Here is a 42,144-nt window from a genome sequence, read left to right on the forward strand (position 1 = left end):
GGGCGCGGAATGCGGTGTTGTCCGGAATCATTCGTGAGATCGAGGCGGGTGTCCACCGCAGCGCCCAAGCCGGTGCTCACTCCATAGATCGCCTTGCCCTCGCCGGCATGGCGGACGAGACAGGCGTAGGCGGCCTCGATGCCGGCGATCGCATCGGCACCGATCGTGACCTCAGCGCCATCGCGAGCGACGGCGCAGATGGCATCAATATCCGCGCCCAACGCATCAAAGATTACGCTTTTAACGCCCACATCCATCCGTCTGTCCGTTTCTCAAACCGTCCGATTCAGGCGAATCGCAGGCGCTGGCCGATGTTCATCCGCTTCGCCTTGTCGACCATGGCCGCACCCAACGCAACATCTGTCGTGCTGAGGCCGCGATGCCAAAAGAGGATAGTCTCCTCTTCGCTCTCGCGGCCGGGCCGTGCACCGCAGACGATCTGACCGATTTCGGCATGCAGCGTCTCCGCCGTCACCTTGCCTTCGTCGACGTGCCGGCGCAATGCGCCATACAGACGCCCGGGACCGCACTGGCCCCAATCGTCGACGACGACCTTGTCCATGATATCGGTCAGGTCGAATTCCAGCGCGCTCATCGTCCCATAGGGAACGACGAAGGCACCCTTCTTAACCCAGCTCGTCTTGAAGAGCGGCGTCGGTTCCGGCAGGCGGCTGGCCTCGACCATGATGTCGGCGCCTTTCAGACAGTCTTCCCAGTTATCTGTGACGGTGATCTTCTTGCCGAGGTCGTTTTCCAGCCGCGCAGCAAACGCGTCGCGGCTTTCGGGGCGGCGGGAATGGACGCGGATTTCCTCGAAATCGAAGAGATGGTCGAGCAGGCGGACATTCCAATAGGCAGTGCCGCGAGCCCCGATATGGCCGAGCACCTTGCTGTCCTTGCTGGCGAGATGGCGCGCGCCGATGGCGGTGACGGCGCCTGTGCGCATATCGGTGATGGCGGTGGCATCTACGATCGCCTTCGGCATGCCGGTGCGCGGATCGAAAAGGTTGAGCACGGCCATTTCGGAAGGAAGGCCCTGCTTGTAGTTATCAACGAAATCGCCGACCACTTTGACACCGGCATAATCCAGCGGCTTTACATAGCCGCGCAGAACATTGAAATGCCCCTTGTCGGAGCTTTCGGGCACGAGATGCACGCGCGGCTCGATCACCGTTTCGCCGCGTCCCTGGGCATCCAACGCCTTGCTGACGGCATCGAGGATTTCGTCATTGGTCAACGCCAGCTCCTTGGCATCGATGGCGTTCAGATAGTCAATCCAAATTTCCTGCATGGAATGCCGAGCCTCTTCCGCTTGTCGCTGCGTTCGTGTCATCATGAAACGATTTGTCTATACTTATTGTCAAGATGAATCCTGCTTGGAACCGCGCCGCCAGCCGTAGGCCGGGCCGGCGCCCACCCAATATTTCGCACCAAAGCTTAGCGAACGGCTAACCATTGCGGCAGATCGGGCAGACACGGCGAGCCGGCGTAACAACTGGTTAGCACCTGCTCCCCCAGGATCACCCCATATGCGCGTCAATCATTCTTGCTTCCAGCAAGGATGCGGCGCGATCCATGTCTTGTTTCATTCTTTTGGGGTGCCACAACGAGGCCGGGCACGCCCATCAAAACGGTGGTTATAACGATGCGCGATCCTTATAAGGTGCTTGGCGTAAAGAGGGATGCTGGGGCAGACGAAATCAAGGCGGCGTGGCGCAACCTCGCCAAAGCCGTGCATCCAGACCATAACATCGGCGATCCCACGGCAACCGAGCGGTTTGCCGAAATCGGCCGTGCCTATGAGACGCTGAAGGACCCGCAGAAGCGCAGCCGCTACGACCAGGTGGCTCGCATGGCCGAAGCAAGTGGTCAAAGCAAAGAACAGACCATCATGCAGCAGCGCCAGGCGGCTCGCGAAGCGGCTGAGCGTTCCAAGGCCGCGCGCGCCAACGCGGAAAAAATACTGGAAGAGCTCGCCCGCGCCAATGCCCAGAAGGCGCAGAAGGCTGCGTCGGCCGCCAACCCGCAGGCAGCTACTGGTGCCACCGCATCCGAGTCACCCGAGGATATGGTCGAGCGCATATTCGGCGCCAAGGCCGCCGCCCGCCCGACACCAAACCCGGCCGCGACCGAAGCCGGCGCCGGAGAGGCAGGCAAGCAGCAAGAGCCAAATGGCGTCGAGGCCGGCGAAACCTTCGCCGACGAGGAGCAGCTTGCAACCGGGACCGGCCCGAGCGCCTTCCGCTCGCGCTTCGGCATCCTCGGCTCGCTCGTACGCCGCATCACCGGCAGCACTACGCAGGATAAGGCGCCGGAAAAGACACCGGAGATCGCGGCCGAAGCGACTGTCACCCTAGACGATATGCTTAAGGGGCATTGGATCACTGTTCCGCTCTCCGACGGACGGGAGGCTCGCTTCCAAGCGACGACGGATATCAGCAATGGTCAGGTCGTGCATCTGAAGGGCCAGGGGCTGAAACTGCAGGGCATGCAGCGTGGCGATGTCGCGATCACTATTCACCTCTCCACCGACAGCCGTTTCACCCTTGATGGCTTCGACGTCCGCACGACGCATCCCGTGACCATTGAAAATGCGGTGCTCGGCTATGAGACAACCGTCGAGGGATTAAACGGTCCGGTCAAGCTTACTGTCCCCGCGTGGTCCGGTTCGGATCAGGTCATCCGAATCTCCGGCGAAGGATTACCTAACGGACATGGCGGGAAGGGCGATCTCGTGGTGGAATTGCGCTTGATGCTGTGGGAAAAACCGGATGATAAAGTTACCGATTTGATGCGCAGCATGCGCGAGGGCTTTTTTCTGTGAAATTTCAGTGACAACCGCACCCTTTGTTACGATCCCTAACAGTTGATGATCTTTCCGATGCTTGAACCGGGGATCGGCCTATGCCATAGGCAGGATCATTCGAAGTTCAAGGGAGCAGAATATGGCTCAAGCCACTGGCCTCATGGCAGGCAAGCGCGGCGTCATCCTCGGCGTTGCAAACAACCGTTCCATAGCGTGGGGTATTGCCAAGGCCTGTTCGGAAGCCGGTGCCGAAATCGCGTTGACGTGGCAGGGCGACGCCTTAAAGAAGCGCGTCGAACCGCTCGCCCAGGAACTTGGCGCCTTCATGGCGGGCCATTGCGATGTTACCGAACCCGCGACGATCGACGCCGTCATCGACACGTTGGAAGCGAAATGGGGCAAGATCGATTTCGTCGTACATGCCATCGCCTTCTCCGACAAGGATGAGCTGACCGGCCGTTACGTCGACACCAGCCGCGATAATTTCGCCCGCACGATGGACATCTCTGTCTATTCGCTGATCGCCGTTGCCCAGCGCGCCGAGCGCATCATGAACGACGGTGGCTCGATGATTACGCTGACCTATTATGGCGCAGAAAAGGTCATGCCGAATTACAATGTCATGGGCGTCGCCAAGGCCGCGCTCGAAGCGAGCGTGCGCTACCTCGCCGTCGACCTCGGCGGTCGCGGCATTCGTGTCAATGCGATCTCAGCTGGCCCGATCAAGACTCTCGCTGCCGCTGGCATCGGCGACTTCCGCTACATCCTGAAATGGAACGAATATAACGCGCCGCTGAAGCGCACCGTTTCGATCGACGAGGTCGGCAACTCTGCGCTTTATCTTCTCTCCGATCTTTCCACCGCCGTTACCGGCGAAGTGCACCATGTCGATTCTGGCTACCACGCCATCGGCATGAAGGCCGTCGACGCGCCCGACATCGCCGTTGTCAAGGACTGATCAACAGGAAATCTGACCGTGCCGCCCATCATCTATGTGATACGCCACGGTCAGACGGACTGGAATGCCGAGCGCCGGCTGCAGGGGCAAAAGGACATCGATCTCAATGTCATCGGCCGCGCGCAGGCGCGGCAGAATGGTGTTGAACTCGGCGAAATCCTCGCTTTCGAAAACCAGCCTTTCGATTTCGTCGCAAGCCCGCTGAGGCGAACGCGCGAGACCATGGAGATCGTACGCGAAGCCATGGGACTGGCGCCAAAGGACTACCATACCGACGAACGGCTGGTCGAAGTCTCCTTCGGCGCCTGGGAAGGCTTTACCATCAAGGAATTGAAGGCGACCGAGGCCGAACGCCTCGCCGAGCGCAATGCCGGCAAATGGGATTTCATCCCTCCAGGCGAAGATGCGGAGAGTTATGAAATACTCTCCTGGCGCGTCGGCTCGTGGCTGACTTCGGTTGATCGGCCGACCGTCTGCGTCACCCATGGCGGCGTGATCCGCTCGCTGTTCCGGCTGATCGGCGATGTCTCGAAGGAAGATGCTGCCGAAGCGGAAATCCCGCAGGACCGGATCTTGAAGATCGATCCTCAGCAGAGAATCATCGGCTGGGTATAAGAACGCGCCAGTCTGCAACGGCGTCCAATTCTCACTGCACGATGTCGAGATCGTTGATGACGCGCTTACCGTCGATTTCGGTATAGAAGACGACGACTTTAACGCCGGCCTTCAGGCCGGTGAAATCGAAATCTTGGGGCGCCTGATAGCTCTTGCCATCATCCAGCGTGATGCTGAAATTCTTCTCATCGACCTTCTTGATTGTGGCCTCGACGTCTGCGCTTTCGGCAAAACCGGCGACGGGGGCAAGAAGACTTGCCGTGGCCAGCAGCGTCGCAACAAAGAAGCGCATCGTCGGTACCCTCTTGATTTTATTTCGGTGCTAATTCTTGACTGTGTACAGATAGCGCTTTGAATATGGCGGAAATTGCCCGCAACAATGGCGGTCGATGCCCAATTGATGAATGTATTTTCACAATCCACAGCATGCGTTAATCTTCGTTTACCATGTCAGGTGCAAAGCGAATTCCGGCGCTGCCGGCGCCTGCGCGTTCACCGCTGAAAGAAAGATTTGCCTCGGCGGCTTTTTGGCCTATGAGTGTGCCGCAATTCCACGAGATAAAGGCGCGGCCGCCGCCGGGCCGCAGCAATCCGGTCGCTTCCATGTCACACAATACATTCGGTCATCTCTTCCGCGTCACCACCTGGGGCGAAAGCCATGGGCCGGCGCTCGGCTGCGTCGTTGATGGCTGCCCTCCCGGGCTCCGTTTCAAGCTTGAGGACATCCAGGCCTGGCTCGACAAGCGCAAGCCCGGCCAGTCTCGTTTCGTCACGCAGCGCCGTGAAGACGATCTCGTCAAGATACTGTCCGGCGTGATGTTGGACGAGGACGGCGAGACGATGATTTCGACGGGGACGCCAGTCTCGATGCTGATTGAAAACACCGACCAGCGTTCCAAGGATTATGGCGAAATCGCCCGTCGCTACCGCCCGGGCCATGCGGACTATACCTATGACGTCAAATACGGCATTCGCGACTATCGGGGCGGCGGCCGGTCGTCGGCCCGCGAGACCGCGGCGCGCGTCGCCGCCGGCGGCATTGCCCGTCTCGTCGTGCCCGGCGTCACCGTGCGCGGCGCACTGGTGCAGATCGGCAAGCACAAGATTAATCGCGCCAATTGGGATTGGGCGCAGGTCGACCAGAACCCCTTCTTCTCGCCAGATCCGGAAATCGTACCGGTCTGGGAGGACTATCTCGATGGCATCCGCAAGGCCGGCTCCTCGATCGGGGCAGTGGTCGAAGTCGTCGCCGAGGGCGTACCCGCTGGCCTCGGCGCACCGATCTATGGCAAGCTCGATCAGGATATCGCGTCGTTGCTGATGTCGATCAACGCCGTCAAGGGCGTCGAGATCGGCAATGGCTTCGGGGCCGCCGAGATGACCGGCGAAGAAAATGCCGACGAAATGCGCATGGGCAACGACGGCCACCGCATTTTCCTGTCGAACCATGCGGGTGGCATCCTGGGCGGCATTTCCACCGGCGAGCCCGTCATCGCCCGCTTCGCCATCAAACCGACGTCTTCGATCCTGACCGAGCGCCGATCGATCGACGCCGACGGCCACAATGTCGATATCCGCACCAAGGGCCGGCACGACCCTTGCGTCGGCATTCGCGCCGTGCCGATCGGCGAGGCGATGGTTGCATGCGCCATCGCCGATCATTACCTCAGAGACCGCGGCCAGACGGGCCGGTTGAAATAAGGACTTTATTCATGCCCTATGACCAAAAGCGCGTCGTGGAAGCCCTCCGAGCCTTCGAGGCCGGCGAAATCGTCGTCGTCATGGACGATAACGATCGCGAGAATGAAGGCGATCTGATCGTCGCCGCCGTTCATTGCACGCCCGACAAGATGGCCTTCATCGTCCGCCATACGTCGGGAATCGTTTGCGCGCCGATGCCGCGAGAGGAAGCCAAGCGCTTAAACCTCAACGCCATGGTGGCGGAAAACGATTCGGCACACACCACCGCTTTTACTGTCTCGGTTGACTTCAAGCATGGTACGACCACGGGCATATCTGCCGACGATCGTACTTTGACGGTGCGCAATCTCGCCAATCCGAACGTCGGCCCGGCCGACTTCGTACGCCCGGGCCACATCTTCCCGCTAGTTGCCCGCGAAGGCGGGGTGCTAATGCGCTCGGGCCATACGGAAGCCGCCGTCGACCTCTGCAAGCTCGCCGGCCTGCCGCCGATTGGCGTCATCTGCGAACTCGTCAATGACGACGGCACGGTGACGCGCGGCCAGCAAGTGCTGGAATTCGCCGAGCAGCACGGGTTGAAGCTCGTCTCGGTCGCCGACCTCATCGCCTATCGCCAGCGCAAGGAAACGTTGATCGAACTCGGCACAAGCTTCGATCTCGATACGCCGTTCGGCAAGGCGCGCGCTCACACCTATTCGCTGCCGTGGGACCCGATGCAGCACCTCGCCGTCGTCTTCGGCGACATCCGAGACGGTATCGACATTCCGGTGCGCCTGCATCCGGAAAGCGTGGCCGAAGACCTGTTCGGCAAACGCCGTCCAGTCGACTTCTACATGAAGAAGATCGCCGAAGAGGGCCGCGGCATTATCGTCTATCTCCGTGAAGGTTCGGTAGGCGTCGGCCATTTCGACAACGGCCGCAAATCCCGCCAGGCTGGCCACGAGACCCATGCAGAAGCCCAGGCCCGCGACAATGAATGGCTGGAAATCGGCCTCGGCGCGCAGATTCTGAAAGACCTCGGCGTCAGCTCGATCAAACTACTGACCAGCCGCGAGCGGCACTATGTCGGCCTCGAAGGTTTTGGCATCAAGATTGCCAAGACGGAGATCTGCTGATTTTTCACCCTCCGGGGAGCGTCGGAGCGAAGCTAGCTCCCCACACTCAGGATCACCCACCGCAACCTCCCCCTCAAGGAGGAGGTGGTTAAGGCCGCCAGCCGTCTAGGAACACCACCTTCTCAACTCCGGTGAAACGGGCGATGCGCTCCAGCTCCGCTTCCAGCTTCTCCAACCGGCCGGCAGACGGCTTGACGCCGGGCTCCAACCACAGGCGCTTGACATCGAGGGTGCCCGTCTTCCGGTCGGCCTTCATGTCAATCCGGCCGATCAGACGGTCTCCTTCCAGGAGCGGAAAGACATAATAGCCGTATTCGCGCTGCGGCTCCGGCACGAAGACTTCGATGCGGTAGAAAAAACCGAAAAGGCGTTCGGTGCGGTTGCGGTCGCGCAAGGTCGGATCGAACGGACTGAGGACACGTATCCGCGCAGGAGCTTCGGGGAAACTGTCCAGCGTGGTTGGGAAATCGGCGAAGGCGAAGCAACGGCGTGGCTTGCCGTCAGCTGCGGGCTCGATCAGCATTTCCGTCAGTTCCGCGCGGTGCGCTTCGACCCAAGCTTTTGCCTCCTGCGGCGTTACCAGGTCCCAGAAGGCGGCGATCTCGCCTGACGTGGCGAATCCCAGGCGCTGCAAGGCGCTGCGGCAGGCCCAATCGACGAATTCGTCGTGGCCGACTTCGGGCGTGTGGAAGGCTTCCGGCAATACGCGTTCGACAAGATCATAGACCTTTTGGAAGTTGGTGCGGCCGGCGATGGCAAATTTGCCGGTGCGCCAGAAATATTCGAGCGCCGTCTTGTTCGGATGCCAGTTCCACCAGCCGCCGGAGGTATGATTATCGTCCTTGATCTCACGGGCCGTGATAGCGCCGTTTTTCAGCACGCGGTCATAGGTCTCCTCGAACGCGGCTTCGAACCCCTCACCGCGCCATTTGCGCCAGCGCTCGACGATCGCCAGTTCCTCGCGGCGGAATCGGTGCTTCCAATAGACGAAGAAGGCGCTCGGCAGGATGGAAGCGTCATGCGTCCAGTTTTCAAACAGCGCCCCGTCTTTTTCGAGCAGCTCGGTCAGATGTTCGCGCCGATAGGTCTGGTTGCGCGAAAACAGAATCTGGTGATGCGCCCGCTCGACGGTCGCGATACTGTCGACCTGCACGAAGCCGATATCGTGGATCAACTGCAGCAGCCCGGCCTTGGTCAAGGCGCGGTTCGGCGGATTGGAAAGCCCCTGTTTGGCGAGGAAGACACGGCGGGCGTCACGGTTTGAAAGCAGATTCGTCATCCGTCAATCATAGGCATTAATTCCCATGCTTTCAAATGGGCGTTGATTTGATAATTCCTCATGATGGGCTATAGGACCGCTATATCAGGGTGGAACAGGACCAGCGGCATGGATATCCGCTTCGACAATGCCGGTGTGAATTTCGGCTCGCGGCTTGCGCTTTCGCCGCTTAGCCTGACGCTGAGCGAGCGGCGCATCGGCGTGATCGGGCTTAACGGCTCCGGCAAAACAACATTTGCGCGGCTGATCAATGGGCTTGCCAAGCCAACGACCGGCCGCGTCACCGTCAACGGGCTCGACACCGTCGCCGACGCCAAAATGGTGCTCGGCAAGGTCGGCTATATCTTCCAATCACCGCAGAACCAGATCATCCTGCCGATCATTCGCGACGATATCGCCTTCGGCCTCAAGGCCCGCGGCCTCGGCAGGAGCGAGATCGAGGCGGCGGTTGACGGCATTCTCGACCGATTTAGTGTTCGCGACCTGGCGGAGCGGCGAGCGCATGAGCTTTCCGGCGGCGAGCTACAGATGGCCGCTCTTTGCTCCGTGCTCGTCACCGGGCCAGATATCCTCATCCTCGATGAACCGACCAATCAGCTCGATCTCAGGAATAGGGCGCTGGTGCAGACAACCATTGCCGGCCTGTCGGAACATGTCATCGTCATCAGCCATGATCTGCCGCTGGTCGAGGATTTCGATCGCGTGCTGCTGTTCAATAAAGGCAGCCTCGTTGCCGATACTTCGCCCACCGAGGCCATAGCACGCTACAGGGAGCTTGCCGCCTGATGCAGACATTGCACGTCGATGCCGACACCTGGATGCACCGAATGACGCCGCGCCTGAAACTCGGCGTACTGGCGGCTCTCGGCATCCTATTGTTCCTGACGAGCTCCCCCACGCTGATCGGCCTTGCCTCCGTCGGTGGCGCCCTCCTCTATTTCCGCAGCGGGTTGCCGATGGGCGAAGCGTTGAGACGACTGCGGCCGGTCATTCTCACCATTACCGTCGTGGCGCTGTTCAGCACGATCTTCAATCCCCTCGAAGTCGCTATCGTCACGGTGCTGCGCCTGTCCGCGCTCGTGCTCTTCGCGGCCGCCGTGACGGCAACGACGTCGATTGCCGCTTTCATCGACGAGATCACCGCGTTTGCCGCGCCATTGGAAAAGATTGGCCTCCTGAAGGCTGCCGATATTGGTCTTGCTGTCGGTCTCGTCGTACGCTTCGTCCCAGAAATTCTCGATCGTTACCGCGCCATCCGAGAGGCGCATGAGGCGCGCGGGATCAAAATGCGCATCACAACCGCGCTGGCGCCGCTAATCATCCTGACGCTGCGTGATGCCGACAATATTGCGGCTGCGATTGACGCCCGCGGCATTCGGCGGCATTGAAAGACAGTGTTTTCGAATGGAGCCGTCATGACCACTCGCGACCTCGTTCTGTCCGCGCTTTTTGCCGCCATCATAGTGGCGCTCGGCCTGTTACCGCCGATCTCGATCGGCATCATCCCGGTGCCGATCACGGCCCAGTCGCTCGGCGTCATGCTGGCGGGCGTGGTGCTCGGCGCCAGGCGCGGCGCGATCGCGGTGCTGATCGTCGTCGTGCTGGTGGCCATCGGCCTGCCGGTGCTGTCTGGCGGCCGCGGCGGGCTGGCGGTCTTCGTAGGCCCGACAGCAGGCTACTTCATCGGCTGGATCTTCGCCGCCTACGTCACCGGCTATCTTTCCGAGCGGCTCGTCAAAGCCGAACAGACGGGCCTCGCCCAGGGCATCGGCTTCTTCATCGCTTCAGTGGCCGGCGGCGTCGTGGTTCTTTACGCTTTCGGCATTGCCTGGCTCGCGATTGCCGCCAATATCGGCTTCACCAAAGCGTTCCTGGGGTCGATGGGCTTCGTTCCGGGCGATCTCATCAAGGCTGTCGTCGCCGCCCTCGTCGGCCGCGCCGTCATGGTCGGCTATCCCCTTCTGCCGCAGCGGAGCTGAGGATGGAGCGGTTTTCGGACAGGCTTGTGATCGACTGAGACGTCAATCCAGATACTTGTAGAGCCAGTCGCGGGTATCTTCGGGCAGTGCCACGGGATCGTGTTCTTCGCCGCGCACGGCCAACCAGAGGATTTCCACCTCGGCCGCCAGTTCGTTACCGGTTTCGACCATGACCAGGAAGCCGATGGACTTGCCGCCTATCTTGTTGACGCTGACCGAAAAGCGGGCGAGATCGTCAAAGCGCAGCGCCCGGTGCAGCGAGCAGGAAGCCTTGGTGGCGATATAGGTGGGCTCGTCGTTTACCAGCGGGCGGGCACGCCAGAATTTCGACAATGCGGTTTCGGCCTGGGAGATGTACGAGGCGATGAACATCTGCCCGTGCCTGTCGACATCGCGAGGCGGCACTCGCATCTCGATGACATCAGATCGTTCTACACTCATCATCACGCAAAACCCTGGCCGGCGCGGCTCGCACCTTAACGAAAGCTTAACATCGCGCCCCAGGAAGTAAACGGGCGGTCACTCAACGTGGTTAAGATGGATTGTTGACATTATGGTGATACTACCCATGTCCCTGTAACAGACGTCACATCCCGTCTATAGATTTGGTTTCATGAGCACACGCCTTTACGAGCACCCCATCTTCCTGGAACACCTCACCCCTCCGGGTCATCCGGAGAGGCCGGACCGGCTGCGATCGCTAAATATCGCGCTGGAGCATCCGAACTTCGAACGGTTGGACCGGCGCAAGGCGCCGCTCGCCAATGAGGACGCTGTTCTGCTCGCGCATCCAGAAGAGCATCTGACCTTCGTCCTGCGCTCGATCCCCGATAGCGGCGACGAAGGCGAAATCAACCAGCTCGACGCCGACACCTATGCCAGCCCGAAGACGTTGCAGGCGGTGCTGCACGGTGTCGGTGCCGCAATGGCGGCGGTCGACGACGTGTTCTCGGGCGCAGCGGACAATGTATTCGTCGCAGCCCGCCCGCCTGGGCACCATGCCGAGAAGGCCAAGGCCATGGGCTTCTGCTTTTTCAACAACGTGGCGATCGCCGCCCGCCATGCCCAGAAGGTTCACGGGGCCGAGCGCGTCGCCATCGTCGACTGGGACGTGCACCACGGCAACGGCACCCAGGACATCTTCTGGGACGACCCGTCGGTGCTCTTCTGTTCGACGCACCAAATGCCGCTTTACCCCGGCACCGGCAAAAAAGACGAGCGCGGCGCGCATAATACTATCGTCAACGCACCGCTTTCACCCAATACCGGCGGCGACCATTTCCGGGAAGCTTTCAAATCCCGTGTCCTTCCGGCGCTCGACGATTTCCGCCCCGACCTCATTATCATCTCCGCCGGGTTCGACGCCCATCATCGGGATCCACTGGCGCAATTGAACCTCACCGGCGAGGATTTCGACTGGGCGACCGGGCGTATCCTGGAAGCCGCCGACCGCAGCGCCAAGAACCGGGTCGTCAGCCTGCTCGAAGGCGGCTATGATCTCGAAGGCCTCGCCGAATCGGCGGGCCTGCATATTCTGCGCATGATGAAGGGGTGACGATGAGCGAAAACGCCAAAGTGGATGTGTCCGGCTATTCCTTCGAAAAGGCCGTGGCGGAGCTCGAAAGCATCGTCGCGCGGCTGGAACGCGGCGACGTCGCACTCGATGATTCCATCGCCATCTACGAGCGTGGCGAAGCGCTGAAGAAGCATTGCGAAGCCCTGCTGTCGGCCGCCGAGAGCCGCATCGAGAAGATCAGGCTCGATCGGGCCGCCAAGCCGCAGGGGACGGAACCGCTGGACGGACAGTAAGGCATAAAGCTCGACAGGAGGCCGTGCGCGCCGCAATTGGCAAGAAGGCGCCCGGCTCACCGCCACGACGGCGGATCTTTGATATCGGGGAGCAAGGCAAGCGATGATCCAGCTCATCGGCTCATGCCCTTTCGGCAGACGGAGCTACGGGCTGCGATATTCCCAGAGCTTCGCCTATCGCTTATTCCTCTTTCCGGCTAACTTAATCCGCAACTCAATGGAGATCCCGCCATGTCCTTCTTTCCTGGCAAAGATCCACTGCCCGGCGATGCTTTCGCCTGTGACGCGATCGAGCATCTCATCATTCCGCGCACCAGCGATCTAGGCGGATTTTTCGTGCGCCGGGCGCTTCCGAGCAGTCGGCGGCGGCTTGTCGGACCGTTCATCTTTTTCGACCGCATGGGTCCCGCGGTGCTCAGGCCCGGCGAAGCCCTGGATGTGAGGCCGCATCCGCATATTGGCCTGTCGACCGTCACCTATCTTTTTGATGGGGAAATCCGCCACATGGACAGCCTCGGCACGGAAAAGGTCATTCGTCCCGGCGACGTCAACCTGATGACGGCCGGGCGCGGCATCGTGCATTCCGAGCGCACACCACAAAACCTGCGCGATCATCCGTTTGCCATGTCTGGCCTACAGACATGGCTCGCCCTTCCCGACGACAAGGAGGAGATCGATCCTTCCTTCGCCCACACGGAAAAAGATGACTTGCCGACCATCGCTGATGCTGGCGTGACCGGGCGCGTGGTGATCGGCAGTTTCGAAGGCCTCAGATCGTCGGTAAAGTCCTTCTCAGACACGCTCTATGTCGATCTGCAGCTTCAGCCCGGCACGAAGTTTCCGTTCGCCGCAGGACATGAGGAGCGCGCGGCCTATATTCTGTCCGGATCGCTCATTGTTGCGGGCGACCGTTTCGAAATGGATCAGCTCCTTGTCTTCCGCCCAGGCGACGCCATTACCCTGGAGACAGCCGAAAATGGCTGTCATCTTATGCTTTTTGGTGGTGCAGCGCTCAATTCGAAGCGCTATATCTGGTGGAATTTCGTCTCGTCTTCCAAGGAACGCATCGAAAAGGCCAAGGAAGAATGGCGCACCGGCCGCTTCGACATCGTGCCGGGAGACGAGGAAGAGTTTATTCCTTTGCCGGAAAGCTAACGAGTTCATAACAACGCCAAATGTTTCTTGTTCAGGAACTCCTTGAATTCGGCGCCTTTTGCCGCAATCTGTTTTGAGATAAAGGCGGGCTGCCGCCCAAGAATAGCAAGAAAGAGGCTTCAGCCTTGACACACATGCCAGAGACACCCCTGCTGGACCAGGTCCACTATCCCTCCGACCTGCGAAAGCTGGAGGACCGGGACTTGCCGCAACTTGCCCGCGAGCTCCGCGACGAGATGATCGATGCGGTATCGCGCACGGGTGGACATCTGGGCGCCGGCCTCGGCGTCGTCGAACTCACCATTGCCATCCACAATGTTTTCGACACGCCCAACGACCGTCTGATCTTCGACGTCGGCCATCAGTGTTATCCGCACAAGATTCTGACCGGCCGCCGCGAGCGCATCCGGACGCTGCGCCAGGAAGGTGGGCTTTCCGGCTTCACTCGCCGCGCGGAAAGCGAATACGATCCCTTCGGCGCCGCGCATTCTTCCACGTCGATCTCCGCCGGCCTCGGCATGGCGGTCGCCGCCGAACTCGACAAGACCAATCGCCGCGTCATTGCGGTCATTGGCGACGGCGCGATGTCGGCCGGCATGGCCTATGAGGCGCTGAACAATGCCGGCGCCCTCGACGCCAGGCTGATCGTTATTCTCAACGATAACGACATGTCGATCGCACCGCCGACTGGGGCCATGAGCGCCTATCTCGCCCGACTTGCTTCCGGCCGCACCTATATGGGCTTCCGCGATTTCGGCAAGAAGCTGACCGCCTACCTCGGCAAGAATGTCGACCGCGCCATTACGCGTGCCGTCGAGCATGCGCGAGGCTACGTCACCGGCGGGACGATGTTCGAGGAGATGGGCTTCTATCATATCGGCCCGATCGACGGCCATTCCTTCGACCACCTGCTGCCGGTCCTGCGTAACGTACGGGACCATGCACAAGGCCCGGTGCTGATCCATGTCGTGACGCAAAAGGGCAAGGGTTATGCCCCCGCCGAGGCGGCAGCGGACAAGTATCATGGCGTCAACAAGTTCGACGTTATCACCGGCGCCCAGGCCAAGGTCAAGCCGAACGCACCTAGCTACACCAGCGTCTTTGCCGACGCCCTCGTGCAGGAAGCCATGTTGGACGAGAAAATCGTCGGCATCACCGCCGCCATGCCGAACGGCACCGGCCTCGACAAATTGCAGGAATTTTTCCCCGCCCGCTGTTTCGACGTCGGCATTGCCGAACAGCATGCCGTCACCTTTGCGGCTGGCCTGGCCGCCGAGGGCTTTAAGCCGTTCGCTGCACTCTATTCCACCTTTCTGCAGCGCGCCTATGACCAGGTGGTGCATGATGTGGCGATCCAGGGTCTGCCGGTGCGCTTCCCGATCGATCGCGCCGGCTTCGTCGGCGCAGACGGACCGACTCACGCCGGCTCCTTCGACACGGCCTTTCTCGCCACCCTACCCGGCTTCGTGGTCATGGCCGCCTCCGACGAAGCAGAACTGAAGCACATGGTGCGCACAGCGGCGGCCTACGATCTTGGCCCAATCTCCTTCCGCTATCCCCGCGGCGAAGGCGTCGGCATCGAACTGCCGGAACGCGGTGAAATTCTTGAGATCGGTAAGGGCCGCATAGTCAAGCAGGGATCGAAAGTGGCGTTGCTGTCCTTCGGCACGCGTCTGGCCGATAGTCTCGCGGCTGCGGAAGATCTCGACGCTGCCGGCCTGCCGACCACGGTTGCCGACGCTCGCTTCGCCAAGCCGCTGGACCACGGTCTCATCCGCCAGCTTGCCGGCCACCACGAAGTGCTGATCACCATCGAGGAAGGCTCGGTCGGCGGCTTCGGCAGCCAGGTCGTGCAATTCCTCGCGACCGAGGGCCTGCTCGACAACGGCCTGAAGATCCGCACGCTGGTGATGCCAGACATCTGGATGGAACAGGCCAAGCCCGAGGTCATGAACGCGAAAGCCGGCCTCGACCGGGCCGGCATCGTGCAAACGGTGTTCAGGGCGCTTGGTCGCAGCCGCATCATCGAGGCGGCTGGGTAAAGAGCGGTTCGTGTTGCCGAGGACGCTTAGTCCACGCGCGTCCGATATCCCTGCGGCGAGCCGACATGTTTGTACACCGTCGTCCGGGAAAGGCCGAGGGCACGGGCGGTCTGAGAGACGTTCTCATTGGTCTTGCGATAGACCGAGCGTATCTCCTGGCATTTCGCACGGCTGAGCGGGCGGCGGCGGCATTCCTCGCAGCAGTCCTCGGACGAATTCAAGGCAGGCACGGCTTCGTCGCAGCAATCCTCATCGATATAGTCCGTGCGCCGCCGTACCAACGCCCGCTGCAGCACCGTCTTCAGTTCGCGGATATTGCCCCGCCAGTGCCTCATCGAGAGATTGGCGATCGCCGCATCGGTCACCGGCGTGCCGGGCGCCATTTTCTCCATCAGGTAGCGCACGATGGCAGCAAAATCGCTGCGCGCCCTAAGCGGCGGCAGATGCACGGTGAAGGCGTTGAGCCGGTAGTACAGGTCGGCGCGGAAAAGCCGCTCAGTGACCATTCGCTCAAGATCGCGGTTGGTGGCGGAGACGATCTGCACGTCCACCTTATCGACCTTTTGGCCGCCCACCGCGCGCACCTCCATGCTGTCGAGGAAACGCAACAGCGAGGTCTGGGCAGCAAGAGGGATTTCCGCCACCTCATCGAGGAACAGCGTTCCTCGATCGGCACTGCGGACGAGGCCCGGTGCACCCTCCACACGGGCATTGGTGAAGGCGCCGCGTTCATGTCCGAATATCTCGGAGATGAAAAGATCCTCCGGCAGGGCGCCACAGTTCAGGGCTACGAACTCGCCCTTGCGGCCACTGACCCGATGGATGTGCCGCGCCATCAGTTCCTTTCCGGTGCCGGTTTCGCCGGTAATATGGATGGGCATGCGGAGCTTCGCCGCGCTGGAGACATCGCCAAGCGACCGCTTTACGCTATGGTCGTCACAGACGAAATCCGGCATGTCCTGCTTTTGCAGCAGCGGCGGCATAGTGGACGCCGGAGACTTGTGCGCCCTGAAACGACCCTGGCCGATCTGCCGGCAGATCATGAAGACGCCACTGCCGGCGCGATCGCGGATACGTATGCAGCCACCATTGAGAAGGCCGTCCATTGCCGCCCCGAACCCGGCTTCGAACAGCGTGTCGAAGTGGCTGCCGAGCATTGCGGGCAGGCCCGCCAGCAGCGCCTTGCCGCGACTGTTGATCGACGTGACGCTACCGTCCGGCGAGACGGATAGGAGGCCGGCGGACAAGGTATCGAGGTATTCCACGCGCGGATGAAAGGCAAAGACGAAGCTGTCGGAACACTCCCGATAGACCAACCCTTTTTCTATCTGCGCTGCCGCCATGCGCACAAGCGCATGCGTATGTTCCTGTCGTGCCTCATGCGTGCATGAGGCGTCGAGCAGGCCGAATATCTCGCCATGCGGATTGAGGATCGGAGCCGCCATGCAGCTTAGGTGACCATGCCCGGCAAAATAATGTTCGCGACCATAGATCGCCACGGATGTTCCAACCATAGCGGCCAGGCCCAGCGCGTTGGTGCCGCGTTCATTTTCGCTCCACACGCTGCCCGGCAGGATGGTGCGCCCTGCCTCACTGTCGGCGAAATGCTGGTCGCTGATCGTATCCAACACGATGCCGTCAGCGTCCGCGAGCGCAATCATGAAGTTGGAGCCGGCGATCTGTGAATAGAGCAACTGCATTTCCGCCAAGGCCAGATGTCGCATGGCCGACTTTGCCTCCCGGCGGCGCTTGATATCGGAAAACGAGATGACTTTCTGCTGCGGCGGTTTGTGGGGATCGAGGCCATTGTCGCGACAGCGTTGCCAGCTCGCGGCAACAACCGGCTGCAGGGCGCCGACAGGAATCCTTTGGCCCATTTCAAGCGCATAGCGCGCGCGATCAATACCCGACAGATGTTGCATGGCTCCTCCTCATGCGTCACCCATTTTCGAAGGATAGGGCCGCGCCATGCCCCTTGCAATAGACACAAACTGGACAGTCGAAGCAGACGAGCGTTCACCCGCTGAACACCGCGGCAAATCGAGATATCGATCAACCTATTGATTTTTCTTATTTTCGAAGGCTGGCATGGAGTTTGCCACTCTATTCCGGAGAAGCGGACACATGTTCTATTGAAAGAGGAGGAGAAACGACATGAAGGCACAGGTGCTCACGAAATACGACGATGCGCTGACGGCGGACCAATGGGTCTCGCTCCAGAACGTCCTGGATCCCGCCATTAGCAAATCGACCGATGTCATCGTCCGGATAGGTGGGGCGGGCGTCTGCCGCACCGATCTTCACATCATCGAGGGTGTCTGGCGTCCGCATATGGACCCGAACGGCAACAATCTGCTGCCGCTCATCATGGGCCATGAAAATGCAGGCTGGGTGGAAGCTGTCGGCAAGGAGGTCGAAGGCATCAAGGTCGGCGACCCGGTCATCGTCCATCCGAAGATTTCGGGCGGCACGTGCCTTGCTTGCCGCCGGGGTTTCGACATGCACGGCCCTGGCAAGTTCCCAGGGCTCGATTGCAACGGAGGTTATTCCGAATACCTCTGCACGTCGGAGCGCAACATCGTCGCGTTGCCGAAGACGCTGGCACCGAAGGAAGTGGCGCCCTACGCGGATGCGGGCCTGACGGCTTATCGGGCCGCCAAGAAGGCCACCCGGCATCTTCTGCCCGGCGAAACCTGTGTCGTCATCGGCGCCGGCGGTCTCGGTCATATCGGCATCCAATGCCTCAAGGCTATGTGCGCTGCCGACGTCGTCGTCGTCGACAAGTCCGAGGCGTCGCTGACGCTTGCCAGCAAGGTCGGTGCCGACAAGACAGTCAAGGCCGATGGCAACGAGGTAGAAGCCGTGCTGCAGTTGACGGGCGGACAAGGGGCCGAGGCCGTGATCGACTTCGTGGGCGAAAAGGGCACCACGACCAAGGGGCTCGCCATGACTCGATCTATGGGCAGCTACTATGTCGTCGGCTACGGCGAGGATATCCGCGTGCCAACAGTGGATATGGTCATCACCGAGAAGAATATCATCGGCAATCTGGTCGGCACCTGGGCCGAACTGGTCGAGCTGATGGCGCTTGCCGACCGCGGTCTGGTCGATCTGACGACGGTCGAATATCGGCTCTCCGATGCCAACCAGGCGCTCAGGGATCTCCACAGCGGCAAGATCCACGGCCGCGCTGTGCTTATCCCCTGAGCCGGACGAGATAGCGCAAGGGCCGATGACGGAACCTGATCGTGGCCGACGGGCCTTTAGGATAACACCAAACGCCGATGGATTGGTTTCGTCGACGACGGGCGACACCGACCCTCGGCGTATCGAGCCTCTCGCCTGTCGCCTTGGCGAACTACACTGAATGAACAGGGAGGAGAAAAGCATGATGTGCAGGATGGTAACGACACAAAGTCGCGAGCGGTTTTTAAAAGTCAATCGTTCGGTGCGTATCGCCGGGCATTCAACCAGTGTGCGTTTGGAGGATGCATTCTGGAGAGCGCTGGAAGACATGGCCGCGCTAGAGGGAATGTCGACCTCAAAACTGATTGCCGAACTATATTATGAAGCGCTGGAGCAGCACGGCAGCGCGCCCAATCTCGCCTCCGTGCTCCGCACGGTCTGTCTGCTCTATCGCGAGGAGCGCAACATGCATCGGGACATGCCGCGCCTGGCCTGAGCCGGCCACTGCGTTGTCTCGATCCGCGATGCATATTTTCCCGCCGTCGGCTTCATGATGATTCCGACGGCGGTGAAAGTCGTCAGTTGGTCTTTCTGTCGACGTCCGCGCGTCCTTCCGCGATCCATCGCGCGCCAAGCACCAGTGCGCCCATGCTGAAATCCCTGCCGTGCTCGGCAACCATTTCCTGAGATAGCCTGGCTATCCTCTCGAAAAAGGCGTCCTTGCTTTTTTCCTCTGCCGTCAGTTCCTTTTGCATGATGTCCTCCACTCGCTGCTACTTGAAGAGTTGTTTGGGAAAGGTGACGACAGCGACATTGCCGAGGCTGTCGGCCAACGCCAGATGATTGCCGTCGTTGCTCCATCGCAATTCGTGGACCGCACCGCCCGCGTGGCGCACGATCAGCTCCTGCGGAGAACCAATCTGCGCGACGACAACCCGACCATTGGCATAGCCTGCCGCGACCAGCCGATCGGCAGGATGCGCCGCCGCCGCTTCGACGATATCGAGGCCGGGCCGGCCGGTGCCGAGCGCACCCGTCGCGTTCGCATCAAAGGGCGGCGCATCCATCGACCATCCGGCTATGCGGAATGCGCCGGACGCTACGAGGGCATTGGAGGCGCGGCTCCAACCGAGCATGCCGACCGGGCCGGGAAAATCGACAAGATTGGCCATGCGCCCGTTCGCGGTGTCGAGCAGACGCAATCCACCCATTTCCAGACCGCATGCCAGCCACCGGCCATCGAAGCTCCACTGCAACGACAGCGGCCGCGCCGGAAATGTCGCCAGGCGCTCCGGTCGCCTTGATGCATCGGCCCGGCAAATGATGAGCCCGTCGGCACCGGCAAGCGCGATCATGTTGCCGTCCTCGGAAATGGACAGGATATCCGCGGTCAGACCCTCGATCCCGATTTCGCCAACCGCCCCTCTCCTCTCGGACTGCAGGTAGAGCCTGTCCGCCGTCATGGCCGTGGTAACGCCGGACGAAGCGTTATGGTCAAAGGCGACGATGGGAGCCTTGTCCGCAAAAAGCCGAGCGCCTGGTTCGCCAGCACGGCTCAGGCGAAGGAGCTCGCCATTTGCCGTCAAGACGAGGAAGTCTCCTTCGGTGCAGGCAGAAACAGCCGCTCCGTCCTTCAGTCTCGTCCGGATCAGCGGCGCCGGCCTGCCCTGCCGAGGCCTGATCGTCATCTGTGCGCTATCGATCTTGATACGGGCTTCCGGCGGCTCGTTATCGGCCAACCGTGCCATTGCGACCGCACCGTCTGCTCGCATGATCGCGAGCATCGTGTCGTCGTCATTGAAACAGAGGCGGATGGCTGGGCATTGCCATTGACGGGCCAGTAAGTCGAACAGTCCGGGATTGGGTACAGTCTGTTGGTTCATGTATATCCTCCACCACCCTGTCGCGCCGCCGCGATCTGCCGGTCGACGTCGGCAACTTCCTCTTCGGCGGCCGCTATCTCCTCCAGGCAATCGCCGTGAGCTGCTTGCATCCGCGCTGCATTCTCCCGACTCTCATGCAATTCTTGCACCAGTTGGGCGCTCGGGGCATTTCGACCGATCTCAAGCTCAAGCCGAAGGGTGTCCATGTCGATCCCGGAAATCGCTTGGGCGAGCTTCAACGCCTTGGCAGTCAACGCCGAGACCGCCGAAACAAGGCAAACGCGTTTGCGCACCAGAGAGTCGAGTAGATTCTTGTCGTGATCTGCCATTGCGAATACCCCTGTTTCCACTGCCAGACCGACCTATTCCGGCGCGCGGCAACAGTGCGGCGGAATTCACTGGAACACCGTCATTTTTGATCGTTGCCGCGCGGATCGTTAGACGTTCTCCATGCGTCAAGAATGACCGACAGTTCCGGCAACTGCCCTCTGAACTGAGCCTCAGCCATCGCGATGTGGCTGCGAAGCTGGTCCCAGACGTCAACCCGGATCATAGGATCTCCCGTCAGTTCCTCCATCGCCTCGACACGGAACTGCCGTGACAGTGAAACACCCGAGAAGACGAAGTCGCGCAGCGAGATCGAATGCTTCTCAGCAAAGGCGTGGATCATCGGGTGGGTTTCCGCGGTCACGCCCGCCGCCGCCAGTTCCCGAAGGATGAAATCGTGGAAATGGCTTCGCATCAGATACTGACTTTCCCCCATGAAACGCATCACGAACACGAGGTCACGCGCCATATTCCGGGCGAGTTCGGTAGTCACGTCGCCGTGGAGGGAGAGAGGTGGAATTTGATCTCTGTCTGCCATGGCGGTTTCCAAACTCGACCGTCTCATTTAGTAGAACCAGACTTAAAATATAAATCAATAATAAAAATTCCTCTTGCGTATAATTTTGGAGATTGAAAATTAACTTTCAGATATAACGCCGCCATAAAGATTACAAATGTGAATTACGATTGTAAAATAACGTTACACTGACCTCCATTTCCCTTGTTACAGATGCGATAAACAAGCCTATTTCTAGCTTGGCATGGCATTTGCATTAATCTCTTCATAAGAAGCCATCGCGCTCACAGCGACGCTAGAAGAACGAAGGAGCGGAGGGGGAACTAGCGAAGATGCCTGGGCGGAAGTCGTCCAGCGTTCCTCCGGAATACCTTTGCCGTAATCCACTTGCATGGCCGGACTTCGGGACGCGCCCAGGCGCAGCCTTGTCTTGCCGTTTCAATTTTCGCTCGCGGTGCGTTGCGCACCGTTCCAGCCGGGGCCGGAGGGGCCCGCGGCAGATAGTAGATAGTGGAGGCTAATGACGATGTCGTCTTTGACGCTGAACAAGATTACCTCACAGCGCGGTATTTCCGTCGGTGAGGCAACCAAGAAGATTTCCGACCTTGGTTGGAATCCCACCTACGTCCAGGAAGCGATGACGTTTCCCACGGACTACAAAATCACCAAGGCGCCGCGCGATCCGATGAAGCAGGTTCTGCGTTCCTATTTCCCCATGCAGGAGGAAAAGGACAATCGCGTTTACGGCGCTCTTGATGCCGCCCTGCGTGGCGACATGTTCCGCAATGTGGAACCGCGCTGGGTCGAGTGGATGAAGCTCTTCCTCGCGATCATCCCCTTCCCGGAAATCTCCGCGGCCCGTTCGATGGCGATGGTTGCGCGTATCGCTCCCGGTGAAGACCTGCGTACCGGGTTCACGATGCAGATGGTCGACGAGTTCCGTCACTCGACCATCCAGATGAACCTTAAGAAATGGTACATGGAAAATTACATCGATCCTGCCGGCTTCGACATCACCGAGGAAGCCTTCGGCAAGTGCTACGCCACGACGATCGGGCGCCAGTTCGGCGAGGGATTCATTACGGGCGACGTGATGACCTCTGCTTGCCTCTACTTGACCGTCGTTGCCGAGACGGCGTTCACCAACACGCTGTTCGTCGCAATGCCGTCGGAGGCAGCCCGTAACGGCGACTATGCACTGCCGACCGTCTTCCTGTCGGTCCAGTCCGACGAAAGCCGCCATATCGGCAACGGCCACTCGCTGCTGATGGCCGCGTTGAAGGAGCCGGAGAACCACCTGCTGCTGGAGCGCGACCTGCGCTACGCCTTCTGGCAGAACCACGCGATCGTCGACGCCGCTATCGGCACATTCATCGAATACGGCACCACCAATCGCGACAAGAACAAGGAATCATACGCGGAAATGTGGCACCGCTGGATCTTCGAGGACTATTATCGCACCTATATGCTGCCCCTCGAAAAATACGGCATCAAGATCCACCACGACGATGTGCAGGAAGCCTGGAACCGTATCACCAAGAAGAACTACGTGCACAAGGTAGCCCAGTTCTTCGCTGTGGGTTGGCCGGTGAACTTCTGGCGCATCGAAGCCCAGCGCGAAGCCGATTTCGAGTGGTTCGAACAGAAATATCCGGGCTGGTACGCGGAGTTCGGCGACTTCTGGAAATGGTATGACAAGCTCAGCCATCGCGGCGAGAAGATCATCACCTTCAACGAAGAAGTCGGTTACGTTTATCCCCATCGCTGCTGGAGTTGCCTGGTTCCGGCAGTCATTCGCGAAGACATCGTCGTCGATGAGATCGACGGTCAGCTTCACACCTTCGCCCATGAACTGGACCGCTGGACCGCCGTCGAAGCCTTTGCCGACGAATACCAGGGCCGGCCAACACCCGCGATGGGCCGCTTCAGCGGCAAGCGCGAGTGGGAGACGCTCTATCATGGCTGGGATCTCGCCGACGCGATTAAGGACCTCAACTTCGTCCGTTCCGACGGCAAGACGCTCATTCCGCAGCCGCACCTGCGTTTCGATGGCAAGGACATGTGGACGCTCGACGACGTCCGCGGGCACACGCTGCAGTCTCCACTGACGCTGCTGCGCCAGATGTCGCCGACCGAGCGTGAGCAGCACCTCGCCGAATATCGCGCGGGTTTCACAATCACGCCGTTCAACTAAGGCGCCGATCCGGCGGAGGCCGCAAAGGCCTCCGCCACATTCCGGGAAGAGGCCGTTCTCCTCTCACGAGACGGAGCGGTGGGGAATTGGGAGTTGCAAATGGCCAATGCGCAAAAAATAGATCTACCGGTTCATACGGTGCGACTGGAGCCAGTTGGCGTCGAATTCGAGGTCGGGAACGGCGAAACGGTTCTAAACGCCGCCTTTCGTCAGGGCATTGCCCTGCCGCATGGCTGCAAGGAAGGACAGTGTTCCGCCTGTAAATGCGTTCTGCTCGACGGCGAAGTCGACCTACTGAAATATTCGACCTTCGCGCTCAACGACATGGAGAGGGATTCCGGACACATCCTGCTCTGCCGGACGATCGCCTATTCGGACATGGAGGTCGAACTTCTGAATTACGATGAGGAAGTTCTCGCAAAATCGATCGCGGTCAAAACCTACACAGGTCGGATTACAAGGATCGAAAAGCTGACCCATGACATTCGCGGCATCGGAATCGAGCTCGGTTCGCCAATCAAGTTCTGGGCGGGGCAGTATGTCGACATCACAGTCACCACGAAAGATGGGGAGACGATTACGCGCTCGTTCTCCATGGCAAATACGCCGCGCGAAACCCAAGAACTCTCGTTCATCATCAAAAAATATCCTCAAGGAAAATTCTCCGGAGAGCTCGATTCAGGAGGAATCCAGGTCGGAGCCGCCGTCACCGTCGTCGGACCTTACGGAACCTGTTTCCGACGCGAAAATCGAGAGGGCCCCCTAGTCCTGGTCGGCGCAGGATCCGGCATGTCTCCGGTCTGGTCGATCCTCAACGATCATCTCCTTAGCGGTGAAACGCGGCCGGTCTATTTTTTCTACGGAGCGAGAAGCAGCGAGGATCTGTTCCATCTCGACAGGATCGACGAACTCGTCGCTCAGCACCCCGAGGTCACCTTCATTCCGGTGCTCTCGCACGCCGCCGAGGATAGCGGCTGGACCGGCGAGCGCGGCTTTGTCCACGAATGCGTCGACGCCAAGCTCAAGGAGTTGGCACTGGACGGCAATGGCGACGTCTACGCCTGCGGTCCTCCACCCATGATCGATGCCCTGCAGCCGGTTCTCTTCATGAACGGATTCGAATCCGAACGCATTTTCTTCGACAAATTCACCACTTCGTCCGGAGGAGCGCCCGGGCATTAAGGCCGGACGGAGACCGAACAGCAACACTGCAACGCAACAAGGGAGCGAGAGCTATGCCAGCATTATCGAGTTCAGTCGGATCAGGGGCCGCCGGAGCGGCGATCTTTGCCGATTCCGACAGCCGCAAATACCGCTACTTCGATCCAAAAGGCCAGCGTGCCACCCATTACGAGGATGTCACCGTCGACGTCCAGCCGGATCCGGAACGTTATCTCATCCAGAACTGGATCATCTCCTTTGCCGATGGCAAGGGCGCATATGTCAAAGACAACACAGCCGCCAAAAGCTCCAACTGGCATGCTTTCCGCGCGCCGGACCAGGAATGGGAACGCACGCACTATCAGCGTCAGTCGAAGATCGAGTCCATGGTGCAGAGCGTGATTGCCAATGCACGCCGCGCCGGCGCGCCAAAGGCTTTCGACAAGACCTGGATCAAGATCCTTCAGGCACATCTCGGCGCGTGGAAACACGTCGAATTTGGACTGGGCACGTCGCTAATGCAGGCGCAGCGCTACGGCTACACGCAGATGATCAACAATGCCACGTTGACCAACTCATCCTACAAGCTTCGCCTTGCCCAGGACATAACGCTTTATCTCGCCGAGATCGGCATGGACATCCCGGGTTGGGATGACGAGCTCGGCAAAAAGCATTGGCTCGAGGACGGCATCTGGCAGGATACGCGCAAGGCGGTCGAAACGATCATGGGTGCGGCCGACTACCTCGAGCAGTATTTCGCCATCAACATCGTGTTCGAGCCATTGGTGGGCGAACTGTTTCGCTCAGGCTTCCTGATGCAGGCGGCCGCAGCAAATCATGACTTCGTCACCCCGCCAGTGATTTCCGCCGCCGAGGCCGACTACGAGCGCAACCTCGCCAACACGATCGACCTCATCTACGTGCTTGCCAACGATCCGTCCCACGGGGAGGCCAACCGCAAGCTTTTCCAGAGCTGGATCAAGAAGCATGGCGCGCTTGCTGACAAGGCCGCGGTCGGCCTGCAGCCGATCTGGTCGATGCCCCACTCCAAGCCGGTTTCGTTCGCCGACGTCCGTGCTCAATCCGAGGAGCGGATCGGCAACATTCTCGGTGAACTTGGTCTCAAGCGCTAATCCTGGGAGGATTCTGGCATGTCTACCGTAGCACGCGATGCGTCGCACGATAATATCTTTAAGTCGATGAAGGACATCACTTTCGAGCAGACGATCTCGGATCAATGTGGCGTCACGATGAACGACTCGGTCGAGGCCCGCGCCATCGCCGAATTCATGGGCAAGAAACCCGGCGTCACCGTCACCTACCAGCCTGCCATGATCCGCATCGACGGCAAGGGCAAGCTCATCTTCAAGATGGACGAGATCAGCGAATATCTCGGCCGCGAAATGACCGCCGAGATCTTCGAGGTCAACACCTCCACCCATTACGGCCGCATGGTACGCATCGATGACAACACCGTCATCCTGTTTGGCAACATGGACGAGGTCTTCGAATACATCTGATGTCGGGCAAAAGTGGCGCGCGCGAGGAGGCGCGCGCCATGGCGAAACGGTAAATCGAGAGGAGACCACCATGTATCTTACACCGGAAGGCAAGGAAATTTTTGTCATCGACGGTCATACGCACTTCTGGGACGGAAGCCCGGAGAACCAGCGCAACATCCACGGTAAGCAATTCGTCGAATGCTTTTATGGCTATCACACCGCGCTAAGCCCGAAGGAGCAGCTTTGGGACAAGAGCAAGTTCGAAAAATACAGCGCCGATGATCTTTACCGGGACCTCTTCATCGACGGTCCAGACGATGTCGCGATCGTTCAGTCGACCTATCTCAAGGATTTCTACAAGACGGGCTTCAACACGATCGAGCGCAATGCGGAGATGGCGCAGCGCTATCCGGAGCGCTTTATCGTCAACGGCTCGTTCGATCCGCGCGATGGAGAAAAGGCACTCGAATACATCCACTACATGAAGGAGACCTACGATATCCAGGGTGTGAAGATGTATACGGCCGAATGGAACGGCGCTTCCAAAGGATGGAAGTTGAACGATCCTGAAGCCTATCGCTGCTTCGAACTCTGCGAAAAGCTCGGGATCAAGAACATCCACGTCCACAAAGGCCCGACCATCATACCGCTCAGCAAGGACGCCTTCGACGTGCATGACGTCGATTACGCGGCGACCGATTTCCAAAACCTCAACTGGATCATAGAACATTGCGGCCTGCCGCGCCTCGACGATTTCTGTTGGATCGGCGTGCAGGAGACGAATGTCTATGGCGGCCTTGCCGTGGCGCTTCCCTTCATCCATTCGCGTCCGCGTTATTTCGCCGAGGTGATCTCCGAACTTCTCTTCTGGATCGGTCCGGAAAAGATCCTGTTCGGCTCCGACTACGCCATCTGGACGCCGCGCTGGCTGGTCGAGAAACTCTGGGCTTTCGATCTGCCGGAAGATATCAAGAAGGAACGGGGCGTAGACCTCACGCCAGAGATTAAGGAAAAGATCCTCGGCCTCAACGCCGCGCGTCTCTACAACATCGACATTGCGGCGAAGAGGAAGGCCCTTGCCGGATCACCCATCAGCATCGCTGCGGAGTAGCCGGAATGATCCTCCTAGATCAACTCGAAAGCCGCCAGAGGGAGCTCTGGCGGCGCCTGGAAGGGGTAAACGATCCCGAACTGGATGAGCCGGTCACAGAGATGGGCTTCGTCGAGAAAGCGCAGATCGCGGCCGACGGTCATGTCGACATCGACTTCCGCCTGCCGACCTACTGGTGTTCCCCGAATTTTGCGTTCCTCATGCTGGAGGATGTCAGGACGGCATTGGAAAGCCTGTCATGGTCATCATCCCACCAGATTACCCTTCACGATCACATGTTCGCGCAGGAGGTGAACCGAGGCGTTTCCGAGGGGAAGACCTTCGCCGAGATTTTCGGATCGCTCGCCGAGGACACAGACCTCGACGCGCTGCGCGGGACATTCAAGCAGAAGGCTTTCAAACGCCGACAGGAGTCGGTGATCCTCGATTTCAGACGCATGGGCCTTTCGGATGCAAGAATCGTCGCCATGACGATGGACGACTTCGATAGCCTCGCCGCCAACAGCGATGAGGCGGCTAAAGGCAGAGCACGTTATCGGGAGGCTCTTCAGGAACTGAGGCAAGGCGGCCTGCAGCCGCAAGATGCGGCGATCCTTCGCTGGGATGGAAAGCCGATCGAGGCGGAGGCTCTAGCTCCCTATCTCGCGGACCTGCGTAGCGTGCGGATCAATATGGAATTCAACGGCGCGCTTTGCCGTGGGCTGAAACAGACGCGCTACAAGGAAGTCGAGATGATCGACGGCGAGCCGACGCTGGTCGATTTCATTCTGGATCGGGTTCCCGCGCCGCAGACGGTCGGTTGTTCGACGCGTAGCTGAAGGCCGGCCTTAAGTAAGCAAGCAACGGCCTTCTGAGCATAAGGCCCCAATCAACAAACCACCCGTCAGGTGGAAGGAGGAGTCGTGCCTAAAGTGATGTTACACAATTTAGAAGCTCGTCGCGCGCTTGCTCGCGGCGTCAGTCAACTGGCCGCCGCCGTGGAGCCGACCCTCGGCCCGAAGGGGATGAATGCGATGATCGACCGTCCCCTCGGAACGCCGATGGTGACGCGCGACGGCGTCAGCATCGCCTCCGAGATCGAATTGCATGACCGATTCGAAAACATGGGCGCGCAGGTGGTCCGCGAGGTCTCGATGCAGACCAACGAAATCGCGGGTGACGGCACGACGACCGCGATCGTCCTTGCCAATGCACTGGTGCAAAAAGGTATCGAGGCGAGCGAACGCGGGGCGAAATCGGTTGACCTGTGCAAGGGCATCGATCTTGCGGTCGACAAGGTGATCGGAGCACTGAAAGCCACCGCCAAACCCGCCAAGGGCAACGGCACGCTGGCCGCCGTCGCCAATATCGCCGCCACGGACCCGAAACTCGGCGCGCTGGTTGCCGAAGCGTACGAGAAGGTCGGCCCCGACGGAGTCGTCACCACCGATTTCAGCGTCACGACCGAAACCACGCTGCATGTCGTGGAGGGCATGTCCTTCGACCGGGGGTATCTTTCTCACCACATGGTCACCGATCAGGAGAAGATGGAGGCTGTGCTCGACCGGCCCCTCATTCTGATGACAGACTTGAAAATCAAGGAGCCGGCGGCTTTGGACGCCGCGCGCGCCATTGCGGAAAAGGCCAGCCGGCCGCTGCTGATCGTCGCCGAGGAAGTGTCGCCCGAAGTGGTCGTGAGCCTGCTTGGCCGGCATGGTCCGGGAAAATATCTGATCGTCCATCCGCCGGAATACGGCCACTGGCGAAAGGCGATGATGGAGGATCTGGCGATCCTGACCGGCGGGCGGGTGATCGCCCGCGATCTCGGAGGCCGACTAGAAGCTGTAACGGCGGAAGATCTCGGAACAGCCGAGCGCGCCAAAACCAGCGCGACCCATACGACGATCGTCCGTGGCGGGGGTATTCAGGCAGCCATTGACGCGCGCCGCGCCCAGGTACAACGACAGTACGAGGTGGCTCCACCGAATATCGAGCAGGACAAATTGCGCGAGCGGCTGGCCAAGCTCTCCGGTGGCACCGCGATACTCTATGCCGGCGGCGCCACGCCGGTCGAACAGAAGCGAGCAATCCAGTTGATTGAGGATGCGCTGCACGCGGTTCGCGCGGCTGCCGAAGAAGGAGTGGTCGCGGGCGGAGGTTCCGCACTCGCACAGATCGCTCCTGTCCTCGACGAGATGATCAGGTCAGCGACACCGGAAGTGGGCGAAGGCGTCCGCCTTGTTCAATCCGTGCTCGCCCGCCCGCTCTGGAGAATTGCCACCAACGCCGCCGGCGATCCCGATGCCGTCGTATCCGAAGTCACCCGCATCAACGGCGGCTATGGCTACGATGCCTCAACCGGCAAATACCAGAACATGATCGAAGCTGGGATCATTGATCCGGTCCGGGTCACCTATACCGCACTTCAGAACGCCGCCTCCGTCGCCAAGCTGATCTTGACGACCGAGACGCTGATTGGCGACCTTGCCGAGGACGAGGATCCTACGGCAGGGCCTGCACTCGGTGGCGGAGCGGAGAAACTCGGTCGTCCGTGATCGCCACAACCTCCGCCCTCGATCGCCGCGAAACAAGGACAGTCGCGGCGACCGGCGGCCAATAGAAGCGAAATACGTGTGAAAATCATCGGGCGATGAAGAGACCCGATGACAGGGGATGCCATGGGGTCTTGGAGGTCCGACGTTGGACGGGACTCTGTCGTGGGCAATCACACGAAGCTGCGGCGAATGCCGAACTGTTCCAGTTTCCTGTAGAGAGTCGGACGCGATATACCGAGCCGCTGGGCGACCTTGCTGAGATTGCCACCTTCGGCCGCGAGCGCGTTCCTGATCGCCTGTCGCTCTGCCTCCTCGAAACTGCAGACGGGATTGTCCATTGCATTGGTGATCGAGGCTACCGGCAGAGCGGGAGAACCGGCGGACAGTTCGGTGATATCGGTAGGCAGATCGTCAACATCGATGAAGCCGTTTCGAGTGAGCAGATGCAGGCGCTCCACGAGATTGCGCAATTCGCGGACATTGCCCGGCCAGTGATATGCGAGGAGCGCGTCGAGCGCCTCGTTCGAGAAATGCAGCGGCTCTATCTCCTTGCGTGCCGCCAGCCGTCGGTTGAAATGCTCAAGCAGCAGCAAGCTGTCGCTGTCACGTTCCCGCAGTGCCGGAATACGGATGGATACAGTGCTGATTCGATAGAACAGGTCTCTCCGGAAACGGCCGGCCCCGACCTCCGCCTTCAGGTCGCGGTTGGTGGAGGCGACAAGCCTGACATCGACCAGCCGCGCCTGGTTGTCGCCCAGACGGTGGACTACGCGCTCCTCCAGCACTCGCAAGAGGAAGGGCTGGATGTCCAAAGGCATCTCGCCGATCTCATCGAGGCTGAGGACACCGCCGTTGGCGCGTTCGAACACACCGGCCTTACCCTCGCGGGATGCTCCCGTGAAAGCACCGCTGACATGTCCGAACAGCTCGCTGCCGAACAGTTCCTTGGTGATCGCGCCGCAGTTGAACGCGACAAAGGGGTTGACCGGTGAATTCCCGCCGCCAGCATGGATGAGCCTGGCGAAAAGCTCCTTGCCCACGCCGGTCTCCCCTTCGATCAGTAGCGAGGTCACGTCTTTCGTCTCGGCGACCTTGCAGGCGACGTCGATGGCGGCAATAAGTGCGTCGCTTTCGCCGACGATCTGTGCGCGCGCCTCCTTCAACCGCTGCGACGGCTCGCTGCCGCCGATCCGGAATGTCCTGCTGATTGGGGCTTTCGGAAAAACCAGCGCCGCTCCGTGGACATGTCCGTCGAACTCCAGCGGACGTACGTGGCAGGATTGCATGTCCCGCGGAAGCGCGCGGGCAATGTTGTCGAGAAAGCCGGAGTTCGTCAGCTCCGGCAACCGACAGTTACTGCCATCTTGAAGGATGTCGCCAAAGCGCTTCTTCTCGGTAATCGGTACATTGTTGCTGTAGACCGCACGACCCTGCCGGTCGATGATCATGACGCCGTCACTGGAACGGTGATGGCTTGCCGATGCGATAAAGGCTTCGAGCAAGTGAATACGCTCCTCATTTTGCGAGTCCGACAGCGCCCGTTCTATCTCGCGAGCCGCTGCCGCGACCAGCGCTATGTTGTGCGGCCGAAAAATGTCGGGATGGCCGGAAAGATCGACAACACCGATCACCTTCCCGTCAAAGGGATCGCGGATCGGAGCACCGGCACAGGTCCATGTCTTGATGCCGGCGCAGAAATGCTCGGCAGCGTGGACGAAAACCGGTTCGCCGGTCCAGAGGGCCGTGCCGATGCCATTGGTGCCGACAACGTCCTCGGTCCACTTGCCACCCACACCGAGATGAATGTCCATTCCGTCATAGATGGTCTTCTTGTCGCCGATGACATCGATCAGCACCCCGTCGCCGTCGGCGAGAACCAGCATCGCACCAGTACCATTAAGCATCCTGCCGATGGCGGAAAACGGACGCTTGGCCGCCACAAGCAACTCGGAGCTGCTTCTTGCCAATGCTTCCACGACATCCTTGTCAGTTTCCAGCGGTGCTTCGTTGCGCTGCGCATCGATGCCGCCATTTGCGCAGCGATACCAAGAGTCGCCGATCGTCGATCTGACAGGCAGATACCTACGGGCCGGTTCGAGTCGTCCTTCCAGCAGGCTTTCCCAGGCCCGCATCGTAATTAGTTCATCGTAAGTCGAGTGAAACGCTGCATCGGCGGCCACCAGCTCGCCGACATGTGCTGATCGAGAAGGGTTCGGGCGTCCTGCCGTATGCGAACCTTGCTTCATGCGTGCACCCCGCATTCAAGTTGGATTTGACGTTTAGTACGGCTTTCCGATCAAAACGCGGCCTTACGCCGTCACGTCTCGGGGGGAATGTCGACCCTTTGGCCGATATCGGAGGCGAGCTCCATGTTCGAATAGCACGGTCCGATCGCGACGCCGTCGACATCCGCCAGCAACCTGATCTCGTCATCGTCCAGAGGAGCGATGAAGCCGTTTGCGCTGGTCGCGAGTATGAAGATCTTTGTGCCTCCGCGTTCCCGAATGTCGCCGAAGTGTTTCAGCTGCCGCCCCGACTCAATGTCCACGGCGACCACACGGCCGTTGGCGGTCACTCTCACTCTCGGTTCGGGATGAGGATTTGGCTTTTCGCCGTCGCCAATATGAATGATCAGGCCTCCCGCCTGCGGTTTCGGCTTCGGTTTTCTCAGTTCCGAGTAGCGTCCGTTACTAAGTTGATCCGCAAGCTTGGTGATGACACCCCGGTTCTGCTCTATGAGCCGTTTGACCTGCACATCCTCCCGGCGCGGACCGTCCCGCTTCGAAAATATCTCGACCATGAATCCTCCCAGATTCCGTCTGGCCTAGCTATGCAATTTCTTGGCGGCGCCTTTGGCGATTATTGCATAGCTGGAATCTGAGTATCCTACATGAGGATCGGGGCCGCAAGGTGGTACCCGAATGCGGCATCGGCGCTAGCGCTCCGGCCGCGGCTTTTCGATCCCCGGGATGAGGCCAATCTGCGCAGCGAGAAAGTCAACCAGCAACCGGACTCTCGCAATGCCCGCGCGTTCCGGGACAATCAGCATGCTCAGTGGAACGAGCGGCGGCGAATAGTCCGGCAGGATCGCCTCCAGCCGACCGGCCGCCAGGAGATCATCGACAAGCCATCGATGGGCGGGTGCAATGCCGCGCCCGGCAACGAGGGCCTCGCGCGCGGCAAGACCGTGGTCGACCCGAAATCGTCCTGCGAACGGAACCGCATGATGCTGACCTTCCGGCCCCCGCAAGCTTAGAATATCGCTGCCGGCAATATTCGACATCCGGATGCCTTCATGGACCGAAAGGTCCTGTGGGGCAGTCGGCCTCCCCCGTTTCGCCAGATAATCCGGTGCCGCGACAAGCAAGCGCCGAGACTGGCCGAGGGCTCGCAGTTTCATCGAACTGTCGGTGAGCGGGCCCAAACGAAGCGCAATATCGACGCCCTCGCGCACGAGGTCGACGCGCTCGTCGGTGAGGCTGAGGTCGACACCGATGTCGGGATAGCGGTCCTGAAATGCAAAGATCAGCTGGCTGACGTGCAAGACTCCGAAAGCCGCCGTGCAGGATATCCGGATCGTGCCGGCGGGCGCGCCGCGTGTACCCCGCGCCTCATCGCCGGCTTGCTCGACAAGGCGCAGGATCTGAATGCAATTGTCGTAATAGCGGCTACCCTCTTCGGTCACCGCGACACGCCGGGTGGTTCTGCTGAGCAAAGCCACGCCCACAGCTTCCTCCAGCTCCCGCAGATGCCGCGTGACCGTCGACTGGCCGACACCGAGTTCCCGCGCAACCGCCGACAGGCTCCCGCGCTCGGCGACCCGCACGAAGGTGCGCATGCGCTCAAGGGTGACGTCCAACTTATCCATTTTTCGGCACAATCTTATGCACTCCCTCCATATAGTGCATTGGCGCTGCACTATCTAGCTTGAGGGCCGACCGACCAATCAGGAATATCGACCCATGAGAGTTCTACTTGTCTTTGCCCATCCCGAACCGCGCTCGCTAAATGGGGCACTCCGCGACATCGCCATCAAGGAGCTCGAATCCCAGGGCCATGAGGTCTGCGTATCGGACCTTTATGCCGACGGCTGGAAATCCGAGATCGATCGCGCTGACTTTCCATGGCTAGCGCCAGATGCTCAGCTCATACCGGGCGCAGCTTCCAAAAGGGCTTTCGAGGCCAATGCACTGACCGCGGATGTCAAGGCCGAGATCGAAAAGCTGCGGTGGGCCGATATGCTGATTCTGCAGTTCCCCCTCTGGTGGTTCACCATGCCGGCGATCCTTAAGGGTTGGGTCGACCGGGTATTCGCCTATGGCTTTGCCTATGGGGTGGGTGAACACAGCGATAAGCGCTGGGGTGATCGCTACGGTGAGGGAACGCTCGCTGGAAAGCGCGCAATGCTGATCGTAACCGCCGGCGGCTGGCAAGAGCATTATACCCCGCGTGGAATCAACGGACCGATCGACGATCTGCTATTTCCAATCAATCACGGGATCCTTTATTACCCGGGTTACGAGGTGCTTCCGCCCTTCGTGGTCTACAGGGTCGATCGTTTCGACGAGGCCGGCTTCCAATCAGCAGCGGAGCGCCTGCGCGAAAGGATGCGGACGATCAAGACCGCTTCGCCGATCCCCTATCGGCGGCAAAATGGCGGTGACTATCTGATCCCCAGCATGCAGCTCCGCACCGAACTGGGCGATCCAGGTGCGACCGGCTTCGCACTTCACCTGGACAGCACTAACCTCTAGCCTGCTATACAATGGCCCTCCCATAAGGAGAGGGCCAAAGAGGCCATCTCGTCCTGAGCGACCGCGGCAGACGTCGCATTGCCGCCGAAAGCCTTGGCGACGGTGCGCCCCAGTGCACGTGGCGGATAAGCTGCCGGCTTTGAGCGCGCCGTCGCCATTGCCGGCCGTGCGGAAGTCGCCTGCGGTGCATCGCAGAGCTTGAATTGATGCAGCAAGTTGTTGAAAATCATTTAATTTAGTGCAGTGCAAAAAGTGCAGCGATACTCTAATTCTGAGGTGCCGCATTGAGGATCAGAATATCCAGGTCGTGTTCGGGATAGAAATCCTCCGCGGTCACCTGAAAGGTTGTCGGGCCGGTTTTCTTGACGCCCGTGCCGCAGAAGCTGACGTAGTTGTCCGGGCTGCCCTTATCGACCGTCAATTGGAAATGCTTAATCGGACCGGACCAGTTGGCGCCCGTCGTGAGCACATAGGAAATCCAGCTTTCGGTATAGGCGCGGCCACCCTTGTCGGCGGCTGCGGATAGTTTGCCGGCGGTTTTGACGAAGGTGTCATCCACACAGTATTTGGTCTGATAGCTGTTGAGTTGCGCTTTCTTGTAATCGTCGTCGCCAGCAAAGGTGATGGCGACCGTGCCGCCAACGCTCGGCTTGTAGCGATGCTGCACACTGATCTTGGCACTGGCCGGAAATTTCGTCCGCCACCAATAGGTCGTGTGCAAGGTCCACATGGGCGTCGGGTGGTGCTTCATGCCCTGGCCGTCATTGTCATATTCATCGTCGGCAATAAGGCCACGAGCCGTCCAGTCCTCGAGTATATCGGGTGGCAGCTTCGCAACCGCATCCAGCGTCGCTTTGCTGAGCGGCAGCATCGGAATGTCATGCGCCTTAAGCTCCGCCGTCATGTCAATACCGGCGACGGTGACGCTCTGTTGCAACGCCGGCATGATCGGCTTGCCGTCCTGCGCGACAGTGAAATCGAGAAAATTATCGGCATCGACGTCACCGGTGGCGACCATACTGTCGATGTCGCCCTGAATATCCGGCATCGGAAAGGCGACGAGGCTTTCGACATCCTTATCCGAGGTGTTCTGGAAGATGTAATCGACCCGCACCTCGGTCGGGGAAATGAAGAGCTTTTCGTCATTCATGCTGATGTCGCGGCTGCGGACATAGGCGAGGCCGCCGGTCTTGAGTTCGGCCATGCTATCATTCGCCAAGGCCGGCACAGCAAACATCGCCATAGCCATCACGTAGCCGCAAACCCCGCGCATTCGAACCCCCATCTACCGCCGGTTTTGCTGCGATTATGGCCAGATACCGCATAGCGTCAACGCGACATTCGCCACCAGCAGCACAAAACGCTTGCAACACAAACCATTGCCCGGCATGGACATCCTATGTCCGAACCGCAACGCCTCGACCAGCTACTCGTTTCCCTCTCGCTTTTCGCCAGCCGCTCGCGGGCGCGCGACGCCATTCAGCGAGGCACGGTGACGGTTGACGGCAAGGTGGTGAGCAAGCCGGGCGCGCTGTTTACCGACGAAGCTGAAATCGCGATCAATGATCCGGCGCAGGATTATGTTTCGCGGGCCGCGCTGAAGCTGGTGGCCGTGCTGGATCATTTCCAACTCGACCCCGGAGGGCAGCACTGTCTCGATATCGGCGCGTCGACCGGCGGCTTCACCGAGGTGCTGCTGCAGTGGGGCGCGGCGCATGTCACCGCTATCGATGTCGGCCATGGACAGATGCATCCGCGCCTATCAGCCGATCCGCGCGTCACCAATATCGAGGGACTGAACGCTCGAAATCTGACGACCGAGGATATTGGCGGGCCGGTAAACTTCATCGTCTCCGACGTTTCCTTCATCTCGCTGAAGCTGGCGCTGGCACCGGCCCTTGCGCTCGCCCAGCCGGGCTCGCACTGTGCGCTGCTTGTGAAGCCGCAATTCGAGGCAGGGCGCGAGGCGATCGGCAAGGCCGGCCTGTTGAAGGATCCCTCCTCCGGGCCCGCGGTCGCGGCGGAGCTGGAACGCTGGCTCATCGAGGACATGGGCTGGCGCAGTCTCGGCCTCATCCCCTCGCCGATCGCGGGTGGCGACGGCAACCAGGAATTTCTTCTCGCAGGGATCAAGCCATGAGCACCGAAACCGTCACCATCCAGAAGCTCGGCGCCCAGGGCGACGGCATTGCGCAAAGCGCTGACGGGCCGATCTATGTGCCCTTCACGCTGCCCGGCGAGACCATTGCCATCGCACGCGTGAAAAGCCATGGCACGTTGATGTCCATCGCTGAAGCTTCGCCCGATCGGCAGGAGCCGCGCTGTCGGCATTTTGGGCCGGACGGCGTCAACGGCGCCTGTGGCGGATGCACGCTCCAGCACTATGCCGATGCGCCCTATCGCGCCTTCAAGCGCCAGCTCGTGGTCGACGCATTGCGTTCCAAGGGGCTGACGCCGGAAGTGGATGAGCTCATCACCGCACATCCAGGCGAACGTCGGCGTGTCGTCTTCGCAGCCCGCAAGACCGAGAAGGGCATGCTGATCGGCTTCAATCAGGCGGAAAGCCACCATATCGTTGCCATCGAGGAATGTCCGATTGCGTCGGCCGGGATCATGTCGCGGCTGCCATCGATCACAGCTGTTGGGGCAGCACTCGCCGTCAACGCGGACGCATTTCGCATCTCCGTTCTGGAGACGCACTCCGGCCTCGACATAGCCGTCGACGACATCAAAAAACTCTCCGACAAACAGCGACGCAGCGCCATCGAGACCATTCTTTCACTTCGCGGCGTCGCCCGCGTCTCTTTGAACGGCGAGATCCTGGTCGAGCCCTTGAAGCCGGTGGTCGATTTCGGCGGCGTGCAGGTCTCGCCACCACCGGGCGCATTTACTCAGGCAACGAAGCCGGCAGAAGACGCCATGGCCGAATTGGTCGCCGCCCATGTCTCCAAGGCGAAGCGCATCGCCGATCTCTTCGCCGGCAGCGGCACCTTCTCGCTGCGCCTGGCGCGCATCGCTCGCGTGCATGCGGTCGAAGGGGAAGATAAACCGCTGGCTGCGCTCGACCATGCAGCGCGTAATACGCAGGGACTGAAACCGGTGACCACCGAGCGCCGCGACCTTTTCCGCCGGCCGCTGATGGCGCATGAATTGAAGGCCTACGACGCCGTCGTCTTCGATCCGCCGCGCGCCGGCGCCGAATTCCAGAGCAAGGAACTGGCTCGATCGGCAGTCAAGAAGATCATCGCCGTCTCCTGCAACCCGTCCACTCTTGCTCGCGATCTGGCCTTGCTAGTCGAAAGCGGCTACAGCATCACAAGTGTGACGCCGATCGACCAATTCCTGTGGACCTCGCATGTCGAGGTGGTGGCGGCGCTGGAGAAATGACGACACGAGCTTAGGGGCCAATCCTCGTGGTTCGAGACGGCCCTGCGAGACCCTCACCACGAGGTGGTGTGACCCCGCCTTTCAACATGGCTGGTCCCGCAAGAAAAAAGAGGCGAGCAGATCAGCCCTCATGATGAGGTGGGAACGAAGTGACCCCTCGAACCACCAGGAAGGTAAGGACAAAGAACCACCTCACCGCTTCATGAATGCCTCAAACGCCGCCCTGGCCTCCGCGCTCTTCAACTGCGCAGCAAAGTGTCTCGCCTCCTCGTCGATGCGGGCGAGAACGTCCTCGGTGGAACCTCGCATCAGGTCGCGCGCGATCCGCAGGGCCTCGGGCGGTTTGGCCGCAAGTTTGGCGGCGAGCGACAGGGTCTCGGCCTCAAGCGATTTCGGCGAAGTGATTTTCCAGATCAGGCCGGCATCTTTCGCTTCCGCGGCCGAAAAGCCCTCGCCAGCGGCCAACATGGCGAAGGCGCGCTGGTGGCCCATGAGACGCGGAGCGATCAGGCTAGAGGCTGCTTCGGGGACGAGGGCAAGATCGACGAAGGGCGTCTTGAACAGGCTGCGGTCGGAAGCGATGGTAAGATCGCAATGCAGGTGGATCGTGGCCCCGACACCAATCGCCAGGCCGTCGACGCCGGAGATCACAGGCTTTTTCGCCGTCGCCAGCGCTCCCAGGAAGTCCAGCACCTCGCGACCCATGGTGCCGCTCGTAGCGAAGGCCAGGAAATCGGCCAAATCGTTGCCGGCGGAAAAGCAGCCTTCGCTGCCCAGAAACGCGGTGACGCGAATGTCCGAGGCCTCATTGGCTGCCCGCAAAGCGTCGGTCATCGTCTGATACATGGCACGGGTGAAGGCATTTTTCTTTTCCGGCCGGTTAAAGCGGATCACCTGCACATATGGCGCGGCGTTAGGACGCTGGATCAGAATGTGGTCGGTCAAGTCTATGTCCTCAGGCAAGAGCGATGCGCGCCGCTTCGAGGCTGGAGGCGCCGGCGACGATACGGTCCGTGAGTGCTGTGGTTTCGGCCAAAATGTTTTCCGCGGCGAAGCGGCAGAGCGCTATGCGCTTGTCGCTCTCGCCATCCGAAGCCTCTGCCAGACCAGCTTTGGCGAGATAGCAGCCCGTCAGGACTAGACCGAAGAGCCGCTGATAGGGTGTGGCACCCGCCAAAGCCTCAGCGACACGGCGTTCCGCCTGACGCACCAACAGCCATTCGCTTGCCGCTTCGAGGTCGGTGATGGCAGCGTAAAGCCGTTCAGCCGTCTCGCCGAAACCGTCAAGATTGGATCTGGCAACGGCATCGGCGGTTTCTCGCAGCTCGTGGGCGAAGCCACGCACATGGTCGCCATTGGTAATTGTTAGCTTACGCGTTACCAGGTCGATCGCCTGGATGCCGTTGGTGCCTTCATAGATCGGCGCAATGCGGGCGTCGCGCAGCAGGCGGGCCGCGCCCGTCTCCTCGATAAAGCCCATGCCACCATGCACCTGAATACCGAGCGAGGCGACATCGACGCCGGCATCGGTGGAAAACGACTTGGCGATCGGCGTCAGCAATGCGGCGCGCTCCTGCCAATGCCGCGCCCGGCCCGGATCGCGATGAGACATGTCGATGGCCTCCGCGCAGGCGTAGCAAATAGCGCGCGAGCCTTGCGTCAGCGCCTTCATGGTCAGCAGCATGCGAGCAATGTCGGGATGTTCGATGATAGGACTCATGCCTGCGCTCGTCGTACCCGGCGCCCGGCCCTGCGTGCGCTCTTTTGCGTAAGCGATGGCCTTTTGCGTGGCAGCCTCGGCGATCGCCACCCCCTGGATACCGACGGCGAGGCGCGCGTTGTTCATCATCGTGAACATGCAGGCGAGACCTTTATTCTCCTCGCCGACGAGCCAGGCCACAGCGCCCTTCTCGGCCCGGTATTTGCCGTCGCCGTAGACTATCGTGCAGGTCGGCGAGCCGTGGATGCCGAGTTTGTGCTCCAGCGAATGCGCGAAATAATCGTTGCGGGCGCCGAGCGAGCCGTCATCGTCGACAAGGAATTTCGGCACAAGAAACAGGGAGATGCCGCGCGTGCCCGCAGGCGCATCCTGCAGGCGAGCGAGCACGAAATGGACGATATTCTCCGCCGCCTCATGATCGCCCCAGGTAATGAAAATCTTCTGGCCGTACAGGCGATAGGTGCCGTCGTCGCGGCGTTCGGCGCGGGTGCGCAGCGCGCCAACATCTGAGCCGGCATGCGGCTCAGTCAGGTTCATCGTGCCGGCCCATTCACCGGAAACCAGTTTTGCCAAATATTTGCGCTTAAGGTCTTCGCTGCCGTGGGCGATCAGCGCCTCGACCGCCCCCATGGTCAGCGTCGGCGCGAGGCCAAAGGCCATGGAAGCGGAATTCCACATTTCCAGCGTGGCGATATTCAACATGTGCGGCAGGCCCTGACCGCCAAACTCCTCCGGCGCACTCAGCCCGTTCCAACCGCCCGCGATCCAGTCGCGATAGAGCTTTTCCCAGCCATCCGGCAGCACCACCTTGCCATCGACGAGCTTCGCGCCCTGCCTGTCGCCGATCCCGGCCAGCGGTTCAATCACGTCCCCGGCGAAACGGCCGGCCTCCGTCAGGATGGCATCGACGACATCGCTACTGAGATCGCCGAGGCGCCCCTCTTCGATGGCCTGCCCCATGCCGGCGACATGCTTCAGCGTAAACGCGATTTCCTCGACCGGCGCCTTGTACATGATCTTCTCCTCCGCGGTGATGATGCCGACAGTCTATCTCACCCAGGCTATCGGCTGCATGTTTATAACTATTTGATTTTTACGTAAACGTCAATTTTACGAGGCAATCTCCATGGGACCAAAATTGCGTCCGCAACCCAGCAATTCGCCAAGCACCCGATCCTCCACCTGCGGCATATCCGCTCTCTTGCACTATTGTTGCACCGCATATCGGACTTGCATAAACAACCGTCATGAATATTGACTATGGCAACTACCTCGATATTCGAACGACCCGGCGCCATGAACACGTTTACGTCAACCTCCATGATACCCGGTCTCGTCTGGGCTTATCGCCTGCGTCCCGGCGCGAACAAGCCCGAGCGGCTGGCGGATAACACCGACCGCATCAAGCTTTTTGCTGAGGACGGCTTTCTATGGCTGCATCTGAACCTCGTGGACGCACGCGTGCCCGCCTTTCTGGAGGATGCAACGGGGCTGAACGAAGCGGCTCGCATGGCGCTCACGACGCATGAGACCCACGCGACCCTCACCGTTGACGAGCAGATGCTGTTCGGCACTCTGATCGATTTCCAGCGCGAATTCGACCAGGATACCCGGGATATCGGCTGGCTGCATTTCGTGCTCACCGATCGGATGCTGATCACCACCCGCCTGCAGCCGCTGCGCAGTGTCGAGCGGGCGCGCATGCATATCGAAAAAAATGCCGCCAAATTCTCCCGTCCACTCGATATTTTCGAACTGCTGGTCGTCGAGTTCCAGCGCACCTTGATCTCCTTGGTCATCGAGATGACCGAGGAAATGAACCTTATCGAGGATTTCGTTTACGAGACTGCGCCGCGCGACGAACGCCGGCGGCTGGCGCCCGTGCGCCGGACGATCGTGCGCCTGCACCGGCATCTACGCACCGTGTTGACGCTGATGCGCCGGGCCGGGGCATCCGACGACGAGGAGATGCCGCTCGGTTTCGAGGATGTCGCCAGCCGATTGACTGCCCGGCTTGAGGCAGTCGATCATGACGTCTACGCGCTACAGGAGCGGGCCAGGCTGCTGCACGAAGAAATCGACTCGAAGCTTTCCTCTGAGATCAACCGCCATCTCTACATCCTGTCCATCATGACGGCTTTCCTGTTACCGCCGACGCTGGTCACCGGCTTTTTTGGCATGAACACGTCGAATCTACCTTTTTCAGGTGGCAGCGGGGGCACTGGATATGCCATTGGCCTGATCATCGCCTCGATGGCGTTCGCCTGGTGGCTATTAAAGCGAGTAAATATTCTCTGACCGCAGGATATGCATATCGGCATAGGGGGCGATCGTATTTGATCGCGCCCCTGCCACACCACCCGGCATGCGGGTCCGCACCGGGCGGTTCGAGAGATTGAGGTTAAGTGA

The 42,144-nt window shown here is 60.2% G+C and carries 43 protein-coding genes (1 of these 43 running past the window's edge); 25 read left to right on the forward strand and 18 right to left on the reverse strand.

What is annotated here, in order from left to right:
- Together PY650_RS17585 and PY650_RS17590 are read right to left on the reverse strand one after the other, a co-directional pair.
- Positions 1 to 257: the 5' portion of an HAL/PAL/TAL family ammonia-lyase gene (locus tag PY650_RS17585; protein ID WP_285880720.1), read on the reverse strand. It extends 1,267 nt beyond the left edge of the window; only the first 257 of its 1,524 coding nucleotides appear in the window; it begins with the start codon at positions 255 to 257; the stop codon falls past the left edge of the window.
- Between the two features lie 29 nt (positions 258 to 286).
- Positions 287 to 1,291: an ornithine cyclodeaminase family protein gene (locus PY650_RS17590; RefSeq protein WP_285880722.1), complete on the reverse strand. Its 1,005-nt coding sequence runs from the start codon at positions 1,289 to 1,291 to the stop codon at positions 287 to 289.
- A 354-nt stretch (positions 1,292 to 1,645) separates the two neighbouring features.
- Between PY650_RS17590 and PY650_RS17595 the strand changes: the two genes are divergently transcribed.
- From PY650_RS17595 to PY650_RS17605, 3 genes are all read left to right on the forward strand, one after another.
- On the forward strand, positions 1,646 to 2,824 hold the full coding sequence (locus PY650_RS17595; RefSeq protein WP_285880724.1) for a DnaJ domain-containing protein: 1,179 nt from the start codon (positions 1,646 to 1,648) through the stop codon (positions 2,822 to 2,824).
- Between the two features lie 121 nt (positions 2,825 to 2,945).
- Positions 2,946 to 3,764, forward strand: a complete 819-nt coding sequence (gene fabI / locus PY650_RS17600; protein ID WP_285880726.1) for an enoyl-ACP reductase FabI — start codon at positions 2,946 to 2,948, stop codon at positions 3,762 to 3,764.
- 18 nt (positions 3,765 to 3,782) lie between these two features.
- The gene (locus PY650_RS17605; RefSeq protein WP_285880727.1) at positions 3,783 to 4,379 is read left to right on the forward strand and encodes a histidine phosphatase family protein; all 597 of its coding nucleotides are present in this window, start codon (positions 3,783 to 3,785) and stop codon (positions 4,377 to 4,379) included.
- A gap of 31 nt (positions 4,380 to 4,410) precedes the next feature.
- Here the strand turns inward: PY650_RS17605 and PY650_RS17610 are convergent, their stop codons facing one another.
- Both PY650_RS17610 and PY650_RS17615 read right to left on the reverse strand, forming a co-directional pair.
- Positions 4,411 to 4,671, reverse strand: coding sequence for a DUF1344 domain-containing protein (locus PY650_RS17610; protein ID WP_285880728.1), 261 nt, complete (start codon positions 4,669 to 4,671; stop codon positions 4,411 to 4,413).
- A 139-nt stretch (positions 4,672 to 4,810) separates the two neighbouring features.
- The gene (locus PY650_RS17615) at positions 4,811 to 4,984 is read right to left on the reverse strand and encodes a hypothetical protein (RefSeq protein WP_285880729.1); all 174 of its coding nucleotides are present in this window, start codon (positions 4,982 to 4,984) and stop codon (positions 4,811 to 4,813) included.
- Here PY650_RS17615 and aroC point away from each other — a divergent pair.
- Both aroC and ribB read left to right on the forward strand, forming a co-directional pair.
- Positions 4,983 to 6,080 (forward strand): chorismate synthase, encoded by a 1,098-nt coding sequence (gene aroC, locus PY650_RS17620; RefSeq protein WP_285880730.1) that lies wholly within the window; start codon positions 4,983 to 4,985, stop codon positions 6,078 to 6,080. The genes PY650_RS17615 and aroC overlap by 2 nt on opposite strands.
- An 11-nt stretch (positions 6,081 to 6,091) precedes the next feature.
- Positions 6,092 to 7,195, forward strand: coding sequence for a 3,4-dihydroxy-2-butanone-4-phosphate synthase (gene ribB, locus PY650_RS17625; RefSeq protein ID WP_285880731.1), 1,104 nt, complete (start codon positions 6,092 to 6,094; stop codon positions 7,193 to 7,195).
- An 88-nt stretch (positions 7,196 to 7,283) separates the two neighbouring features.
- Here the strand turns inward: ribB and PY650_RS17630 are convergent, their stop codons facing one another.
- Positions 7,284 to 8,474: a winged helix-turn-helix domain-containing protein gene (locus PY650_RS17630; protein ID WP_285880732.1), complete on the reverse strand. Its 1,191-nt coding sequence runs from the start codon at positions 8,472 to 8,474 to the stop codon at positions 7,284 to 7,286.
- 108 nt (positions 8,475 to 8,582) lie between these two features.
- Between PY650_RS17630 and PY650_RS17635 the strand changes: the two genes are divergently transcribed.
- The 3 genes from PY650_RS17635 to PY650_RS17645 are packed head-to-tail and all read left to right on the forward strand — an operon-like array spanning position 8,583 to position 10,453.
- The gene (locus tag PY650_RS17635; protein WP_285880733.1) at positions 8,583 to 9,260 is read left to right on the forward strand and encodes an energy-coupling factor ABC transporter ATP-binding protein; all 678 of its coding nucleotides are present in this window, start codon (positions 8,583 to 8,585) and stop codon (positions 9,258 to 9,260) included.
- The gene (locus tag PY650_RS17640) at positions 9,260 to 9,862 is read left to right on the forward strand and encodes an energy-coupling factor transporter transmembrane component T family protein (RefSeq protein WP_285880734.1); all 603 of its coding nucleotides are present in this window, start codon (positions 9,260 to 9,262) and stop codon (positions 9,860 to 9,862) included. The genes PY650_RS17635 and PY650_RS17640 overlap by 1 nt, the downstream gene beginning before the upstream one ends.
- Before the next feature lie 27 nt (positions 9,863 to 9,889).
- Positions 9,890 to 10,453 (forward strand): biotin transporter BioY, encoded by a 564-nt coding sequence (locus PY650_RS17645; RefSeq protein ID WP_285880735.1) that lies wholly within the window; start codon positions 9,890 to 9,892, stop codon positions 10,451 to 10,453.
- Positions 10,454 to 10,495: 42 nt separating this feature from the next.
- Here the strand turns inward: PY650_RS17645 and PY650_RS17650 are convergent, their stop codons facing one another.
- Positions 10,496 to 10,897: an acyl-CoA thioesterase gene (locus tag PY650_RS17650; protein WP_285880736.1), complete on the reverse strand. Its 402-nt coding sequence runs from the start codon at positions 10,895 to 10,897 to the stop codon at positions 10,496 to 10,498.
- Positions 10,898 to 11,066: 169 nt separating this feature from the next.
- Between PY650_RS17650 and PY650_RS17655 the strand changes: the two genes are divergently transcribed.
- The 4 genes from PY650_RS17655 to dxs all read left to right on the forward strand — a co-directional run bounded on the left by PY650_RS17655 (position 11,067) and on the right by dxs (position 15,459).
- Complete coding sequence (locus PY650_RS17655; protein WP_285880737.1) at positions 11,067 to 12,008, forward strand: histone deacetylase family protein; 942 nt, start codon at positions 11,067 to 11,069, stop codon at positions 12,006 to 12,008.
- Positions 12,009 to 12,010: 2 nt separating this feature from the next.
- Positions 12,011 to 12,262, forward strand: coding sequence for an exodeoxyribonuclease VII small subunit (locus PY650_RS17660; protein WP_285880738.1), 252 nt, complete (start codon positions 12,011 to 12,013; stop codon positions 12,260 to 12,262).
- A gap of 231 nt (positions 12,263 to 12,493) precedes the next feature.
- Positions 12,494 to 13,417, forward strand: coding sequence for a pirin family protein (locus PY650_RS17665; RefSeq protein WP_285880739.1), 924 nt, complete (start codon positions 12,494 to 12,496; stop codon positions 13,415 to 13,417).
- A gap of 125 nt (positions 13,418 to 13,542) precedes the next feature.
- Positions 13,543 to 15,459, forward strand: a complete 1,917-nt coding sequence (gene dxs / locus PY650_RS17670) for a 1-deoxy-D-xylulose-5-phosphate synthase (protein WP_285880740.1) — start codon at positions 13,543 to 13,545, stop codon at positions 15,457 to 15,459.
- Between the two features lie 26 nt (positions 15,460 to 15,485).
- Here dxs and PY650_RS17675 read toward each other — a convergent pair whose 3' ends face one another.
- On the reverse strand, positions 15,486 to 17,381 hold the full coding sequence (locus PY650_RS17675; protein ID WP_285880741.1) for a sigma-54-dependent Fis family transcriptional regulator: 1,896 nt from the start codon (positions 17,379 to 17,381) through the stop codon (positions 15,486 to 15,488).
- A gap of 232 nt (positions 17,382 to 17,613) precedes the next feature.
- Between PY650_RS17675 and PY650_RS17680 the strand changes: the two genes are divergently transcribed.
- Together PY650_RS17680 and PY650_RS17685 are read left to right on the forward strand one after the other, a co-directional pair.
- Positions 17,614 to 18,666, forward strand: coding sequence for an NAD(P)-dependent alcohol dehydrogenase (locus PY650_RS17680; protein ID WP_285880743.1), 1,053 nt, complete (start codon positions 17,614 to 17,616; stop codon positions 18,664 to 18,666).
- 181 nt (positions 18,667 to 18,847) lie between these two features.
- Complete coding sequence (locus PY650_RS17685) at positions 18,848 to 19,141, forward strand: ribbon-helix-helix domain-containing protein (RefSeq protein ID WP_349644497.1); 294 nt, start codon at positions 18,848 to 18,850, stop codon at positions 19,139 to 19,141.
- 82 nt (positions 19,142 to 19,223) lie between these two features.
- Here PY650_RS17685 and PY650_RS17690 read toward each other — a convergent pair whose 3' ends face one another.
- The 4 genes from PY650_RS17690 to PY650_RS17705 form a co-directional block, all read right to left on the reverse strand.
- Positions 19,224 to 19,400 carry a hypothetical protein gene (locus PY650_RS17690; RefSeq protein ID WP_285880744.1) on the reverse strand — a complete coding sequence of 59 codons (177 nt, stop codon included), beginning with the start codon at positions 19,398 to 19,400 and terminating at the stop codon, positions 19,224 to 19,226.
- 18 nt (positions 19,401 to 19,418) lie between these two features.
- Entirely contained in the window at positions 19,419 to 20,528 is a 1,110-nt protein-coding gene (locus tag PY650_RS17695; RefSeq protein WP_285880745.1) for a WD40 repeat domain-containing protein, read from the reverse strand.
- Complete coding sequence (locus tag PY650_RS17700) at positions 20,525 to 20,857, reverse strand: hypothetical protein (RefSeq protein WP_285880746.1); 333 nt, start codon at positions 20,855 to 20,857, stop codon at positions 20,525 to 20,527. Before PY650_RS17700 ends, PY650_RS17695 begins: the two co-directional genes overlap by 4 nt.
- Positions 20,858 to 20,937: 80 nt before the next feature.
- A complete protein-coding gene (locus PY650_RS17705; RefSeq protein WP_285880747.1) occupies positions 20,938 to 21,393 on the reverse strand; it encodes a hypothetical protein in 456 nt (151 codons plus the stop codon).
- Positions 21,394 to 21,892: 499 nt separating this feature from the next.
- Here PY650_RS17705 and PY650_RS17710 point away from each other — a divergent pair, with 499 nt between their 5' ends.
- From PY650_RS17710 to PY650_RS17740, 7 genes are all read left to right on the forward strand, one after another.
- Positions 21,893 to 23,566: an aromatic/alkene/methane monooxygenase hydroxylase/oxygenase subunit alpha gene (locus tag PY650_RS17710; RefSeq protein ID WP_285880748.1), complete on the forward strand. Its 1,674-nt coding sequence runs from the start codon at positions 21,893 to 21,895 to the stop codon at positions 23,564 to 23,566.
- 99 nt (positions 23,567 to 23,665) lie between these two features.
- On the forward strand, positions 23,666 to 24,748 hold the full coding sequence (locus tag PY650_RS17715) for an NADH:ubiquinone reductase (Na(+)-transporting) subunit F (RefSeq protein WP_285880749.1): 1,083 nt from the start codon (positions 23,666 to 23,668) through the stop codon (positions 24,746 to 24,748).
- 53 nt (positions 24,749 to 24,801) lie between these two features.
- Positions 24,802 to 25,860 (forward strand): aromatic/alkene monooxygenase hydroxylase subunit beta, encoded by a 1,059-nt coding sequence (locus PY650_RS17720; protein WP_285880751.1) that lies wholly within the window; start codon positions 24,802 to 24,804, stop codon positions 25,858 to 25,860.
- A gap of 18 nt (positions 25,861 to 25,878) precedes the next feature.
- Positions 25,879 to 26,247, forward strand: a complete 369-nt coding sequence (locus PY650_RS17725) for an MmoB/DmpM family protein (protein ID WP_285870296.1) — start codon at positions 25,879 to 25,881, stop codon at positions 26,245 to 26,247.
- 70 nt (positions 26,248 to 26,317) lie between these two features.
- Positions 26,318 to 27,340 (forward strand): amidohydrolase family protein, encoded by a 1,023-nt coding sequence (locus PY650_RS17730; protein ID WP_285880752.1) that lies wholly within the window; start codon positions 26,318 to 26,320, stop codon positions 27,338 to 27,340.
- A 5-nt stretch (positions 27,341 to 27,345) separates the two neighbouring features.
- Positions 27,346 to 28,158 carry an iron-sulfur cluster assembly protein gene (locus PY650_RS17735; RefSeq protein ID WP_285880753.1) on the forward strand — a complete coding sequence of 271 codons (813 nt, stop codon included), beginning with the start codon at positions 27,346 to 27,348 and terminating at the stop codon, positions 28,156 to 28,158.
- 84 nt (positions 28,159 to 28,242) lie between these two features.
- The gene (locus PY650_RS17740; protein WP_285880754.1) at positions 28,243 to 29,874 is read left to right on the forward strand and encodes a molecular chaperone GroEL; all 1,632 of its coding nucleotides are present in this window, start codon (positions 28,243 to 28,245) and stop codon (positions 29,872 to 29,874) included.
- 170 nt (positions 29,875 to 30,044) lie between these two features.
- Here the strand turns inward: PY650_RS17740 and PY650_RS17745 are convergent, their stop codons facing one another.
- From PY650_RS17745 to PY650_RS17755, 3 genes are all read right to left on the reverse strand, one after another.
- The gene (locus PY650_RS17745) at positions 30,045 to 32,120 is read right to left on the reverse strand and encodes a sigma-54-dependent Fis family transcriptional regulator (protein ID WP_285880756.1); all 2,076 of its coding nucleotides are present in this window, start codon (positions 32,118 to 32,120) and stop codon (positions 30,045 to 30,047) included.
- Between the two features lie 71 nt (positions 32,121 to 32,191).
- Positions 32,192 to 32,674: a hypothetical protein gene (locus PY650_RS17750; protein ID WP_285880757.1), complete on the reverse strand. Its 483-nt coding sequence runs from the start codon at positions 32,672 to 32,674 to the stop codon at positions 32,192 to 32,194.
- Positions 32,675 to 32,809: 135 nt separating this feature from the next.
- Positions 32,810 to 33,742 (reverse strand): LysR family transcriptional regulator, encoded by a 933-nt coding sequence (locus PY650_RS17755; RefSeq protein ID WP_285880758.1) that lies wholly within the window; start codon positions 33,740 to 33,742, stop codon positions 32,810 to 32,812.
- Positions 33,743 to 33,836: 94 nt separating this feature from the next.
- On the opposite strand from PY650_RS17755, the gene PY650_RS17760 reads away from it, so the two are divergent.
- Entirely contained in the window at positions 33,837 to 34,628 is a 792-nt protein-coding gene (locus PY650_RS17760; protein WP_285880759.1) for an NAD(P)H-dependent oxidoreductase, read from the forward strand.
- On the opposite strand, the gene PY650_RS17765 is transcribed toward PY650_RS17760, so the two are convergent.
- Entirely contained in the window at positions 34,625 to 34,858 is a 234-nt protein-coding gene (locus tag PY650_RS17765; protein ID WP_285880760.1) for a hypothetical protein, read from the reverse strand. The two genes, PY650_RS17760 and PY650_RS17765, sit on opposite strands and share 4 nt — an antisense overlap.
- Positions 34,859 to 34,893: 35 nt before the next feature.
- Positions 34,894 to 35,901, reverse strand: coding sequence for a DUF4424 domain-containing protein (locus PY650_RS17770; RefSeq protein WP_285880761.1), 1,008 nt, complete (start codon positions 35,899 to 35,901; stop codon positions 34,894 to 34,896).
- Positions 35,902 to 36,027: 126 nt separating this feature from the next.
- Here PY650_RS17770 and PY650_RS17775 point away from each other — a divergent pair, with 126 nt between their 5' ends.
- Positions 36,028 to 36,768, forward strand: a complete 741-nt coding sequence (locus PY650_RS17775; protein ID WP_285880762.1) for a TlyA family RNA methyltransferase — start codon at positions 36,028 to 36,030, stop codon at positions 36,766 to 36,768.
- On the forward strand, positions 36,765 to 38,015 hold the full coding sequence (locus PY650_RS17780; protein ID WP_285880763.1) for a class I SAM-dependent RNA methyltransferase: 1,251 nt from the start codon (positions 36,765 to 36,767) through the stop codon (positions 38,013 to 38,015). The genes PY650_RS17775 and PY650_RS17780 overlap by 4 nt, the downstream gene beginning before the upstream one ends.
- 192 nt (positions 38,016 to 38,207) lie before the next feature.
- Here the strand turns inward: PY650_RS17780 and PY650_RS17785 are convergent, their stop codons facing one another.
- Positions 38,208 to 38,960, reverse strand: coding sequence for a crotonase/enoyl-CoA hydratase family protein (locus PY650_RS17785; protein WP_285880765.1), 753 nt, complete (start codon positions 38,958 to 38,960; stop codon positions 38,208 to 38,210).
- Between the two features lie 10 nt (positions 38,961 to 38,970).
- Positions 38,971 to 40,749 carry an acyl-CoA dehydrogenase family protein gene (locus PY650_RS17790; RefSeq protein WP_285880766.1) on the reverse strand — a complete coding sequence of 593 codons (1,779 nt, stop codon included), beginning with the start codon at positions 40,747 to 40,749 and terminating at the stop codon, positions 38,971 to 38,973.
- Between the two features lie 282 nt (positions 40,750 to 41,031).
- Here PY650_RS17790 and PY650_RS17795 point away from each other — a divergent pair, with 282 nt between their 5' ends.
- Positions 41,032 to 42,033: a transporter gene (locus PY650_RS17795; protein ID WP_285880769.1), complete on the forward strand. Its 1,002-nt coding sequence runs from the start codon at positions 41,032 to 41,034 to the stop codon at positions 42,031 to 42,033.
- Positions 42,034 to 42,144 lie beyond the last annotated feature (111 nt).

Origin of the sequence: Martinezella calliandrae, from assembly GCF_030272695.1 — a bacterium.
In the GTDB taxonomy this organism is placed as follows: Bacteria; Pseudomonadota; Alphaproteobacteria; order Rhizobiales; family Rhizobiaceae; genus Rhizobium; species Rhizobium calliandrae.

Coding starts and splice junctions, on each gene's coding strand:
- PY650_RS17590 (WP_285880722.1), bottom strand. CDS start 1,291: ATGCAGGAAATTTGGATTGACTATCTGAACGCCATCGATGCCAAGGAG.
- PY650_RS17595 (WP_285880724.1), top strand. CDS start 1,646: ATGCGCGATCCTTATAAGGTGCTTGGCGTAAAGAGGGATGCTGGGGCA.
- fabI (WP_285880726.1), top strand. CDS start 2,946: ATGGCTCAAGCCACTGGCCTCATGGCAGGCAAGCGCGGCGTCATCCTC.
- PY650_RS17610 (WP_285880728.1), bottom strand. CDS start 4,671: ATGCGCTTCTTTGTTGCGACGCTGCTGGCCACGGCAAGTCTTCTTGCC.
- aroC (WP_285880730.1), top strand. CDS start 4,983: ATGTCACACAATACATTCGGTCATCTCTTCCGCGTCACCACCTGGGGC.
- PY650_RS17615 (WP_285880729.1), bottom strand. CDS start 4,984: ATGGAAGCGACCGGATTGCTGCGGCCCGGCGGCGGCCGCGCCTTTATC.
- ribB (WP_285880731.1), top strand. CDS start 6,092: ATGCCCTATGACCAAAAGCGCGTCGTGGAAGCCCTCCGAGCCTTCGAG.
- PY650_RS17630 (WP_285880732.1), bottom strand. CDS start 8,474: ATGACGAATCTGCTTTCAAACCGTGACGCCCGCCGTGTCTTCCTCGCC.
- PY650_RS17635 (WP_285880733.1), top strand. CDS start 8,583: ATGGATATCCGCTTCGACAATGCCGGTGTGAATTTCGGCTCGCGGCTT.
- PY650_RS17640 (WP_285880734.1), top strand. CDS start 9,260: ATGCAGACATTGCACGTCGATGCCGACACCTGGATGCACCGAATGACG.
- PY650_RS17645 (WP_285880735.1), top strand. CDS start 9,890: ATGACCACTCGCGACCTCGTTCTGTCCGCGCTTTTTGCCGCCATCATA.
- PY650_RS17650 (WP_285880736.1), bottom strand. CDS start 10,897: ATGATGAGTGTAGAACGATCTGATGTCATCGAGATGCGAGTGCCGCCT.
- PY650_RS17655 (WP_285880737.1), top strand. CDS start 11,067: ATGAGCACACGCCTTTACGAGCACCCCATCTTCCTGGAACACCTCACC.
- PY650_RS17660 (WP_285880738.1), top strand. CDS start 12,011: ATGAGCGAAAACGCCAAAGTGGATGTGTCCGGCTATTCCTTCGAAAAG.
- PY650_RS17665 (WP_285880739.1), top strand. CDS start 12,494: ATGTCCTTCTTTCCTGGCAAAGATCCACTGCCCGGCGATGCTTTCGCC.
- PY650_RS17675 (WP_285880741.1), bottom strand. CDS start 17,381: ATGCAACATCTGTCGGGTATTGATCGCGCGCGCTATGCGCTTGAAATG.
- PY650_RS17680 (WP_285880743.1), top strand. CDS start 17,614: ATGAAGGCACAGGTGCTCACGAAATACGACGATGCGCTGACGGCGGAC.
- PY650_RS17685 (WP_349644497.1), top strand. CDS start 18,848: ATGATGTGCAGGATGGTAACGACACAAAGTCGCGAGCGGTTTTTAAAA.
- PY650_RS17690 (WP_285880744.1), bottom strand. CDS start 19,400: ATGCAAAAGGAACTGACGGCAGAGGAAAAAAGCAAGGACGCCTTTTTC.
- PY650_RS17695 (WP_285880745.1), bottom strand. CDS start 20,528: ATGAACCAACAGACTGTACCCAATCCCGGACTGTTCGACTTACTGGCC.
- PY650_RS17700 (WP_285880746.1), bottom strand. CDS start 20,857: ATGGCAGATCACGACAAGAATCTACTCGACTCTCTGGTGCGCAAACGC.
- PY650_RS17705 (WP_285880747.1), bottom strand. CDS start 21,393: ATGGCAGACAGAGATCAAATTCCACCTCTCTCCCTCCACGGCGACGTG.
- PY650_RS17710 (WP_285880748.1), top strand. CDS start 21,893: ATGACGATGTCGTCTTTGACGCTGAACAAGATTACCTCACAGCGCGGT.
- PY650_RS17715 (WP_285880749.1), top strand. CDS start 23,666: ATGGCCAATGCGCAAAAAATAGATCTACCGGTTCATACGGTGCGACTG.
- PY650_RS17720 (WP_285880751.1), top strand. CDS start 24,802: ATGCCAGCATTATCGAGTTCAGTCGGATCAGGGGCCGCCGGAGCGGCG.
- PY650_RS17725 (WP_285870296.1), top strand. CDS start 25,879: ATGTCTACCGTAGCACGCGATGCGTCGCACGATAATATCTTTAAGTCG.
- PY650_RS17730 (WP_285880752.1), top strand. CDS start 26,318: ATGTATCTTACACCGGAAGGCAAGGAAATTTTTGTCATCGACGGTCAT.
- PY650_RS17735 (WP_285880753.1), top strand. CDS start 27,346: ATGATCCTCCTAGATCAACTCGAAAGCCGCCAGAGGGAGCTCTGGCGG.
- PY650_RS17745 (WP_285880756.1), bottom strand. CDS start 32,120: ATGAAGCAAGGTTCGCATACGGCAGGACGCCCGAACCCTTCTCGATCA.
- PY650_RS17750 (WP_285880757.1), bottom strand. CDS start 32,674: ATGGTCGAGATATTTTCGAAGCGGGACGGTCCGCGCCGGGAGGATGTG.
- PY650_RS17755 (WP_285880758.1), bottom strand. CDS start 33,742: ATGGATAAGTTGGACGTCACCCTTGAGCGCATGCGCACCTTCGTGCGG.
- PY650_RS17760 (WP_285880759.1), top strand. CDS start 33,837: ATGAGAGTTCTACTTGTCTTTGCCCATCCCGAACCGCGCTCGCTAAAT.
- PY650_RS17765 (WP_285880760.1), bottom strand. CDS start 34,858: ATGATTTTCAACAACTTGCTGCATCAATTCAAGCTCTGCGATGCACCG.
- PY650_RS17770 (WP_285880761.1), bottom strand. CDS start 35,901: ATGCGCGGGGTTTGCGGCTACGTGATGGCTATGGCGATGTTTGCTGTG.
- PY650_RS17775 (WP_285880762.1), top strand. CDS start 36,028: ATGTCCGAACCGCAACGCCTCGACCAGCTACTCGTTTCCCTCTCGCTT.
- PY650_RS17780 (WP_285880763.1), top strand. CDS start 36,765: ATGAGCACCGAAACCGTCACCATCCAGAAGCTCGGCGCCCAGGGCGAC.
- PY650_RS17790 (WP_285880766.1), bottom strand. CDS start 40,749: ATGTACAAGGCGCCGGTCGAGGAAATCGCGTTTACGCTGAAGCATGTC.
- PY650_RS17795 (WP_285880769.1), top strand. CDS start 41,032: ATGAACACGTTTACGTCAACCTCCATGATACCCGGTCTCGTCTGGGCT.